Origin of the sequence: Marinovum sp. 2_MG-2023 (assembly GCF_030548265.1) — a bacterium.
Taxonomy (GTDB): domain Bacteria; phylum Pseudomonadota; class Alphaproteobacteria; order Rhodobacterales; family Rhodobacteraceae; genus Marinovum.
Genome location: NZ_JAUOSD010000027.1, coordinates 1 through 49,199 on the forward strand (window position 1 = coordinate 1; position 49,199 = coordinate 49,199).

Consider the following 49,199-nt stretch of genomic DNA (forward strand, 5'->3'; position numbering starts at 1 on the left):
GAAGTTGAACTGATCGCGCCGATCGCCATGGAAGAAAGCCTGCGCTTCGCCATCCGCGAAGGCGGCCGCACCGTGGGTTCCGGCGTTGTGTCCAAAATCATCGAGTGATCGTGATCTGGTCCCGGGCCTGACCCGGGACCTCATGACATACAAAGGGCCGGTCAAATGACCGGCCCTTTTTCGTTCAACGCGACATGATTTTCGTTGTGCGGGTTCAATACACCTTCGGCACATACAATTCATCGGGAAGCACCTGGCGTTCGTAATTCGGGTTATAGACCCGGTCCGGCAGGGTGACCTTTTCCGACGGCAGATCCTCATACGGGATCTTGGTCAGGATATGTTCGATGCAATTCAGCCGCTCACGCTTCTTGTCATTACCTTCAACGATATACCACGGCGCTTCGGGGATATTCGTGCGGGCAAACATCTCTTCCTTGGCCTTGGTGTATTGCTCCCAGCGGATGCGGCTTTCCAGATCCATCGGCGACAATTTCCATTGCTTCATCGGATCATGAATCCGCATCAGGAATCGCAATTGCTGTTCCTGATCGGTGATCGAGAACCAGTATTTCAACAGGATCACGCCAGAGCGGATCAGCATGCGTTCAAATTCGGGAACGTCCTGGAAAAAGTTTTCGACCTGTTGATCATTGGCAAAACCCATGACCCGCTCCACGCCGGCACGGTTGTACCATGACCGGTCAAAGAAGACGATTTCACCACCGGCCGGCAGATGCGGCACATAGCGTTGGAAATACCATTGCGATTGTTCCCGGCGGCTTGGCGCGGGCAGCGCCACGACGCGGGCGATGCGCGGGTTCAAACGCTGGGTAATCCGTTTGATCACCCCGCCCTTGCCCGCACTGTCGCGGCCTTCCATCAGGATACAGACCTTGGCACCGGTATGTTGCACCCAATCCTGCACCTTGATCAATTCGGCCTGAAGCCGCAGCAGATTGGTGAAATAAACCCGCCGGTCCAGCATATCGGGATGTTCGCGGTTATAGATCTTGCGGATTTCCTGGCTGAGCATCGGTTCAGAGAACTCGATCTCGAAATCTTCATCCAGGTTGTCCTGAAGTTCGGCTTCCAGCCAATCCAGCTCGCGGTCATCATCCTGTGTCATATGTCGCTCCAAGTCTTTGCTGGGGCTGGCATAACAGTCCCGTTTAACGCTTTGATGTCAGTCGGGTATGCCATCGACGCCATCTATCGCAAGGGGGGATTGCGCCGGTGGCGGTCTGTCGCCCCGAATCCGGGTTCGCGGACAGACTACCTGTCCCTTGTCGAAGGAAAAACCGGGAATTGAGGACAGGGGCCTCAAACAGAGGCAAGTTCCCGCTCTGCGAGAGCGGCTGTGCCCTTAAATAGGGCATTTGGCGATGAAACGGCTGCCGCAGGCAGGAAGCCACACGCCTCATACGGGCGCAATATCCGGCGTGCGGGGCGCATTTCCGCGTGGCCAACCGGCCGTGGCATTTGCAGGATGTCACGGGATTGATCGCCAAGAAGCAGGCTTTCGCAAAGCGCGCCTTCAGCCCGCAAGATATGGTGATCTTCCAGCAGCAGATGAATATAGGTGATCTCGTCACAGGGCAGGATGCGGATTGAATGGCCGTTGACCAGCGCCTTGGCCGGCACCAGAACCTCTGGCGTGTCAAACAGCAATTCGGCCCGCGCCGAGCGGATCATCACCCGATGCTGTTGGCTTAGCCGCAGAGTGGCATCATTGCCGATGGTTCCGGGCGCGAAGACCACCGGTGCGGCGGCATCAATTCCCGGCAATTTCTTGTGGCCAACCCATTTCACCGGTTGCAACCCGGCGTCCAGGGTGCGCACCAATTGCCCCGGCGTGATTTTTTCCGCCGCAATCGGCCCGCCCTTGACCACGATCGCAGTCTCTGCCGCGAAACAGACAATCTCGTGGTCATATGTTGCCTGCCGGTCCGTGTTGAAGAACCCAACCCGGCTCGTCGTGCCGCTGGCGGCATCATACCACCCTTGCAGGTTATAGCTTGGGGTCCAAAGCACCTCGACCGGAACCCCGTTTTGATCCTGACCGCTCAGCACCACGATCCCGGCCTCGCCCGGCGCATTGTCACTGCGCACAACGACGGCATCTTCGATGGTCACTGGCCCGCCCGGCCCGTCAAACTGAACATCGTAACTGTCGCCAATTTCAAACAGGCGCGGATCGGAATCGCCGGAATTCGCCGTGACTTGCAAATTCGAGGTTTCCGACGGAGGTCCATCAAACGCCGACGAAGTCCCATAGCGGCCAATATTGCTGCCTGTGGCGGTGGAAAATTCGCTGTTGGTTGCGGTAAATGAAAGTGGCATGGCATTCCCTCGGTGTCCCTGACACATGGAGGAAAGATGCAAATGAGCCGTTAAATTGCCCGGCTATTTCGCCGGGATTTTAATCAAACCGGAAGTGCCGTGGTCTTGAACACCGTGCGCAGGGCAAAGCTCGACTGCATCCGCGTCACCCCCGGCAAACGGGTCAGGTATTGACGGTGAATGCGGGCAAAATCATCGGTGTCTTCGACCACCAGCTTCATGATGTAATCCGCCGTCCCCGCCATCAAATGGCATTCCAGCACATTGGGAATACGCGCAACCGCGGTTTCAAAGGCCTCCAGCACCTCATCCGATTGCCCGGACAGGGTGATTTCCACAAACACGGTCGAGGTCAGGCCAATCTTGCGCGCATCCAGCATCGCGACGTAGCTTTTGATGATGCCCTCTTCTTCAAGCCGCTGCACCCGGCGATGACAGGCCGATGCAGACAGGTTGATCCGCTCTGACAGATCGGCGTTGGACATGCGCCCATGTTTCTGAAGCACGGTCAGGATTCGGCGGTCTGTCGGGTCAATCTGCATATTTGCGAAGAATCTTCGGTCCAATTTCAACTTTGTCGAAGTATCGTCGCAGATCGCATGACTGCCAAGGCAAAATATTAAACACCTGCACGCTTTGATGTCGGACAATCGCGCACCCATTTACCAAAAGGACCAGCAAGATGAAAATCGGATGCCCGTGCGAAATAAAGCCCCAGGAATTCCGGGTCGGCCTGACACCCAATGCAGCGCAAGAAGCGATTGCCCATGGTCATGACGTGATCGTGCAAAGCGGCGCCGGGGTTGGCGCCGGTTTTGACGATGTCGCCTATACGGCGGTTGGCGCGGTGATCGTGGACAGCGCAGAAGAGGTTTTTGCCACTGCCGACATGATCGTCAAGGTGAAGGAACCACAAGCCGTCGAACGCAAGATGCTGCGCGAAGGTCAGCTGCTTTTCACCTATCTGCATCTTGCTCCCGACCCCGATCAAACCCACGATTTGCTGGCTTCGGGCTGTACCGCGATTGCCTATGAAACCGTGACCGACGAACGCGGCGGCCTGCCGCTTTTGGCGCCGATGTCAGAAGTTGCCGGTAAACTGGCGCCCCAGGTCGGGGCCTGGACCCTGCAAAAGGCCAATGGCGGTCGGGGTGTGTTGATAGGCGGCGTGCCCGGTGTTGGCCCGGCGCGCGTGGTTGTCATCGGTGGCGGCGTGGTCGGCACCCATGCGGCCCGTGTCGCGGCCGGCATGGGCGCGGATGTCACCGTGCTGGATCGGTCCTTGCCGCGGATGCGCTATCTCGATGACGTGTTTGGTCAACAGTTCAAGACCATGTACGCAAGTGCCGGCAACACGCTGGACCAAATCCGCGACGCCGACATGGTGATTGGCGCGGTCCTGGTCCCCGGCGCGGCAGCCCCCAAATTGATCAGCCGGGCGCAATTGGCCGATATGAAGCCGGGCGCGGTTTTGGTGGATGTGGCGATCGACCAGGGGGGATGTTTTGAAACCTCCAAGGCGACGACCCATGCCGACCCGATTTATGACGTCGATGGCATCATGCATTATTGCGTCGCCAACATGCCGGGGGCGGTGGCGCGCACCTCAACCATTGCGCTCGGCAATGCGACAATGCCCTATATGCTGGCGCTGGCGGACAAGGGCTGGCGGCAGGCCTGCGCCGATGATCCGCATTTGCTGAATGGTTTGAATGTCCACGCGGGCAAGCTGACCTATTACGCTGTGGGTCGTGCATTGGGGATTGATGTCACGGCGCCGCAGGTGATCCTTAAAACGGCATAAAGTCCGGCACATAGGTCAAAGATCCACTTATCACCGGACCTGTGTGGCTGGGGGCATTTCCCCGGCCACACAGCCAACAGATAGCCCCAGAAACAAAGAGATGTTGCCAGGACAGCGCCCGCTGTCATCAAAAAGTTACCCGAGTGCCCGATGAAGCGCGTTCATGCGCCTAAACACAGAAGGATCACCGGATGACTGGCGGAATTCAGATCGTCGGCCTGGGCAAGGATTTTGCGGGCAAACCGGCCATTGATGACATCTCGTTCGAGGTGTCCGATCACGAACTGTTTGTCATCGTTGGTGAATCCGGTTGCGGCAAAAGCACGTTGCTGCGGTTGATCGCCGGGCTGGACACCCCGGACCGTGGCACGATCCGGCTGCATGATGATCTGGTGGCGGACAGCCAGATATCGGTGCCCCCCGAACAGCGCGGCACCGGGTTTGTATTTCAATCCTATGCGCTCTGGCCCCATATGAGCGTTCAGGACAATGTTGCCTTTCCGCTGGAGGCGTCGGGAAAATCGCGCAAGGCGGCCGCGCAGCTGGTCCAGGGACATTTGGCGACCGTCGCGCTTCAGGATTTGGCGCAGCGCAAGCCAGAGGCACTTTCGGGCGGGCAACGCCAGCGGGTTGCATTGGCCCGGTGTCTGGCGGGCGGGGCGCGGACGATCCTGATGGATGAACCTTTGGCCAATCTTGACCCGCATCTGCGACACACAATGGAACAGGAACTTTTGCGGTTTCATCGCGCCTCTGGGGCGACAACGGTCTATATCACCCATGATCAACGCGAGGCCATGGCGCTGGCGGATCGAATGGCCGTCATGAAGGCCGGTCGGATCTTGCAGATCGGCACGCCGCAAGAGATCTATGATCACCCGAATTCAACCGAAGTGGCACAGTTCATCGGTCATGGCGCGGTGGTCTCTGCAACCTATGAAACCGGCTTCGCGGACATCCAGGGCCACAGGTTTCATGCCGATGCCCCCGCTGATCATCCGGCGGGCCAGGTTCAGGTATTGATCCGCCCCGAAGCAATCACCTTGGTCGACAACCGGGACCAGGACGGTCTTGAAGGGGTGATTGAAAGCGTTCTTTACCGTGGCGGGCTTTGGGAGGCCGAAGTCGGCTTTGCCGACAGTGCCCGCCTTGTTGTGACCCACCGCGCCCCGCTGCCCACGGGGCAGATGCTCAGGCTTCGGATCAACCGGGCCTGGGTGCTGGCGCAATGATCTGACGCCAGCACAACCGCGTCAGATCCGCCAAGGCACGACCCCGCGCGGCGCATGCCGCCCCAAAAGATCCAGCGCCACCATCAGCAAAACCGTGGCAAGGACCGTCACGCTTGCCATCGCGGCGGCCAGCGTGGTGTAGCCGCCATCTTCGTAATTATAGATCGTGGTGCCGATGGTTTCATTGCCCGATGACCAGAGAAGCGCCGACACCGTTACCTCGTTATACGCGGTCAAAAAGACCAGGATCGCCCCCGAGGCCGCCGCCGGTGCGATCAAAGGCAGAAATATCCGCCGCATCCGAAAGAAATACCGCCCACCTGCGATTCTGGCGGCTTCGTCCAGGGCTGGATCCAACTGCACATAGGCGGCGCTGACCGGCTTTAGCCCGATGGAAAAGAACGCGCAGAGGTAGGCAAGGAAAATGATGCCGAGGGTGTTGTAAAGCGAGAGATTGATCAGCGGCAGCGGCTTGAGAAAGGCGAGGATGAAGGCGATCGAGATCACCAGACCGGGGATGGCATAGGTCATTTCCGCCAGGGTGGCGATGCCGGCCCCGGTGCGCCGCACGATGGATTGGCGCGCCGACATGAAACGCGCCACAAAGATGCAGCCCAGCGCAATAACCCCGGCGGCCACCCCCGCCGTCAGCGACGAATTGAGGAATGCCCGCGCGGTCACCGATTGGCGAAACAGGATCTCGGCAAAATTGTCAAAGGTGATGGTGTCTGCATTCAACGGCAGCCCATAGGTCCGCACCAGCGCCGTGGCCACCAACGCGGTAATTGGCAGGATCAGGGTCGTGACAACCAACCCGGCAAACAGCATTTCGGTCCAGATCCGACACCGTCCCAGCTTGATGTGCAGCGGCGGTTGCGGTGGCCCGATCAGGGTGGCGCGGGTCTTGCGCAGCAACACCGTCTGAAGAAGGATGATCGCCACCGCCAACAGCGCCAGCAGCGCGGCAATCACCGCCACATCCGTCAGGATCGACGGGCCGAAGCTCGCCAATCGTTGCCAGATCAGCACCGGCAGCGTGATATAGCGCGCCGGAATGCCCAAAAGCGCCTGAATACCGAAATTGCCCAGCGCCGACACAAAGGCCAGCGCATAGCCGACAATCAGCGTCGGCGCCAAAAGCGGCAGCAATATCCGCCGAAGCAACATGACACTACCTGCGCCCGCAATCCGCGCGGCATCACTCATTTCGCGCGGCAAGGCCCGCAGGGCCGCCAGCACCACCAGAAACACCAACGGCGTGTGCTGGACCCCCAGCAGGAAAATCAAACCGCCCTTGGAATACAGCGGATGGGTCGACCCCAGTTCCGGCGCCAATCCCAGACTGCGCAAGATCGGCGATGACGGGCCCATCGCCTGGACCCAGGCAATGGCCGTCACATGCGGCGGGATCATCATCGGCACCAGCAACAGGAAGGTGAAGACCCCCTTGTGGCGCATGTCGGTCAACCCGATTGCCAGCGCAATCGTCGTGCCCGCCACCAGCGACAGGATCGCCGAAAAGAAGGCGCTTTCCAACGAATGGACAAAGGCCCGCATCACCGACCGTGACCCAAGCGCGTCACCCAAGGGCGCCAATGTAAATACGCCGTCCACCGTCAAACCGACACGGGCCAGCAGGCCCAGCGGAAAGACCAGAAGCAGCATCGCCAAAAAGACCGCAGCGGCAAGGGCACGCCCCTCGCCGCTGCGCAGAAGTTTTAACAGGTTCAAATTGTCAGCCGCCGAAAATCTCGGTGAATTTCATCTTGTTTTCCTGATCATCGGCCAGTGCCTTGGCCGGATCGAAATCCAGCAGTTTGATGTCTGGCAGAGCGGGGAAACCTTCGGGCGGGGTGATCGCCGGATGCGCCGGAAGATACCCCATGTCAGCGGCCAGTTGCTGGCCTTCTTGCGAAATCAGGAAATCAACGAATGCCTTGGCCGCATCGGGATTTTTCGCAGTCGACAGGATGGCCACCGGTTCGGTCACCGCCGAAACGCCTTCGCTTGGGAAGACGAATTCCACCGGCGCGCCTTCCAGTTTGTTGCGGATCGGCAGGAAATCAACCACGAAGCCATAAAGCTTTTCACCGCCGGCGACGGCCTTGTAGGTGCCGCCATTGCCGCCCTGCGGGTTGGCGCCCTGTGCGGCCAGACCTTCGTAGAAATCCCAGCCCAGATCGGGATGCGCGGTGATCGCAGCCATGTGGATGGTCGCCGCACCCGAGGTCAGCGGCGATGGCATGGCCAGCTTGTCCTTGGCCTGTTCCTGCAAAAGATCAGCATAAGAGGTCGGCACCATGTCGGCGCCGGTGTTGTAGACGATGCCGGTGGTGATCAGCTTGGTCGAGAAATAGTGACCGCCATCATCCATCAAAGCCGGGTCATAGGCGCTGATGTCGGCATCGGTGTAGGGCATCAAACGGCCTTCGGCCTCCAGCCCTTCCATTGTGACCATATCCGCAATCAAAAGCAGGTCGGGCTGCGGCGCGCCGGCTTCGAATTCGGCGCGCAGCTTGGCCATGATCTTGGTCGTGCCGTCACGCACCCATTCGACGTCGACGTCGGGATATTTCGCCTGGAAGGCATCAACGGTTTGCTGGGCATCGGCATTCGGCTGCGAGGTATACAGAACCAGTTTGCCGGAAATATCGGCCGCCATTGCGGATGTGGAAAGAAGTGCGGCGGTCAGCGCCGAAAGAGCAAAACGCATGAGTGATTCCCTAGCTCGAAGTGCATTCGCGGCTCTGTTAACAATGTCATGTAACAGTATTGGCAAATGTCCGGCAAAACGGATGGGAAATATCAAATGACGCCAGCGCGCGCCCGTTGCGGCGCCAATGCCGCAACAGATTGGCCATTGCAATGCCCACAGTTTGCGCCAGGTACATGGCTGCAAAAACGTGACGCAGACCCCGGAATTGCCCAGATCGCCATGCGCGGCAATTTACGGATGTCGTCGTCGATCATTTCCCCGTGGGTGACCGTCGATTGCCCATAGAAGCGCGCCCGTCTCTGTCATAGGCTGGAGCAAATGAAAGTGTTGAACATGGTAATGCGTAGATTTGGCAAAAGCTGGGTTTTGGGCGCGCTGGCGGTGCTGGTGCCGGGAATGTCGTTGGCGTTGGATCAGGTTGATCTGCAATTGGTCGGCAGTGACAATGCCGATCTGACCAAAAGCCTGAACAGTGCTTCGGTCCTGACAACCTTGGAAAAATCGCCCGAAACCCTGCCGCGTGATGTCGTGGCTGCGGCGCAGGCCGATTATGCCAAACTGGTCGAGGCGCTTTATGCCCAGGGCTATTACTCCGCCGTGGTGAACATTCAGATCGACGGGCGCGAAGCCGCCACCATTGATCCCTTTCGCTTGCCCGCCGCGGTTGGAAATGTGGTGATAACAGTGCAACCCGGACGTGCCTTCCGGCTTGGTCAGGTCCAAATCGCGCCGCTGGCGGGCGAAGATCCGCCGGTGCCGGGATTTGCCCGCGACGAACCGGCCCTGGCGACGGTGGTGCGCGACGCGGCCCAGGGCGCGGTCCGGGATTGGCGCGAAGCAGGCCATGCCAAAGCCGAAATCACCGGCCAGTCGATCGAAGCCCGCCACGCCAGCGCGCGGCTGGATGTCGATGTCCGCATTGCACCCGGCCCAAGGCTGCGGTTTGGCGACACCTCTGTCGATGGCACATCCACCGTGCGCGACGCCCGTGTGCGCCAGATTGCCGGCCTGCCCAAAGGCGAGGTATTTACCCCCAAAGCCGTCGACAAGGCCGCCAGCCGATTGCGCCGGACCGGCACCTTTCAATCGGTGCAGGTCGAAGAGGCCGAAACCCCCGGTGCCGATGGTCAGCTTGACATGGAAATCACGGTCGTCGACCGCAAACCGCGCCGGATTGGTGGTGGCATCGAATATTCCACCTTTGGCGGGCTGACGCTTTCGGGGTTCTGGCTGCATCGCAATCTGTTTGGCGGCGCGGAACGGTTCCGCATCGAAGGCGAAATCAGCCAACTGGGCTTGCAGACCGAAGGTATTGAAGAAGGCATTGATTATGAACTGTCTTTCCGCTTGGAAAAACCGGCAGTTTATGGCCCCGATACCCTGTTTTACGCCGAGGCCGGTTTGGCGCTGCTGGACGAGCCGGATTATCTTGAAAAGAAATCCGAGCTGGCATTTGGCGTGTCCCAGGAATTCAACGATTTCCTGACCGGCGAATTGGGCATTGGCCTCGGCTATTCCGAGGTCACCGACCGCTTTGCCAATCCGGAAACCATCCGCGAATTGCTGTTGGTCTCGCTGCCCGGCGCGCTGACCTATGACCGGCGCGACAACACATTGAACACCACCAGCGGGTATTACCTGCGGGGCGAGGTGACGCCGTTTGTGGAAACGCTGGCCGGTGATACCGGCGCGCATATGACGTTTGATGGTCGCGGCTTTGTTGGCCTTGGCGCGGAAAACCGCGCGGTCGCCGCCGCCCGACTGCAATTGGGCGCTTTGGTCGGGCCCGACGCCGTCGATGCCCCGCCCGGCATGTTGTTTTATTCCGGCGGCGGCGGGACGGTCCGTGGCCAGCCCTATCAATCGCTGGATGCAGATTATGACGGCGTGTCGCTGGGCGGACGGGCCTTTGCTTCGCTGTCGGCGGAAATGCGGTTTTCCGTGACCGACACCATTGGCCTTGTGGCTTTTGCCGATGCCGGTTTCATCGGACATGATGGTTTTGACGCCGGCAATTCGCACGCCGGGGCCGGTCTTGGGCTGCGTTACAACACCCCCGTCGGACCGATCCGGCTGGATGTTGCCGCGCCGGTGGCTGGCGAAACCGGCGACGGTGTGCAGGTCTATATTGGGATAGGGCAGGCTTTTTAATGCGTATTCTGGCACTCTGTCTGCTGTTTCTGATGCCACTGGCCGCTCAGGCGCAAGACGACCAATCTGATCGCGGCTTCATTCAGGGCATACTTGAAGATGCGTTGTCGGCACCCGGGCGTGATGTTCGGATCAAGGGATTTGCCGGCGCGCTCAGCTCCCGCGCGACCATCGACGAAATCTCGGTCACCGATGCAAACGGGGTCTGGTTCTCCGCCACCGGCGTGTCCCTGACCTGGAACCGTTCGGCGCTTTTGAGCAAACAGGTTCTGATCGACGAAATCGCGATTGACCGCATCGAATTGCCACGCCGCCCGCTGCCCGCAGAAAGTGAACTGCCCACAGCTGAGGCGCGCGGAACCTTTTCCCTGCCAGAGCTTCCCGTGTCGGTCGACATCAAGAAAATGACCATAGGCCGCGCTGTCATTGGCGCGGCGGTGTTCGGCGAGGCCGCCGAAATTGCGTTTTCCGGCAAGGCGACGCTGGCAAATGGGGCCGGATCGGCGGATCTGGCCATCAACCGGCTGGACCAGGAGGGGCGCTTTACCATTGTCGGCGCTTACGACAACGCCACCCGCGCATTGGAGATGGCGGTTGATTTGACCGAACCGGCGGATGGTCTGGCCGCCAATCTGTTGAACCTGCCCGGCCTGCCCTCGGTCGAGATGAAGGTTCAGGGGGCCGACCCCATCAATGATTTCACCGCCGAGCTGAGCCTGGATACCGATGGCCAGCGCCGTCTGAGCGGCGAAGTGACCCTGTTGTCCGACCCAGAGGGCGACACGGTTTTCGCGCTCGATCTGGGCGGCGACATTGCGCCGGTGTTTGTGCCGGAATTTGCCGAATTCCTTGGCAATCAGGTGGGGTTGCAGGCCAAAGGCGCACGAATGGCCGACGGCACATTGACGTTGGATCAATTGCGCGTCGAAGCGGCGGCCCTGACCCTGACCGGCGCGGCAGAGATCGGCGCAGATGGCTGGCCGCGCAAGCTGGCGCTGGATGGGGAAATCGCGCCGCCCGAAGGTGAAACCATCCTGCTGCCAATGGCCGGTGCCGCGACCTCGGTCACGGGCGTCGCGCTTACCGGGGCGTTTGATGCCGCTGCCGGGGACACATGGTCGCTGGCCGGTCGGGCACAGGGTCTTGCCCGCGACACCATACAGATTGAAACGCTGGGCTTTGATGGCTCTGGCGTTCTGTCACGCGACAGCGAGAGCCTGTCCGGCACGTTGCAAATGGATGCCAGCGGATTGGCCCCGGCCGACGCGGCGCTGGCGCGTGCCATCGGGGACCGGCTGCGCGGTGTCCTGCACTTTGGCTGGAGCCGGAGTGCGCCGCTGCGGCTGAGCGAACTGAACCTCACAGGCGAGGATTACGGCCTGGCCGGCACCTTGGTGGTGAGCGGGCTGGAAGGCGAAGATGATCTGACATTGGTGCCGGATGTTCAGCTGAATGCACAAGATCTGGCACGTTTTGCCGATCTGGCGGGTATTGAACTCGACGGGGCTGCGGATCTTGGTGTGACGGGGCGTGTGGCGCCGCTCACCGGGGTGATGGCGTTGCAATTCGACGGCACGACCGAGACGCTGACAACCGGCATCGCCCAGCTTGATCCGCTGCTTGCCGGTACGGGCAAGGTATCATTGGGGCTGGGCCGGGATGAAACCGGGCTGCGCGTCGATCCGGTGGTGATCCGCACCGATCATGCGCGCATTGATGCAACCGCGCTGCTGCGCACCGGCGCAAGCAAGCTGGACCTGACCGCGCGCGTCGCGGAAATCGCCCTGGTCCTGCCCGACCTGCAAGGTGCCGCCGAAGTGACGGCCACGGCAGAACAGGCCAATGATGTCTGGAACCTGACCGCCGATGCCACCCTTCCCGGGGGCACTGGCGCGCAATATCGCGGCACGGTGACCGGCGATGGGCGTGACAAGCTGGAGATCGCCGGACGGCTCAGCGCCAATGTCACACAGCTTGCAACATTCTCCGCCATTGCGGGTCGCCCTCTTGGCGGTGCGGTGTCGCTTGTGGCTGAGGGGCGCGGTGATCTGGTCAACGCGACATTCGATCTGCGTGCAAACGGCAGCACAACCAACCCGCGATTTGATGTGCCCGTTGCCGAGGCGCTTTTGCCCGGCACCACCACATTCGATATCGCCGCAACGCGCGATGCCGCAGGCGAGGTTGTGCTCAAGACCGCAGTCATCGACGGGCGCGAAGTAACCGCGCGGGCCAGTGGTGCCTTCGGGCCGGACAGTGGCAAGCTGGAGCTGACAACGCGGATTGCCAATCTGGCACGCGCCCTGCCCGATCTGCCCGGCGCGGCCAGCCTGACCGGCACCGCGATACGCACCGGCGAGGTCTGGACGCTGAAGGCCGATGCCACCCTGCCCGGCGATACAGGTGCAAATTTCAGCGGAACATTCACCGGCGATGGCAAGTCCAAACTTCTGGCGGATGGACGGTTGCAAGCGCGGGTTGCCCGGCTTGGCGCGTTTTCCTCGCTGGCCGGTCGCCCGCTGTCGGGGGCCGCAAATCTGACAGCCACCGGCACAGCCGATATTCTGGCCGGCAGTTTCGATCTTGTGGCCGATGGCAGTGTAAGAAACCCCGGTTTTGGCGTGCCGACAATAGAACCATTGCTGCGCGGCACGTCGCAAATCGACCTGTCTGTCGCGCGTGATGGCAATGGCCGGATCACCATACGTCAGGCAACGGTCGATGCACCGGGGGTGGATGCCGACGTGTCCGGCGCCTTTGGCGCGGGCAACGGTGATGCCCGGTTCCGCATCGCCATCCCCAACCTTGGCCCGCTTGTGCCCGATCTGCCGGGGCCTGCGAGTTTTTCCGGCACCGCCACACAGCAAGGCGAAAGCTGGCGGATCGACGCCTCGGGCAATGGTCCCGGTGGTATCGAAGTGTCAACCCAGGGCCGGGTCGCGGCGGATGTTTCCCGGCTTGATCTGTCGGCCAACGGGCTGGTGCCGCTGGCGCTGGCCAACCGGCGGCTGAACGGTCAGGCGCTCAGCGGGCTGGTGCGGTTCAATCTGGCGGTCAATGGCCCACCACAGCTCAGCTCGGTCTCTGGCCGGCTTAGCCTGGCGGATGCCCAGGTCGCGCTTCTGGCGCAGGGCATGTCGATCGACGCCATCAACGGGCAAATTGACCTGAACGGCGCAGCGGCGCAGGTGGCATTGAACAGTCAGATCTCCAGCGGTGGACAATTGCGCGTTGCCGGGCCGGTTGCGCTGACCCCGCCATATAACGCCGATCTGGAGGCGCAATTGCGCAACGTCGTTCTGCGCAGTGCCGCACTTTACGAGGCCCAGTTGGACGGGCGGATGACCATGTCCGGCCCGCTGCTGGGCGGCGCGCGGATTGGCGGCGGGATCAATATCGCCACTGCGGAATTGCGCATTCCCGATCTTGGCCCGTCCTATTCGGCGCTGGACGGTTTGCAACATATCAACCCCTCTGCCGATGTGCAGCGCACGTTGCGGTTTGCCGGGTTGGATCAATCTGACGAGGACACCGCCAGCGCCGCACCAGACTACCCGCTGGATGTCATCGTGCGCGCGCCCAACCGGTTGTTTGTGCGGGGCCGTGGGCTCGACGCTGAACTGGGCGGTGAATTGCGACTGACCGGGACCACCAACAATGTGGTGCCTGTCGGGTCGTTCAGCCTGATCCGGGGGCGGCTGGACCTGTTGGGCCGGCGCTTAACCCTGACACAGGGGGATGTCCAGTTGCGCGGCAGCTTCGATCCGGTGATCGCCTTTGAGGCCACCACAGAGGTCGATGATTTCGCCGTCACATTGGCCTTGGCCGGCTTGGCCTCGGCGCCGGAACTGACCGTCACATCGGTGCCGGAACTGCCCCAGGACGAGGCGCTTTCGCTGTTCCTGTTTGGCCGTGATGTCACGTCGATCTCGGCCTTGCAGGCGGTGCAATTGGCGGCGGCAATCCGCACCCTGTCCGGTCAGGGCGGGCTTGGTATCGGTCAACAGCTGCGCGAAGGTCTGGGGGTGGACGAGCTGGACATCAGCACCGATTCCGAAGGCAATGCACAGGCAAGTGTCGGCAAATACCTCTCTGACAACATCTATACCGATGTAACAGTGTCGAGCGATGGCTCCAGCCAGATCAACCTGAACCTTGATCTGACCCCAAGCGTCACCGTGCGCGGCCGGGTCGGCAGCGATGGGGACACCGGCGTCGGGGTGTTTTTCGAACGGGATTATTAGACAGGTGTCGCCGCAAGCCCATCGCAGCGGCGACAAACCTGTGGCATAGATCGGTGCCATGCATGCCACTTTTGAAATCGCACCCCGAAGTGAAATTCTGACCCCCGAGGCACCGGGGCTGACGGTATTGGTCGATGGGCTGCGCCGGGGGCATTCGCTTTGGGCGTCGCAATCTGGCACGGCAATCACCACACGGGCCGATGCAACGCCGTTTCTGTATTGCGAGACTTCGGGTTCCAGCGGTCAGCCAAAGGTGATCCGCCGCCGACCGGCCAGCTGGATCGCCTCTTTCGCCATCAATGCCAGGACTTTTGATCTGGGTCCGGCAGACCGTTACGCGACATTAGGGCATCCGGGCCATTCCCTCAGCCTGTTTGCGGTGCTTGAGGCGCTGCACATAGGGGCGGATATTGCTGTGCTTGCCGGCATGTCACCGCGACGCCAGACCGAAACACTGGCAGAGCTGGCCATCAGCGTGATCTATGCGACGCCCACGCAGCTGCGATTGCTCACCCGGATGAGCAAAGACGCAGCGCAGGTCGTGTTGCCGAATGTCCGCCGCCTGTTTTGTGGTGGTGGCAAACTGGACCCTGCCCTGCGGGCCGATCTCTGCGATCTGCTGCCCCATGCGGAGGTGCGTGAATTTTTCGGGGCCAGTGAAACAAGTTTCATCACCATGAGCGATGGCAATACCCCTGCGGGTTCGGTCGGCCGCGCCTATCCCGGTGTTGCGCTGCGCGTCGCCGCGCCGCATGAAACTGCGGAAATTCTGGTCCAAAGCCCCTATGTGTTTGATGGCTACGAGGTCGGCGAAACCCAGGACACCCATTGGCAGGACGGATATCTTGGCATTGGTGAAATGGGCTATCTGGACGCGGCGGGCTATCTTTTCCTGCGGGGCCGCAAACGGCGGATGGTCACGGTGGCAGATCACAATGTATTTCCCGAAGAGATTGAGCAGCTTGTGCTAACCCAACCGGGCGTGACCGGCTGTGCGGTGCTGGCAATCCCCGACGCGCTGCGTGGGCATAAACTCATCTGCTTTCTGACCGGGCGATTTGACGAGGCGGCCTTGCGACGGACCTGCCGCGCGGCATTTGGGCCCGCAGCGGTACCGCAGCGTTTTGTCCTGCTCGATGCCATCCCGTTGCTTTCGGCGGGGAAACCCGATTTGCCGCGCCTGGCCGCAATGGTCGGGGGCAATTGATGCGGCGCAGCTATATGATCGCGGCACGGCGCAGCCCGATCGCGCCCCGGGGCGGCGCGCTGCATGCTCTGGCGCTGCATGAGCTTGCGACGCCGGTGATTGCGCAGGTGCTGGCAGATGCCGGGATTGGCCCGGATCGGGTGGAAGAAATCATAGTCTCCAATGCGCTGGGGGGCGGCGGTAATCCTGCGCGGGTTGTCGCCCTGGCGGCTGGGTTGCCGGAACATGTGGCGGGATTGAGCATTGATCGCCAATGCGTCGGTGGTCTGGATGCGGTTTTGCTGGCCGATATGATGGTGCGGTCCGGGCAACATGACATCGTGCTGGCCGGCGGAGTCGAGAGCTATTCCCGCCGCCCGCTGCGGCTCCGCAGTTTTGCCGATGGACGCGCGCCAGAACCCTATGATCAAGCGGCCTTTACCCCCTGGCCCGAGCGCGACCCGGATATGGCGACGGCGGCAGAGGATTTGGCAAAGCAGTTGAACATCAGCCGCGCAGCGCAGGATGCCTGGGCCGTCGAGAGCCATGCCAAGGCACGCGCCTGCCCACCGGAATTTCATCAGGCGGAAATTGTGCCCTTGGCCGGGCTGACGCAAGACAGCTTTACCCGCGCTTTGACCGGGCGGTTATGCGCCCGCGCGCCGGTGGTACATGGCAGTATCACAGCCGCAAATATGGCGGTGGCCGCCGATGGTGCGGGATTTGTTCTGGTGGTGAGCGAGGCCGTCGCAGCGGCGCTGATGTGTCCCGCGGTCGAATTGCTGGCGGGACGGACGCTGGGCGGGACGCCGGACTTGCCCGGGCTGGCGCCGATTGCGGCCATTGATGCGGTTTGGGATCAGGCGACGACCCTGGTGAGCGCCGAAATCATGGAGGCCTTTGCCGTGCAGGCCATCGCCTGTCAAACCGGCGCGGGCCTGCCGGTCGAGATTGTGAACCAATATGGTGGTGCATTGGCGCGGGGCCATCCGGTGGGGGCCTCTGGCGCGGTGCTTGCCGTGCGGCTTTACCAACAGCTTTGTCGCACACCGGGGTCCGGCTTGGCGGCAATCGCCGCAGCGGGCGGATTGGGCACGGCGCTCTTGGCGCGGCGACTGTGATCCATGATCCGCCGCGCCTTTTGGGGGCCAGCCCCCGTGGCCTTTGGCCACCCCCCCGGGATATTTTTGGTCAGATGAAATCCCGGAGTGCGAAACAGGCCGCGAAACCGGTCAGAGTTTGACCAAACGATCCCCGACCGACACCCGGCCATCCTGAGCAATTCGGCAGAGGACGCCGCGCAAACGCAGGTCACGATGGGGGCCGCGATTGATCCAGCGCAGGCTAGCATCCCCATACCAGGCCTGCCATTTGGTGCAGCCGGAATTGCGTTTGTCCGACACTTCCAGCACAGCGGTGCCAACCGCCAATCGCGTGCCAACCGGCAGGTTTTCATGGCTGAGATCCATATCGACAATGATCGGATCGCCGGGATGCGGGGTGCCAGCACGGTCGCGCCAACACAGATCCAGCACTCGTTTCGACAGGATCGACACCTGAATACGGGGATCGGGGGCCCCATCCGGCAGTTTCAGCCAAGGGTTTGTCAGCCAACGCTCGCCCTTGATGCCACCGGAAACGGTCATGTCTAGGTGTTCCGGATAGTCGCGCAGGCCGCTTTCGGGGCGAAAACACAGGTGATCAATGGCCGCGTTATCCTTGGGCGCCGCGCGGATATGATCCAGCGCGGCGTCGCAATCTTCGGCTGTGACGTGAGCAGTGGTCATCATGACGCTCAAGCCGCGCGTGACAGGACGCTGGCGGGGCGTGCCTTGGCCAGGGCGGCCGTCAGCATGCCGGCAATCGCCGCTTTCAGCGCATCACCGGGAATAAATGCGGTGACCAGAGCAGTCGCCTCCAACATGGTTTTGTCCAGCGCATAAGCCAAACCGGCGATGCCAAAGGCATACATCACCACGATGCCCCCGATCACGGATGCCAGGCCCGCGACCAGTGTCAGCGGCGCATTGCCCCATTTCTCGACGATCAATCCGGTGACGAAGGCCGCAAATGGCCAGCCCACCAGGAACCCGGCAGAGGGCGACACAAAGACACCAAGGCCGCCGCGCCCACCGGACAATAACGGCAGGCCGATGGCCACGAGGACCAGAAACAGCAGCACAGCCAAAGTGCCGCGCCGCGCGCCCAAAACGGTGCCGCACAACATGACACCCAGGCTTTGCGCGGTGATTGGCACACCGAACCCCAGGGTGATTTTCGGGATCAGCCCCAGCACCGCAATCAATGCAGCAAACAGGGCTATCAATACGACATTCTTTTCCATCTCAGGTATCCTCTGTAGAAAGCAGGCCTCCCCGCGCGCGCAACGCATCAGAGATTTGATCAGCATCGTCAAGCGCGAGCAAGGTGAAAGGCAGGATAATCCGCCAATTGGCGCGCCGGGGTGAGCGCGCGCGCCACGCGTCGCCCAGCGCGCGGCCCTTGGCCAGCAGCACCGGGGTCATGCGGATCACAAGGGCAATGGCGATTTCCAACGGGCGGCTGGCAATGCCGAAACGGCGCAAGGGTGCGGCAAGCCAGTGCACCACGGAAATCATGTCCGACAGTCGGGTGGTCATCGTTACCAGATTGGCAAGCGCCACCGCAGAGACCAACCGCAACAGGATCACCAGGCCCGGTATCACACTGCCGTCGATCAGGTGAAACAGCGCGACGATCAGCACAAAGGGCCAAAGCATCCAGAGTTTCGCAAGCCCACCGCGCAGGAACTGCCATCCGGGCGCCGCATACAGCGCCAAGACCAAGACAAGGATGGCCAGATGCGCCCAGAGGTTCTGGATGAAAAACAACCCCAGCGTCGCAAGGCACAGCGCCGCCAGCTTGGCCGCGGCTGGCCAACCATGGGCGCGGGTTTTAACCGGGGAGGTCAGCGATATCATCTGCGGCCCCCAATTCTGTCATGCGCGCCACATAGGCGGGCACAACCTCTTCCGCCGGGCCGATTTGGCGCAGCGCACCGCGATCCAGCCACAGCGCGCTGTCATATCCGGCCAGATCCGCCGGGTCATGTGTGATATGGATCAGATTGCCAGTGTAATGATCCAGATACCGGGTCAGCTGTGCCCGGGTGACCATGTCGAGACCGGCAAAGGGTTCGTCAAGAATGAGCAAGCGCGGGGCCATCGCAACAATGGCCATCAAACAGACCAGATGCTTTTGGCCATGGCTGAGCGTATTGATATAGGCCTCTTGCCAATGGGTCTTGTTGAAACGGGCCAATACGTCGCGCGCGGCGTCTTCGGCTGCTGCTTTCTTTTGGCCCTGCTGGATCAGACCAAAGGCCAGTTCTTCCAGCACGGTAGGGAAAATGATCTGGTGATCCGGGTTCTGGAACAGGATGCCGACCTCTGACAGGGCCGCACGCCGGTCCCGCGCCACATCGACGCCATTCAAACGCAACTCGCCCGCCGTAGGGGCCACAAGCCCGGCAAGCAACCGCGCCAGCGTCGTTTTCCCCGATCCATTGCGCCCGACAACCCCAAGTCGCGTGACCGAAATATCCAGCGTCAGAGCAGAAAGAACCACACGGGTGTCATGGGCAAAATCCACCCCCGACAACACCAGCTGGCTGCTGGTCCGAACTGGGACCGAAGCGTCGTTCAAACGAAATTCCCCTGTCGCGCGGCGGGCCTTTCTTTTGGCCCGCGTCTGATCCACCCAGTGGGCGGTCAGCCCATTTGCCTGTGCATTTCAGAAGCTGGGGAGAATTGCAAGGCGACAGAAATCCAATGGTGTGGGGCGGGGTCGTCCCGATGTCAGCACGCCGTTATTGCGGCGCGCATGAAATCAATTGGCGTTGCACAGCTGGGTGGCGCGCATCTGGGTCGCCAGATCCTGACCATCGCCGGTCCAGCAATTGGCGGTCACGGCCTGGGCACCGGCCTGTCCGGTCACGTTGCAATTCAATGTCTGCGCATGGGTGAAGCTTTCCAGCCCAACCCGGGCCAATTGCCCGCGTTCGCTTTGGAGGGCGGGACAGACAAGAGCGTCGATCACCACCGGCATTCCGGCCAATTGCAGCGCATTTCCGGCAAAAACGGCTTCTACCGGACCACTGAGGACGCGACTGGCCGAAACGGTTTCGATATGGCTCAATTCAATTGGTGTGCTTGGCCGATGCCCGCGCCGTTCGGTCCGTGCGTCGGGAACGTCAGCTGTGTCGTGTGAGATCACAGCCAGTGCCGGTCGGGCCAGTCCTGCGACAAATGCGCTGGCCGCGACCTGAAAATCGGTGGCGGCAATATGCGCGCTGGCAATCGTGTCGTCCTGGACCACTTGGGTAAGCGTGTCGCCAGCCCCTGCCAGCATCACCTGAACCTCAGGTGCGCGTAGCATGCCACGCGACACCGTCAGCACCAGGGCGACAGACAGGATCTTGACGCTCCAGCGGAACAGTCGAGACTTTGGGGTTCGCCCAGCCGATGCAAGTTTCCCCCGCATCCGGGATTTATCGCCGATCATAGCGGCTTTAAGAGCTTGGTCAGGTGTCATGGTTAACATTTGCCTACCCTCCTTGACGGGAGAAGGGCGGAAATGAGCCAGAACTGCGGCGTTCCCCTAAAGGTTGTCTGCCTGCGGCATTCCCAAGACGTGAAAGCCCCCATCGACCCGAATAATTTCACCCGTGGTACAGGCCCCGGCATCCGACGCGAGGTATACCGCAGTGCCGCCCACGGCCTCTAGCGTGGCATTGGCGCGCAGCGGCGCGTTTTGATCCGTGTGCTTATAGGTCTTGCGCGCACCACCAATGGCCGCACCGGCCAGGGTTTTCATCGGACCGGGGGAAATGGCGTTGACGCGAATGCCCTCGGGGCCAAGATCATTGGCAAGATAACGCACAGCAGCCTCAAGCGCGGCCTTGGCGATGCCCATGACATTGTAATTCGGCGTGACGCGATTCGATCCCATATAGGTCAGCGTCAAAAGCGTGCCGCCATTTTCAACCATCATCGGATGGGCGCGGCGGGCGACCTCGATAAAGGAATAGGCCGAGATATCCATCGAGTTCTTGAAGTTGTTGCGGCTGGTGTTCAGCACCCGGCCGGTCAATTCGTTCTTGTCGCTGAAGGCGATGGCGTGGACCACAAAATCAATCGTCGGCCAGCGGTCCCCCAGCTTTTCGAATGCCACATCGAGCGAGGCATCATCGGTCACATCAACATCGACAAGAAAGTCCGATCCGACCGATGCCGCCAGCGGCTCAACCCGTTTGCCGAATGCCTCGCCCTGATAGGTAAAGGCCAGCTCTGCACCAGCTTCGGCCATCGCCTTGGCAATGCCCCAGGCGATAGAGCGTTCGTTGGCAACACCCATGACAAGCCCGCGCTTGCCCTTCATTGACTGCGACATGTCCGTTTATCCGTTATATTTGCTAAGAAGCATGGAGCCGTTGGTGCCGCCAAACCCGAAGGAATTGGTCATCACTGTATCCAGCCCGGCATTTTCCACCAGCGTGGTGGCGATTTCTGCCGGTTTCAGTGCCGGATCAAGCGTTTCGACGTTGATCGACGGGATGATGAAATCGTTGTCCAAAGCCAGCAGACAATAAATCGCCTCTTGTGCGCCGGTGGCGCCCTGGCTGTGGCCGGTCATGGATTTGGTCGAAGACACCGGCGGCGTGCTGCCATCGCCAAAGACGCGGCGCACCGCCTCGATTTCGCCGACATCGCCGACCGGCGTGGATGTGCCGTGGGCGTTGATATAGCCAACCTTGCGCCCCTCTTCCAAGGTGCTGAGCGCGACGCGCATCGCCCGCTCGCCGCCTTCGCCCGAGGGGGCCACCATATCGGCGCCATCCGATGTCGCGCCATAGCCCGTGACCTCGGCGTAGATCTTGGCGCCGCGCGCCTTGGCGTGTTCCAGTTCTTCCAGAACCAGCATCCCGCCGCCGCCGCCAATCACAAACCCATCGCGGTCTGCATCAAACGCCCGCGATGCACGTTCCGGCGTATCGTTGTATTTCGACGACATCGCGCCCATCGCGTCAAACAGGCAGGACAATGTCCAGTCCAGTTCTTCGCCGCCACCGGCAAACATCACGTCCTGTTTGCCCATCATGATCTGTTCCGCCGCGTTGCCAATGCAATGCAGCGAGGTCGAGCAGGCCGAGGTGATGGAATAGTTGATGCCTTTGATCTTGTACGCCGTCGACAGATTGGCCGAAACGGTCGAACACATGGTTTTTGGCACCGCAAAGGGCCCGATCCGCTTGGTCGCGCCGGTTTTCAGCACGGTCTGATGCGCCTGCAACATCGCGCTGGTCGATGGGCCACCCGAGCCCGCCACCAAACCGGTGCGTGGGTTCACAACATCGCGTTCCTCAAGCCCGGCATCGGCAATCGCCTGCCCCATGGCAATATAGGCATAGGCCGCCCCCGGCCCCATGAACCGCAGCGTGCGTTTGTCGACATGGTCCGCGACATTCAGCTTCAGGTCACCGGCAATCTGGCTGCGGAATCCATGTTCCTTCATCGCCTCATTGGCGGTGATCCCGGATGTCCCGGATTTGAGCGAGGCCAGAACCTCTTCCACATTGTTGCCGATGGAGGACACAATCCCCAGACCAGTCACGACGACACGACGCATGCGCGCACTCCCATGTTTGTTAGGGCATTACTAGGGCATGCGAGGGGAGACGCGCAAGGTGGGTGGGCTGTTTGGTGTGCAGTTGCGGCCAGTTAAGGCGATGCAACGACCGTCTTATAACTTTCACAAAGAACCCGGCCTTGCATCCTTTGTCTGTGTTGCCACCCGATTCATCCTATTCCATGGTGCGGCCATTCGACCAAAAGGGAAAACTACAAATGCGTTACCTTTCGATCCCGCTGGGCCTGGCACTGACTTGCGTGACACTTTCTGCCGCAGCCGAAGACCAGTACCAACATGACTTCAAGTCGCTGCTGCAAAATCTTCCGATTGCCGACCAAAAGGTCAGCATGTCACCGCGACCCATTGTCTTTAAGGGCAAGGAAACACCGGGCCAACATGATTGCTTCTGGATGGGTCCGGTTTATTCCGGGGCGTTCAACATCGCCTATCCCGATGGCGGCGCGGTGTATTGGGCGACGGCATTTACCATGCCCAAGGATGCGCCGGACGCCTATCTGGAAATTTCCGGCAACTTCCCACAGGCACGGTATATGTCGCTGCACAGCTATACCGAGGGTGGCGCGCCCTATGACCATGTGATGGACGTCGACATCACCGCCGATGATGGCAGCGAAAATCCTTTCCTGAGCGGGACTTACGGCGATGCGATGGCCTATACCCTGCGCGTGGTCCAGGGCGAAGCCCCACAAGAGCGCGCCCCCAATACCGTATATCTTGGCCCCACCGACAAGGTTGACCGCAGCCCGCTGTTGCTGCGTCATTACATTCCGGAAACCGGCGATGATCTGACCGGCGGCGCGGGACTTGCCAATGTGGCGCTGGTGATGGGCGATGGCACCCGGCTGGAAGGTCAGGCCGCCTGTGACGCGCTTGCCAGCCCCGGACCGGACGACGCGGAACGTGTCTTGATCTCGCCCGCTTTGGCGCAGGACGATTTTGACAACATGCTGAAAAAGCCCGAAGTCGCGGACAATTACCTACACACCAAGCATGAGGCTTGGAACGTTTTCTGGGATCCGCGCATCAACCTGATGGCGTTCATGTCACCCAAGTTGCAACAGGTCATGGAAACAGCGGCGCGGGTTGGGTTCATCCCCAAGACCTCCGGCTTTTACGCCAACCTCGACAATCAATATGTCGCGATTTCGTTGAACGAAGATTTCGGCGATGTTGTCGTGCTTGAGGCGAAAATGCCCCGCACCCCCGCCACCGGGGCCGATATGGGCCAGCCTGACAATTATGATCTGCGTTATTGGTCGCTTTGCACCAACGAAAGCCTTGTCACGACACGGTTTTCCGATTGCATCTATGACAGCGAGGTCACGCTGGACGATGATCGCGCCTATTCAATTGTCATCAGCAAATCCGCGAACCGCCCGGAAAATGCGACGGCGGAATGTGGTGTAAGCTGGCTTGACTGGGGCGATGCAGGCGACGGGGCCGGACATACCAACATTACGGCGCTGCTGCTGCGCAACATGGCGCCCAACCCGGCGTTTTCGGCCGCGGTCCAAAACATTCCCGGCCCGGGGCTGGAGGTCGACACCATGGGCGCCTACCTGCCCAAAGCTGTCTACAGCACCAAAGCCGATTTTGAGGCGCGAGGCTGCTGAGCGCACCGCAACGCATCACCAAAACAAAAAAAGAGGCCCGCAACCGGGCCTCTTTTCACATCCGCTGGTACGCGCGAAATCAGCTTTCGCTCAGCGCGACTTTCATATCCTTGACCTGATAGATCACCTCGCCGTCGGCCTCGACGATGCCGTCCGCCACGCCCATTGTCAGACGCCGGGTTTGAATCGCCTTGGTGAAATTGATCCGATAGGTCAACATCTTGCGGTCCGGGCGCACCATGCCGGTCAGCTTGACCTCGCCCACGCCCAGCGCATAACCGCGCCCCTGCCAGCCGCGCCAGCCAAGGTTGAAACCGGTCAACTGCCACAGGCCATCAAGACCCAAACAGCCGGGCATGATCGGGTTGCCGGGAAAGTGGCAGTCAAAGAACCACAGGTCGGGCTTGATGTCGAATTCCGCCACCACATGGCCCTTGCCATTTTCGCCGCCGTCACCCGAAATATCGGTGATCCGATCCATCATCAGCATCGGCGGTTCCGGCAATTGCGCATTGCCCGGACCAAAAAGCTCGCCTCTGGCACATTTCAGAAGCGCATCTCTGTCGAAACTGGTGGGGTATTCGGCCATTCAGGCACCTTCCTTGGATCACACAAATCTATCTGATCCGGTCTAACACCCGCATGCCAACCCATGCAAGAGCGCCGGGAATGATGAGATTGTTGCCACAAACAGCCATTATTGCCACATGCGCCGCATTGAAAAGCCACCAAAAGACGCTCTATATTGTTCCAAGGCGAGGAGTGCGAGGCATGAATATGACATCCCCAGCGATCGACCGCGGTGCGGTGTGGTTGTCCGGCGCAGGGCTGCGCCCGACCCGACAGCGCCTCACCCTGGCGTCCTTGCTGGTCGGCGACGGCCGTAACCGCCATGTCACCGCCGAAAGCCTGTTTGCAAAAGTTCAGGACGTCGGCGAAAGCGTTTCTCTGGCCACGGTCTACAACACCCTGCGGGCGTTTTGTGACGCGGGCCTGATGCAAGAGGTGACAGTGGATGGCCAGAAAAGCTATTTCGACACCAACACCCATGACCATCCGCATTTTTACTGGGAAGACGAAGGCCACCTGACCGATGCCCCGGCCGATCAGTTGAAAATCGTCTCTTTGCCGGATGCGCCGGAGGGGGCAGAAATTGCCAGCGTCGACGTGGTGATCCGATTGCGGCGCAAACCGGTCTGACCACGCGCCACCCGGCCCCGCATCGAGCTTTTTCCCCAGATCCGCCCAAGTGCCGCCGTATTTCGCCAGCAGTTTGCATCCGAAGACGCAATGCGAGAGGCCCCCATGAAACGCACATTGATCAAACACGCCCGGTCCTGGCTTTTGCTGACGGCCATGGTGCCGGTGTTTCTGGCGGCGAACTGGTATTTGCTGTCCGGGGTGCTGTCGATGCAGGTTTTCGATTTGATGGCCGGGGCCTATCTGATGTGCATTGCGGTCACGCTTGCCTGGGTGCGGCATTCTCTCAGCACCCGCATGACCAAGACGCTGTCGCAACGCGGCGCGCGCTGGACCAGCCTGATGGCGACAGAAGCGGCATAAGCGCAAAATCGGGGGGAACTCCGCCCCCTTTTTGATCAAACGCGCTTATTTGCCAGGCACATACCCCGACATACACGACCACAAGCATCCGCTGCGCCGCCCCAGTCCGCTGGTGCGGCATTTTTCTGTTATGCTGCGAACGTCGCCTTAAATTCTTTTTCAGGGATTGGGCGCATCATCGAAACCCTAGCGCCTATCGGGAGGACGCGGCGTTACCCCTGCTTAACTGCAAAGGAGCGCTGATATGTTCGCTTTCGCCTTTCCCCGTGTTGCACACGGGGCGCTGAGACTTGCCTTTTTTCTGGCTTTTGTGCTGGTGGGCCTTGCCGCCAGAGCCGATGACGGCCCGGCCTACCTGCAACCTGATGAACGTCAATTGCGCACGCATTTCATCTGTGCCGAAAGCGCGCGGGTGCGACCGTTGGACCGGGCCGCAATTCACGTTTGTTCCCATGTCTTTCAACGGCTTAAAATCGGTTTTGTGCCCGGCATGACAATCGACAGATATGATGCATTGAGCGGCGAAGAACGCGCCCGCGTCAATCGCGAAGGTTATATGGCCTGGCGAGCCTGGGTGTCGGCCAACCGGGACCGTGTCGGCGATCTGCGACGCGCGGCGCGCACCTCATTGTTCGGCATCGCGGCCTGAGCGCCTTATGCCACGGGTGCACGACAGCCTGACAAAAGCTGCGCCGAAAACCTAAACCCCACAGCGGACCCGTTCAGGGTCCGCGCAAAATTGCGGGGCGGCGCCAGCCTGCACGAATATTTCGGATTTTCGAGCCAAACGCTCTAAATGTGAAATGGTGCGGGCGGTGGGACTCGAACCCACACGGGCACAAGGCCCAACAGATTTTAAGTCTGGTATGTCTACCATTCCATCACGCCCGCATCTGGCGTTGGTCTTCAGTTTTCGGTTTCGGGCCAATTTCAGGCCTGAAAACCAATCATCCAATCGCAACGCCTTGTTTTGTATGCATTTTACCGCATGCATTCAAGGGTTTTGAAACTCTTGTGTTGACCGGCCCACCGCGCCATCATTTCGGCACGCGGGTCAGCGCCGCGACCATAAGACGCTCGTCCCGGCGAGAAAACAGCAAAATTGCGTCAGAGATCGGTTTCCTCGGCCTCGGGCGGTAATTGCGCCAGAAAACGGCGTTCCGGCAACCATGGGTTCAGCTCAAGCGCGCGAAGCAGGTCGCGCCGCGCCGCATCGTTTTGCCCCAAGGCCATCAGGGTCAGCGCCCGGCCAGACAAGGCCCCGACATGGCGGGGTGACAGCGCGATCACGCGGTCCAGATCGACCAATGCAGCCGCATAGTCACGCTGAATGAACCGGATAAAGCCGCGCTGGTTGTAGCCTTCGGCATAGTCGGGGCAATGGTCGATCAGGATTTCAAAATCCCGCAACGCGCCCAGAAAATCCTGTGCGCCCCGTTTGCGCAGTCCCCGGTCAAGAATTTCCTGCGCCTGCTGATCCGGCGCATCGGCCCACAGATTCCACATCTGATTGACCACGACCTGGGCCGCGCCTTCGTTCGGGGCGGCCTGTACCTGGGCAAAAAGCCGGTCAAACCGCGCGGAATGATCGGCCGCATCGGGGCAGCTCTCTGCAGCGGCAGACCCGGCGAGCCAAATCATCGGCCAAAGCGCCGATTGAAACAAAAACAAACGTACCATACCCTATCGTGTCAGGTTTCGCCGCCCGATCAAGTCACATCGCCGAGACCGCTTTCCTTGATTGCCTGCATCGCGACATAGGTCGATGTGCTGGCCAAATGCGGCAGGGTCGAGATTTTTTCCGCCAAAACCAGCCGATAGGCGCGCATGTTGGTGGTGCGCACTTTCATCAGATAGTCGAAATTGCCGGCAATCAGGTGGCATTGCTCGATTTCCGGGATCTTCGCCACCGCCGCAGCAAAGGCCGCCAGCGCGGCTTCGCGTGTATCGGCCAGGCGCACCTCGACAAAGGCAACATGATCCAGACCCAGCCGGATCGGGTCCAACATGGCGCGATACCCCCGGATGACCCCCGCCTCTTCCAGCCGCCGCACCCGTGTCTGGGTCGGCGATTTTGACAGGCCAATGCGCTTGGCCAACTCGGTTACGGAAATACGCCCGTCTTCGGCCAGGACCGCGATAATGGCCCGGTCAAAGCTATCTAGTTCGAATTGATCCGATTGCACTGAAATGCCCCACAAATTCGGTTCGTTACAGATGAATTCTGGCAGAGAACGGGAAAATTGGCCAGTCGCTTCCCGATATACTGGGCAAAACGAAACCTCGGGGATTCCCATGACCGCCACTGACCTCGCAACGCTGCGCGCCCGCATTGATGACCTGACCTATGCTGATGAGGCCGCCAACCTGGCGGGTCTTGTCGAAAAGGCCGACCTGTCCCCTGAAGATCGTGCGCGCATCAGCGGTGCCGCGGCGGGCCTGGTCAGACGCATTCGCGATACCTCTGATCCCGGCCTGATGGAGGTTTTTCTGGCCGAATATGGCCTTTCCACCGACGAGGGCGTGGCCCTGATGTGTTTGGCCGAGGCCTTGTTGCGCGTGCCGGACCCGGAAACCATCGACGCCCTGATCGAGGACAAGATCGCGCCCTCCGACTGGGGTCGTCACATGGGGCATTCGACATCGCCGCTGGTCAATGCCTCGACCTGGGCGTTGATGTTGACCGGCCGTGTGCTGCGCGAAGAATCCGAACCCGGCCCGGTTGGCCATCTGCGGGCGGCCGTCAAACGTCTGGGCGAACCGGTGATCCGCACCGCCGTGGGCCGCGCGATGAAGGAAATGGGCCGCCAGTTCGTTCTGGGCGAGGACATCAAAGCCGCGATGAAACGCGCCGCCGGGATGGAAAAGAAGGGCTATACCTATTCCTATGACATGCTGGGCGAAGCGGCCCGCACCGATGCGGATGCCATGCGCTATCACGCCGCTTATGGCCGTGCGATCGAGGCGATTGCCAATGGCTGTACCCATGGCGACGTGCGCAAGAACCCCGGCATCTCGGTCAAACTTTCGGCGCTGCATCCGCGGTATGAAGAGGCGCAAAAAGACCGGGTCATGGCCGAGTTGTACCCGCGCCTGCGTGATCTGGCGCTGATGGCGCGGTCCCGCAAGATGGGGCTGAACATCGACGCAGAAGAGGCGGACCGCCTGTCGATTTCCATTGATCTGATTGAACGGCTGATGCGCGATCCCGGCCTTGCCGGCTGGGACGGGCTTGGCGTGGTGGTTCAGGCGTTCGGCCATCGTTGCGGTGCGGTTCTGGACTATCTGCACGCGCTGGCCGTGGAAACAGACCGTCACATCATGGTGCGGCTGGTCAAAGGCGCTTATTGGGATACCGAGATCAAATTGGCCCAGGTCGAGGGGCTGGAAAGCTTTCCGGTCTTCACCTCGAAACCCGCCACCGATGTCAGCTATATTGCCAACGCCCGGCGATTGCTGAACATGACGGACCGAATTTACCCACAATTCGCAACGCATAACGCCCATACAGTGGCGGCGATCCTCGACATGGCTGGGGATAAAAAAGACGCGTTTGAATTCCAGCGTTTGCACGGCATGGGTGAAGCGATGCACAACATTGTGCTTGGGGATAACGCCACCCGCTGCCGGATTTATGCACCGGTCGGCGCGCACCGCGATTTGCTGGCCTATCTGGTGCGGCGGCTGTTGGAAAACGGCGCGAACTCGTCTTTCGTGAACCAGATTGTAGATGAGGACGTGCCCGCCGAGGTCGTGGCGCGTGACCCGTTTGAAGCGATCCATGACAAAGCGCCCCACCTGCCCAAGGGCCCGGAATTGTATCAGCCAGAGCGGGTGAATTCGCGCGGTTGGGATCTGGCGCATCGCCCGACATTGACAGCGATTGATGCCGCACGCGCGCCGTTCAATGATCACAAATGGACGGCCTGGCCGCTTATGGCTGCGGACACAACGCCAGAGGCCGCCCAGAATATCGTAAACCCGGCCGATGCTGCCGACATGGTTGGCACGATCCAATTTGCCAGCGCGGCGGATTGCGACGCGGCGCTGGCGGCCGCAACACCATGGGATGTGCCCGCAGCCGAGCGCGCCACCATCCTGGCCAAGGCGGCGGACCTTTACGAAGAAAACTATGGCGAATTGTTTGCCCTGTTGGCGCGTGAGGCGGGGAAAACCCTGCCGGATGCGGTGGCGGAGCTGCGCGAAGCGGTGGATTTCCTGCGCTATTACGCCGCCAACGCCCCAGAGACCGCGCCGGTTGGCACCTTTACCTGCATTTCGCCCTGGAACTTTCCCTTGGCGATTTTCACCGGCCAGATTTCCGCCGCCCTCGCGGCAGGCAATGCCGTTTTGGCAAAACCAGCTGAGCAGACACCGCTGATCGCGGCCCGCGCCGTGGAATTGCTGCATCAGGCTGGCGTGCCACGTGCGGTGCTGCAATGCCTGCCCGGCGCTGGCGCGGTTGGCGCGGCGCTGACATCGGATGCCCGCGTCGGTGGCGTGGCCTTTACCGGGTCCACCGAAACCGCCAAGATCATTCGCCGTGCGATGGCAAGACACTTGGCCCCCGGCGCGCCTTTCCTGGCCGAAACCGGTGGGTTGAACGCAATGATCGTCGACAGCACCGCCCTACCGGAACAGGCGGTTGCGGCGATTGTCGAAAGCGCGTTCCAATCGGCGGGCCAACGCTGTTCCGCGCTGCGTTGCCTTTATGTGCAAAGCGACATTGCCCCGCATTTCACCGAGATGTTGATGGGCGCGATGGAGACGTTGCGCCCCGGTGCACCGTGGGACATTTCGACCGACCTTGGTCCGGTGATTGACGCCGAAGCCCAGTCCGGCATTGCCGACTACATCGCCAAAGCGCGGATCGAGGGGCGCGTGGTCAAGGAAACCAGCGTGCCCAAATCGGGCCACTTCATCGCCCCGACCCTGATCCGGGTCAACGGCATCAACGATATGACGCGCGAGATTTTCGGCCCCGTCCTGCATATCGCGACCTTTGACGCCGACCAGCTTGACGATGTAATCGACGCAATCAACGCCACCGGATACGGGCTGACATTTGGTCTTCAAACCCGGATTGACGACCGGGTGCAGCATGTCTCGGAACGGGTGCATGCCGGGAACATCTATGTGAACCGCAACCAGATCGGTGCAATCGTCGGCAGCCAACCCTTTGGCGGCGAAGGGCTTTCGGGTACGGGACCAAAGGCAGGCGGGCCGAATTATCTGGCGCGGTTTGGTCAACATCACGTTGACACGGTCACAGACGCCCCCGGCGCGCCGGTCGATCCCGCCGCTTTGCAAGAGGCGCTGAATGCCCGCGTCGCCCCGGCCCCGCTGGCGCCATTGTCGCTGCCGGGCCCGACGGGGGAATCCAACCGGTTGACCACCCTGTCCCGCCCGCCGGTCCTGTGTCTTGGGCCGGGCGACGCCGCCGCGCAGGCACAAAAGGACGCAGTCGAAGCCCAGGGCGGCATGGGCCTGCGGGTGGCCGGCGCGTTAGAGCCTTCGGCGCTGACAACGCTGGATAATTTCTCAGGCGCGATCTGGTGGGGCGACGCGACGACCGCGCGCGCATTGACCACGGCGCTGGCGGAACGTGATGGCCCGATCCTGCCGCTGATCACCGGCGTGCCGGATCGCGGTCACGTCACCCATGAACGCCACGTCTGTGTCGATACCACCGCCTCTGGCGGGAATGCGGCGCTTTTGTCGGGAATGTCTTGACCTTGGGCGGGAAAGTGGAAACTTTCCCGCCATGTTTCCAATCCGCGATCATAATCCGTCCGGGCGCCGACCCTATATCACCTATGTGTTGATGGCGGTGAATATCGCCGTCTTCCTGATTTCCACCGCCGAATTGGGCACAGACCGCGAAATGGCCCTGTTTTATTGGGATTATGCGCTCTTGCCCGGTCGGATCAGTGCCGGTGAGGGCTATCTCGGCCTGTTGACCTCTATGTTCCTGCATGGCGGTTTCATGCATTTGGCGGGCAACATGCTGTTTCTTTACATCTTTGGTGACAACATCGAGGATGAAATGGGCCACCTGCCCTATTTGGTATTCTACCTCGGCTGCGGGTTGGCAGCGTCCTTGTTGCAATATGCCGCTGCGCCCAATTCGATGATCCCCGTGATCGGGGCCTCTGGTGCCATTGCGGGCGTCATGGGCGGATATCTGTTGCTTTTCCCCAAGGCCAAGGTCGATATCCTGTTGATCCTGATCGTGTTTTTTCGGGTTTTCCCGGTGCCGGCCTGGATCATGCTGGGATTGTGGTTTGCCTTGCAATTGTTCGGCGGTTTTGGCACGCCCAGCGATCAGGGCGGCGTCGCCTATTGGGCCCATGCCGGTGGTTTCCTGGCCGGTATGGTGTTTACCTTTCCGCTGTGGATGCGGTTGGGGGGCATCGGATTCTGGCGCCGTACCGAAGGCCATCCGCCCCATCCAGACGCGAAATACAATTTGACCCGCACCTCGATCCCGAAAGCGGGAAAAAGACGCCTGTAGTTGCATTTGGTCAACCCTTGCGGGAAATTCGGTGGATAAGCCGGCAAAATTGTTCGATCTTACCGCAAGGACCGCCGACACACGAAGGCCCCGGCCAGGGAAATTCCGGCGCAACTTATCCCAAAAACATCCACAAGCACCGGATTGCGCCGCCGCAGGACGACGCCGATCTTAGCCGGTTCGCGCCTCGTCCAATGCGGCGGGCAAAGCCGCGGCAAAGGCATCCAGCATCTCCGGCGTGCCGGCACTGATCCGAATGCAACGATCCTCTGGCGCAACAAAAGGCATCCGCACAAAGATGCCGCGTGCCATCAACGCCGCCAGAACCCGGCGGGCAAAATCACCGTCCGCACCACAATCAAGGGTCACGAAATTGGTGGCAGAGGGCAGCGCCACAAGACCGGCATCCCGCGCAATGGCCGCAATCCGCTTGCGCGCCAGAGCGACCTCCTCCTGTACATGCGCCAGCCAATCGCGATCCTGCCAGGCGGCCAGCGCCCCGATTTGCGCGGTGCGGTTCATGCCAAAATGGTTGCGAACCTTTTCATAGGCGGCAATCACGTCCCTATGGCCAATGGCATAGCCAACACGCGCCCCCGCCATGCCGAACCCTTTGGAAAAGGTACGGAACCGAAGCACCGCCGGGTCACTGACATCCAACGGCAGAACGCTGTCCTCTGGCGCGAATTCAACATAGGCCTCGTCCAGAACCAACACACATCCATCCGGCAGCGCGGCAATCGTTTCGGCAATACGTGCCGCACCATGCCAGGTGCCCATCGGATTGTCGGGATTGGCCAGATACACCAGTTTTGCGTCGACCTGTCGTGCCTTGGCAATCAGCGCATCAGGATCCTCGTGATCATCGAGATAAGGCACCTTGTGCAAAGTGCCGCCATAGCCCGCCACATGATAGTTGAATGTCGGATAGGCCCCATCCGAGGTCACCACATGATCACCCGGCCCGACCATCAACCGCACAGTGGAATTGAGCAGCCCGTCAATCCCTGCCCCGACAACGATATTGTCCGGGTCGACACCCAGATCGCCGGCAATCGCATGACGCAAATCATGGCTGGTGCTGTCGCCATATTTCCAGATGTCGCCAACCGAGGCCTGCATCGCGGCAATCGCCTTGGGCGATGGGCCAAACACACTCTCGTTTGCGCCCAATCGGGCAACAAACGTGCCACCCCGGTCCCGTTCAAGCTTTTCCGGCCCGACAAAGGGCACAGTTGACGGCAGGGCAGCGACAATTGCGGTGAAACGTGGATTTCTCATGGCGCCGCACTATGACAGAGCGGCAAGCCGATGCAAGCGCGGGAATTGCACGGTTGCAAAGCCGCGAAGGCCGGTTTGCAGAAGAGAAAAAGATCCGCAACATGCCTGCATTCCGCCGATCACGCCAAATTGGCAAACGGCGCTTGACCCTCGTCGCCGCTTTGCCCACTTTCCGCGCGAAACCAAGGAAATCGCATGAGCCAAGCCAACCCGCGACCACATCCCCGCACGCCCGCGCCCTTTGCGCGGTTCGAATGGATGATTGCCTGGCGCTACCTGCGGGCAAAACGCGCCGAAGGCGGCGTCAGCACCATGACCTGGATCAGCCTGATCGGCGTTACGCTGGCGGTGTTTGCCCTGATCGCGACCCTTGCCGTGCGCTCTGGGTTTCGGGCGGAATTCGTTGACACGATTTTGGGGACCAATGCCCATATCACCGTCTATTATCAGGCGGATGTGAATGAATTTGGCCAGATCGACCGCACAATCCCGGATTACACGGCTTTGGCGGAAAGAATTTCCGCCCAAGATTATGTCACCCGCGCAGCGCCGCTGATCAAGGGTCAGGTGATGGCCACCGCCAATGGCCGCAACTCCGGGATCGAGGTATTCGGCATCTCCGCCGCCGACCTGTCGACCATCCCGCGCATTGCAAACCCCGAGGAAAAACAAGGCGACTTGGGGCGGTTCTCTGAAGGTATTGCCATCGGATCTGGGGTCGCGCGCGAGCTGGGGGTGACCATCGGCGACCGCATTCGGCTGATTTCCCCGGATGGAGTCAAGACGCCGTTCGGCACCTCGCCGCGTGTCCAGGCCTATGAAGTCACGTATATTTTCACGGCGGGCCGCTATGACATCGACCGCACGCGGCTCTATATACCATTTGAAGAGGCCCAGATCTATTTCAACCGCGAAGATGCCGCGGATGAGATCGAGGTCATGGTCAAAGACCCGGTTGCCGTCGACGCGCTGGCCCTGCCATTGATGCAGGCGGCGGGCGATCGGGCTCTGATCTGGACCTGGCGGGATGCCAGCGGATCTTTTCTGCGCGCTCTGGAAATCGAGGACAATGTGATGTTCGTCATCCTGTCGATCCTGGTGCTGATCGCGGCAATGAACATCGTGTCAGGGCTGATCATGTTGGTCAAGAACAAGGGCCGCGACATCGGCATCCTGCGTACCATGGGCCTGTCCGAAGGCTCGGTCTTGCGGGTGTTCTTTATCTGCGGGGCCTTTACCGGGCTGATCGGTACGGGGTTTGGGGTGCTGTTTGGCTGCCTGTTTGCCCTGAACGTCGATGCGGTCTTTTCGCTGGTGAACTACGTTGCGGGCGGCGGCGTCTGGGATCCGTCCATTCGCGGGCTCTACGCGGTGCCTGCGAAACTGCAACTGTCGGATGTGATCTCGGCTGTGGCGCTGTCGCTCGGTCTGAGCTTTGTGGTCACCATTTTTCCGGCCCGCCGTGCCGCGCGGATGAACCCGGTCGAGGCGCTGCGCTATGAATGATCCGGTATTGTCCCTGCAGGGTGTGACCAAGTCCTATAACAAGGGCCAGAAAAATGCGGTCGAGGTGCTGCGCGGTGCCGACCTGACCCTGGCCAAAGGCGAGGTCGTGGCCCTGGTCGCCCCCTCCGGCGCGGGCAAATCGACACTGCTGCATATCGCCGGCCTTCTGGACGTGCCGGATGCCGGATCGGTCAGGATCGCGGGTCAGGACATGATCGGATTATCCGACCGAAAACGAACAGCAACACGGCGAAGAGAAGTCGGATTTATCTATCAGTTTCACCACCTTCTGCCGGAGTTCTCCGCCATGGAAAACGTGGTTCTGCCGCAATTGGCCGATGGTGTGCCCCAAGCGGCCGCAGTCGACCGCGCCAAGGATCTACTGGCCAAAGTCGGGCTTGAATCTCGGGCCGCACATCGGCCCGGTGCGTTGTCGGGCGGCGAACAACAGCGGGTGGCCTTTTGCCGTGCAATGGCCAATGCGCCCCGGCTTCTGCTGGCGGATGAACCCACCGGCAACCTCGACCCCGCCACATCAGATCGGGTGTTTGACGTCCTGATGTCCCTTGTACGGGACACGGGCCTGTCCGCGCTGATCGCCACCCATAATCTCGACCTTGCCGGGCGCATGGACCGCCAGGTCACGATGGCCGACGGCACATTGACACCGTCCTGAGCACCACAGCGCCGCATCCCCCCGCCGCCCACAGTGCCCTCAGATTTGATCGGGGTTTCGCCTTTCATCTGACCAGAAATATCCCGGGGGGTTTGGGGGGCTGGCCCCCCATTTATCCTGCGGTTTGGGGGGCTGCCCCCCCATCTGTCCTGTGGTTTGGGGGGCTGGCCCCACATCTGCCCTGCGGTTTGCGGGGCTACCCCACATCTGCCCTGCGGTTTGGGGGGCTGCCCGCCAACAAACCCGAAGTGCGCGCTCCCACTCCCCCACGTCTTGGGCCCCGTCCCGAAAAATTTACCGACCACTATCGGGAAACCGGTTAACCTGACCCCAACAACGAATTGTCGGGGTGTCGCATGTATGACAGAGCCAAAGATCGCGCGATCGGCCGTGCACCGGATTACACCACCGCCTGTGTGGTGATGTTCGGCGTCAACCTCGGCTGGATTTTGATCGCGCTCCTGGCCAGCTTCGGTCTGGCGGCTGTGCTGCTGGCCGGGGTGGCACTCAACCTCTGGATCAATCGGCTGGCTCGGCGCCGGCAGAAATGACCGACACCGCCGCCTGAACGCCCCCCGCGCGATGCGGGATATTCAATGCGCTCAGGCCGGCCTCGACACTGCCCAACAGCCCCAAAACCATATGCGCATTGACATGGCCCATGTGGCCAATGCGGAAATACCCATGCCGCTCTGCGCTATCGGGGGGGGCCATGCCCAGGCCAATGCCCAGGGTCACCCCGGTATTACGCTCACACCAATCCCGAAGCCGTTGCCCGTCCGGCGCGCCGATGGCAAGCGCGGTCACCGCATGGCTGCGAAAGGCAGGATCGGCCACGTTAAGCCGCAGGCGCCCCTCCTGGCCCCAGGTTTCGACCGCGGCCCAAATCGCCCGCGCAAGGGTTGCGTGCCGATACCAGATCGCCTCGATCCCTTCGGCCATCATGATGTCCAGCGCCGCGCGCATTCCATAGATATGATGGGTCGCCGCCGTGCCGCCGAAAAATTGATAATACATGTCCGGGTCGGCCCGTGGACCCCAATCCCAATACCGGGACACCCGTTCCGGTCGATGCGCTGCCGCCTTGGGCGAAAAGAACACGATCCCCAGCCCCGGCGGCACCATCAGCCCCTTTTGGCTGCCGGTCACCGTGACATCGACCCCCCATTCATCCATCTCGAATCGGTCACATCCCAAAGAGGCCACGCAATCCGCCATCAACAGCGCAGGATGCCCCGCCGCGTCCAGCGCCCGGCGCAGCCCGGCAATATCGGACCGGATCGAGGTCGCCGTATCGACATGCACACCCATTACTGCCTTGATCCGATGCGCCTTGTCGTCGCGCAGGCGTTGTTCCACTTCTGCGACATCAAAGGGGGATTGCAGGCCATATTCGATGATCTCGGGCACGATCCCCAACCCGACCGCCATTTCCGCCCAGCCATGGGCAAACCGACCGGTCGCAGGCACCAACACGTGGTCGCCAGGGTTCAGCACATTGTCCAGCGCGGCCTCCCAGGCGCCATGGCCGTTGCAGATATACATCGCCACATTATGTGTGGTCCGCGCGACCCGGCGCAGATCCGGGACCAGGCTATGGGTCAGATCGACAATCTCACCCTCATAGATATTTACCGAAGACCGGTGCATCGCGCGCTGTACGGCATCCGGGGTTTCCGACGGACCGGGAATCGCCCGGTAAGTGCGGCCATTGGCTAGGGACATGTGGAAGGCTCCGAAAGTTTGAAGAGAGCTAACCCCGGCAACCGACCGCCGTCAATCCACATGGCCACGCTTGCCACAGGGGCCACGGTCGCCTAAACCCGCGCAGACCATAAATGCAGCGAAACTCTGGGGCGGCAAAAGCCGGAATTCCATGTTCAAGGCAATGATGACCTGGATCGAAGACCGCGAGCGCAAGTTGCGGCGGTCCTTTGGCAAGGATATCTCTACCCCGTCAGGCCGGTTCTGGGGACATGTGCATTATCAGATCTTCGATCATGCCTTCCTGCGGGTGCCGTGGACCAATTTCTTTCAGATTGCGCCGGGGGTGTACCGATCAAACCACCCCGGGCCAGCGCGGCTGAAACGGTACCGCGATATGGGAATCAAATCGGTGATCACCCTGCGCGGAGAAGAGAAATTCGCCCATTACCTGTTTGAAAAGGAAGCCTGTGAAAAGCTGGGGCTGAAATTTCACGTCACCAAGATGTGGGCGCGCAATGCGACCAAGCGGGAACGGATTCAGGCCGTCCTTGACGCCATTCGTGACGTGGAAAAACCATTTGTGTTCCATTGCAAATCCGGCGCGGACCGCGCCGGGATCGTCGCCGCAATGTACCTTATGGTCTGCGAAGATGTCCCGGTGGAAGAGGCCCGCGCGCAGCTGGGCATGAAATACCTGCATATGAAATGGACCAAGACCGGGGTGCAGGATTATATCCTTGATGTCTATGAGGCGCGCAAAAACGCCGATCCGATTGATTTTGAAACCTGGTTGGGCACCGAATATCGCGCACAGCGTTTGAACGATGCCTGGGATCGGCGCGACAGCCCGGCACAATGCGCGCAAATGCTGCGTGATCTGGCACTGGAAAACACGTGACCGACCCGGCAACACAGCCCCCAAACCCCAAGGGCCCGAAGGCCAATACGTCAGAGGCCGCCCAACACTCCAAGGGGCTTGGTATGTGGCTCTGGCGGCGGTATCTGCACCGCCACATCGGGCTGTTGTCGATTGCGCTGGTCTTCATGGCCATCGAAGGCGGCATGTATGGCGCGATCAGCTATGCGATGAAACCGATGTTCGACCAGATTTTCATCGGTGGACGTGGGGACCTTTTGATTTGGGTGGCTTTGGCCATTCTGGGGATCTTTGCCCTGCGCGCCGGTGCATCGGTGGTGCAAAAGGTGCTTTTGACCCGGCTTGGCCAGGTGACCGCGGGCGAGATCCGCGAAGATCTTGTCAGCCATCTGATGACGCTTGAGGGCCAGTTCCACCAGACACATTCCCCCGGCTATCTGATGCAGCGGGTCGAGGGCGATGTCGGATCAATCAACAAGGTCTGGCGTACAATTGTCACCGGCGCCGGGCGGGATGCCATAGCGCTGGTATCGCTGTTCGGGGTGGCGCTTGGTATTGACTGGCGCTGGACGCTGGTGGCCATGGTCGGCGTGCCAGTGATGGTCGTGCCAGTGGTTGTCCTGCAACGTTATGTCCGCCGCCATGCGCGTTCTGCCCGCGATGTCGCGGCCAGCCTGTCGGTGCGGTTGAACGAAATTTTCCACGGCATCGTGCCAATCAAGCTGAACCGGCTGGAAGGCTATCAGGCGGGCCGCTACGGCAAATTGACCCGCAAACGCATCAAGGTTGAAACCAAATCGGCCCTTGGTCAGGCGATGATCCCCGGTCTGGTCGATCTGATGGCCGGTGTCGGGTTCTTTGGTGTGCTGCTCTATGGCGGGCGTGAAATCATCGACGGCACCAAGACAGTGGGCGATTTCATGGCGTTTTTCACCGCGCTTGGCCTGACCTTCGAACCCCTGCGCCGGTTGGGCGCGGTCTCGGGCGTCTGGCAGGTGGCTGCGGCCGCGATCGAGCGACTGCGCGAACTTCTGGAAACCAAACCGGCGCTGAATTCGCCGGCCAAACCGAAACCCGCGCCGACAGGTGCACCAGAGATTGTGCTGGACAATGTGCATCTGGCCTTTGGCGATGCCCCGGTGCTGCGCGGTGCGTCGCTTGTGGCCGAAGCGGGCAAGACCACCGCATTGGTCGGCGCGTCGGGTGCGGGCAAATCGACGGTGTTCAATCTGATCACCCGGCTGGTGGATGTGCAATCCGGCCGGGTCACCATCGGCGGCACCGATGTGCGCGAGATGGATGTGGCGGATGTGCGGTCGCTGTTTTCGGTGGTCAGCCAGGAGGCGTTGCTGTTTGACGAGAGCCTGCGCGACAATATCGTGCTGGATGGCAAGGACGTGAGCGACGCTGCGCTGCAAGCCGCGCTGGCGGCGGCACATGTCGATGATTTCTTGCCACGGCTGAATGATGGTTTGGACAGCCCCGCCGGGCCACGCGGATCGAACCTGTCGGGCGGGCAACGCCAGCGGGTGGCAATTGCCCGCGCGGTGCTGCGCGACCGGCCAATCCTGTTGCTGGACGAAGCGACCTCGGCGTTGGACACCGCGTCCGAGGCATTGGTGCAGCAGGCGTTGGATCAACTGGCGAAGGGGCGCACCACATTGGTGATTGCCCACCGGCTGTCGACCGTGCGCCACGCCGACAAGATTGTGGTGATGGATCAGGGCCAGGTGGTGGAACAGGGCACGCATGACGCGCTTTTGGCGGCCGGCGGCGCCTATGCCCGGCTGCATGGGATGCAGGACAGCGGCTCAAGCTGACCTTGGCCGAAGCTGACCGGGGCTCTGCCCCGGACCCCGGGATATTTCCAAACAGAAGAAGGTCAGGACCGGGGGCGTTGATAGGATTTGGCCAGCGTTTCCGGTGATGTTCCCAACAGATAGCGCAACAGCGTGGTGATATTTCGCAGGCCCCGGCGGAGCCATCCATCGCGGATGTATTTTTCGGCGGAGGTTGTTGTCGTCACCGGCAAGACCCGGAGGGTGCCAAGGGCCCGCGCGATGGCCACATCCTCCATCAGCGGTTGGTCAGGGTAGCCACCGATGCCTTCGTACAACGCCCGTGGAATGAGCAGCCCCTGATCGCCGTAGGGCAGATTGAACATGCGGCTACGCAGGTTGGCCCAGGCAGCGGTGAGGCGCGCCATTGGGTGGCGGCTTCGGAAGGCGAGGCAGAAACAGGCGGCGGTGTCGCGCGCGAGATGATCCAGCACAGGCCCGGTCCAGCCCTGGGACAATTGGCTGTCGGCATGCAGGAACAGCAGCCAATCCCCCTGTGCCGCATCCGCCCCACGGCGCAGCTGCGCGCCGCGCGATGGCGGGCCGGTCACGACATCGGCCCCGGCGGCGGCGGCAGTTTCCAGCGTGGTGTCGGTAGAGCCCCCGTCGCTGATAATCAATTCGCGGATCACCCCTTCCTTCAAACCTTCGCCCAGGGTCATCAGACAGGCGGGCAGATCCGCCCCGGCATTCAATGTCGGAATGATGACCGAAATCGGTGCGCGCATGATTTGCCCTCTTTTGGTTGTCCCTACCGGGTCTATATGAAAGCAAGGCGATAAAAGGAAATGCGAAATGACCAATTATGCAGAGACCCGCAAGGTGCTGCGCCTGTCCGGCGGCGATGTCCGTGACTTTTTGCAAGGTCTGGTCAGCAATGACATCGCCGGGTTGGCACAGGGGCTGGTCTATGCCGCGATCCTGACGCCGCAGGGCAAACTGCTGGCAGAGTTCTTTTTGCAGGCGGATGGCGATGATGTCCTGATGGATTGCGAGGCCGAATTGGCGCCGGGGTTGCTGGCGCGGTTGGGCATGTACAAGCTGCGGGCGGACGTGGTCATCGAAATGACGGATTTGCAGGTATCGCGCGGCAGTGGGCAGGCCCCAGATGGCGCATTGGCAGATCCGCGCGATGCCCGGCTGGGCTGGCGGTTGATTGCCGCCGAAGCGCTGGCCGACGACGACACCGATTGGGACGCACTGCATGTTGCCGCCATGGTGCCACGTTGGGGGGCGGAATTGGGACCCGATTCCTATCTGTTGGAAATGGGGTTTGAACGGCTGTCGGGTGTGGATTTCCGCAAGGGGTGCTACGTCGGTCAGGAAGTGACGGCGCGCATGAAACACAAAACCGAACTGCGCAAGGGATTGGCCCAGGTGGCGATTGACGGGCGGGCCCCGGTTGGCACCGAAATCACCGCCGATGGCAAAGCCGTTGGGGTCTTGGGCACACAAGCCGGGACCGATGGTGCCCTGCGGGCCCTGGCCTATTTGCGTTTCGATCGCGCCAAAGGCGAGATGCAGGCCGATGGTGTGCCTGTCAGGCTCTTGAGCTGATCCCGGTGTTCCACGTTGGGGCCGCCAGCGGCCCCGCCATGCTGTCCTGACGCGCTGCCACTTCTGTTGCGGTAAGCCAGCCCACGCATCCCGCAGCGGCAAGCTCTGCCTCGAACCGTCGAACAAGGCGGCGCTTGATGCCGCGACGGCGCCAGCCCGGGGCGACATAGATATGGTCGAGCACGGCCTGCCGCGGCGCCCTGGGCGCGCTGGGCCGGTCCGCGACGTGCCACAGCAGGATGCCGCGCGGCACATCTTCGGTTCGGTAGGCCAATATCCGGGTCCCGCGTATCATCGCGAGATGCAGCGATTTGCCGAGATCATCGACAGCCCCACCGGTTGGCTGCGGCAGCACATGCAATTGCGCCGCATGCAGGCCATGCAACATGGCCGCCAATGCCGGCAGATCGGAAACTGTGCAGGGGGTAATCATCAAAAAGGCCTCCTTGGCTAAGTGCCGGAGGCCTTGGTTCATGATATTTGCGCCCCCGGAAGTCGGGGGATATGCGCGCGAGCCCCGGGTCAGGCGCGCTCGGAATACTCCATGGTTTCGGTGTTCACGACGATCATCTCGTCCTGACCGACAAACGGCGGCACAGAAACACGAACACCGTTGTCGAGAACGGCAGGCTTGAAGCTATTGGCGGCGGTCTGACCTTTGACGACCGGCTCTGTCTCGACGATCTTGCAGGTGACCTTCTGCGGCAGGGTCGCATTCAGCGCCTCGGTGTCGTGGAATTCCACGACGATGGTCATGCCATCCTGAAGGAAAGGACGCCGCTCGCCCAGAATGTCCGAAGGCAATTCCACCTGATCATAGGTTTCGATGTCCATGAACACCAACATGCCGTCATTTTCGTACAGGAACTGCATGTCCTTTTGTTCCAGACGCACCCGTTCGACCTTGTCCGCCGAGCGGAACCGTTCATTCAGCTTGGAACCGTTGCGCAGGTTTTTCATTTCAACCTGCGCGAATGCCCCGCCCTTGCCGGGTTTGACATGATCGACCTTGACCGCGGCCCAAAGACCACCATTGTGCTCAAGCACATTTCCAGGACGAATTTCATTACCGTTGATCTTGGGCATTGGGGCAAAACCTTGTCAGAAGGTTGATGTCGAACTTTGCGACCCTATATATCGGGTTGCGGCGCGGTGCAAGCTTACCATATCTCGTTTTGCACCTGCGAAAAGCCATGCAATATGCGCATAAGTGGTATGCATTTGCAGGGTATCCGAATCAGAAAAAAAGCGCCATAAGGGCCTTCACGCCGAAAACGCAAGAGCAAGAACAAAGGACGATTCATGAAAGATTTCGTTGATGGTACAGCCTTTAACAGCGAACAGGGCAGCCGTGCCCGCAAGCTGTTTGCTGCGGTGGTTTTGGCTGCACTCGACGATGCTATCGCCGACGACAAGAAGTATGGCAATGGCCCCGAACAAATCGCCCGCTGGGCACGGTCGCGCGATGGGCGCGAAGTGTTGTCCTGCGCCGGGATCGACCCGAATGAACGGGTTGTGTCCGGATTGATGGATTTCGTGGGCAAGGGTGTTCGCACCTCGGTTGCGCTTTCGCGCGAAGAGAGTGAACGCCGCAATGCCGCTGCTGCCGCAGAACAGGCTGAAGCCGCCTGATTACGACTTGAGTGCACCTTAACGACCTTAAAAAAACGCGCCCTCTGCAGGGCGCGTTTTTTGTGTGTTCAAGTAAGAGTTCGGGAAAATGCCGCGCAAAGGTTGCGCGGCCTCCCCTACCCCGATCGGCCCCATTGGTTATGCGGGTGGTTATGCGGGCCGATTTGACTCAGTCCAGATCCTGATTGGCAAGGGCGCGATGGATCTCGCGCCGGACGAGACGGCGCACGTTGCGGGTGATCCGTTCCCCCAGAGCGCCCTGAAGCTCGCTTCTTACAATTTCGGCCACCATGGTACGCAGGGTGTCTTCGTCAATTGTTTGCAGATCACCGGCGTCGGCATTTGCCTCTTCGGTGCTTTCTTCAGGCGAAGGCGTCGGGGCCTGTTCCGCCGCCGCCAGGGATGCAGCCTCTGGCATGGGTGCGGGGTCAATCGGCCGCAGGTGCGATTCGATATCCACAACCGCATCGGCAACCACATCCACGGGATCGGCTTCGTCACGCGACGCGAGATCCTCTGGTTCGGGATCGGCCTGCGGGTCTGAACCTTCGGGCAGGTGATCTTCCCAGGTGATGGTCGGCTCTTCTTCTGCCGTGTCTTCCGGCAGCGAAACAACCGTCGCAGTGGCCTCTGGCGCGACAGGCTCTTGGGCCTTTGCTGCGATCTCTTGCTCGGCTTTTGGCTCTGGCGTCGCCTCGGGTTCCGGGGCGACCTCTGGCGCGGCCATTGGCGTTACGTCCGAGATGGGTTCCGGTGCTATTTCCGTGATCGGCCGTTCAGTGGAAGGCGCAGCGGCCTCCGGCTTGGCTGCACTGGTCGCCTTGGAGGTCGCGATCAAAGCCTCAAGCGCGATCAATTTGGCATCCAAAGTCAAAGGCTCGCTTGGGGGTTCGTGCAGATCCTCGATTGGGTCCGCCGCAACCTCAGCCTCGTCTTCCGCAACTTCGCCCACCGCATCTGGCACCGGTGCGGCATCCATGACTGGCTCTGCGGCGTCGTCGTTCCCGGGCGTCGGCGCGGGATCTTCGGAAAGTTCGGCATCGACGGCCGACGCGGCGATCGCCTCGGCAACCACGTCCAAAACGGCCTCTTGCAAATCATCACCGGGCTCGACGTCAACAGCGGCTTCTGCTGCTTCCGTTTGCGTGACCTCCGGGCCCTGCCCCACCGCATTGGGGGCATCATCCTCTGCCTCCAGATCCGCCGCAGGCACAGCGGCCTCTGGCACGGCGGAATCACTGGGCGTTTGCGTGTCAGCCCCACCCTGATGCACACGCAGCGCCGGGGTCAGGACCAAAGCATCCGGCTCTGGCTGGCTATTGGCCTTTGCCGCAACATCGGATGTCTCTGGCGTGACTTTCGGGGGTTGCGCGACACCAGACGCCGGAACCGGTCTGGTTGCTGGAACGACGGTTGGCGCCGGTTTCGCCGAAGGAGTTTGCGCCATTGGCGGCGCAACCGGGGCTGGCGCTTTCGCAGGCGGGGATTCACGCCGCGCTTGCATTTCGCTACGTGCCTCTTCGGACACCAGTCTGCGAATAGACGACAGCACATCCTCAATTTCAGAGGATTTAACAGGATCTGACATTTTGTTCACCACTTTGCCTCGGGCAAAGGATAACCCGCCCGACACACCCACACAACAGATAGCAACAATTGTGCGCGACTTGTGGCAATTACGTAGGTATCAGTCACCAATACGGCGCAGAACACGGTCCAATTTATCGCCCTGGAGGCTTTTTGCCGGGGCATTCTTAATCAAACGGTAATATTCAGCCGGATCATATTGCTGCACATTCAGCGCCAGATGTTTGGCGGTCATCAATCCCATTGACGACAAAACCTGATAGGCGGCAATCGCCCTGTCCGCCACCGCCGAGGTATAGGCCGTTTCCGCATCCAGCAATTCCTGTTCCGCGGTCAGAACATCCAGCGTGGTCCGCTGGCCCAGGCTGGCCTCTTCGCGCACACCGCGAAACGCCACCCGCGCCGCAGCAATCTGGCGCTGCGTCGCCTCGATCGAGGCATTTGCCACACGATACCCGGCCATGGCATTGCCAACCCGCAGGGCGACCGCATGTTGCACAACATGCAGATTTGATCGCGCCGCGTCCGAGCGCGCCGCAGCCTGACGCGCCAAAGCGGACAATTCGCCACCGCGATAGATCGGGCCCGAGAAATCCAACGATACCGAACCAGAGTTGCTAAACGCCTCGGAATCGAAATCACCGGTTTTGGCCAACCGACCGGTCAGCTTCACCGTGGGTTTCATCGCGGCTTCGGCCCGGCGCACGTTCAGATCTGCGGTCGCAACCTGATGCTGCGCCTGTTTCATATCGGGATGGGTGCGCTGTGCGATGGCTTTGGCCGTATCCACATTGGATTCCAGCTGCGGCAGCCGTGTCACCGGGACCAGATTGCCGGGCTTGTGGCCAACCGCGGCATTGTATTCTTCCGCCGCCTGCTGCAACTCACCTTCGGAGGCCGCCAGATTGGCGCGGCTCGACGCCAGGCGCGCTTCGGCCAAAGAGACATCCGTGCGGGTCACTTCGCCCACTTCGAAACGGTCGCGCGCGGCGCGCAATTCCTGTTGCACCAGCCGCAGGTTGTTCTGACGCAGGGCGACGGTTTCCGCCGCACGATGCACGTTCACAAATGCCGTGGCCGCCCGCAGCAACACCGATTGCTCGATCGCGATCAGCCCCTCGCGGGTGGCAAGCACGGTTTCCTTGGCCGCATCAATCCGCAAACGCGACGCGCCAAAATCATACAGCAACAATTCAGCGGTGATTGCAAAACTCGCGGTATCGCTCTGCGATCCTGACCCGACGAATGTGCCGGCGGATGTGCTGAACGCGTTGGAATAGCCAAAATCACGCGAGAAGGATGCCGCCCACCCAAGAATCGGGCGAAGCTGTGCGACCGAGACCGCCACATCTTCGTCGGCGGCGCGCAGCAGCGCCCGGTTTTGTTGCAACAGACCTGAATGATCGTAAGCCCCGGCAAGAGCATCCGCCAAGGTTTCGGCAGTGGCCGCCAAAGGGGCGAAAACCGGGACCGCAGCCACTGTAAACGCCAGCATCAAACGCTTTGCCGAAAGTTTCATTGTCTTGCCGATCATCAATAGGGTCTCCTACCCGGGCGCAAATGACATGTTTGCCGGATCAATTCCTTTGGAACATGCAGCTATGGACTTCACCCATCTGGGTAACACGTACCAAATGTTCAACGCGTTAAAGCGCGAATTCCGTCGTTTTTTCATAACCCGGCAAAACAGGCGCCGAGGCATTGAAGGAAAACCGCCAGGTGATGACCCCGTGCTGCTTGTATCCGATCCGCACGGTACCCAATGCGCCATCCATGAACAGCGCGGCAATGCGCCCGCCCTCTTTCAACTGGTCGGCAATTGCGGGCGGAACATCAGCGATGCCACCTTCGATGACAATCACGTCATAGGGCCCATGCTCCGGCGCGCCCTCGTTCAACGGCGCTTCATGCATGATGACGCCATCCGCACCCTGTTCGGTCAGCGCGCCCTGGGCCTCTGCAACCCGGTCACCGTCATCTTCGACGGCGATCACGGCCTCGGCCATCCGGGCGATGACCGCAGCAGAATAGCCATAGCCCGCGCCAATATCCAAAACCAGCTCGCCACCAGAAATTGCCAAACCGTCCAGCATTTTCGCCAATGTGCGCGGTTCCAGGATCACGCGACCGGGGGCAAATTCGATATTCTCGCCGACATAGGCCGCTTCGCGTTTTTCGCGCGGCACATAAACCTCGCGCGGGACAGACAACATGGCGTCAATGATCGGGAATTTGGTCACATCCGAAGGACGAACCTGGGTGTCGACCATAAAGGTCCGGCGCAGGGCATAATCAGGCATATCTAAACTCGTCAGTTCAGGAACGTTCACCCTGTCTTGCCACAAAGCTTTGCCTGCGGCAATGACCGCTATCACGATTTCCTGCATCTGCATGTGTGCAGGGGCTTGCAGGTCGGCAAGAGATCCGTTATCCGGCAGAACACCACATCGGCGGCGAGTTGGCGGAGTGGTGACGCAGCGGATTGCAAATCCGTGAACAGGAGTTCGATTCTCCTACTCGCCTCCACCTTATTTTACTGGACATTTCGTAGTAATTTCACCCTTCAGGTAGGGCATGAATTTGGCCGGTTTACACACTGGTTTACAGCGGCATGGGTTTAGCAGCTGATGTGTCGAGCAGAGAAACTATCAGTATCTTGGCAAAAAGGACCGCAAGGAGTAGTCCTCACAGCCCTTCTTGGCACCCACCACCATTAGCAGTATTTTTTCGCACCTTTCCTGCCGGCCTGATTGCCGCAGTAATCAGGCCCTTCATGACATCCCTGAATCCCCGCTACGCGTTCGCTCCCCTTCCATGGCGGTGTCACAGGTAGCGACCGGAAAAATTGAGAGCGTCCTCTACACGTGTGCCTCGGAGCGAAAAGCAGTGAGCTTTTCCAGCACCTCGTCAGATACTTCCGGCACCAGGGCTGCATAGTTCTCGATGACATTTGCAGCATGCCGCAATCCCCATCCCATGGTCACGGCAATTTGGTTGAGAGAGCAGCCGGCACGAAGCAGCTGTGTCGCCGCAGTCCCGCGCAGATCGTACGGACGAAGTTCGTGGCGGATCGGGATGAGCGTATCATCCTTCTCTGCTTTGGCATTATGCCGCTCCTTTACGCCACGAATAACACCGCTCGCTCGGTTGGCAGTAAGTATGCCTCCCGTCAACGACGGAACAATCAGGTCCTGCCCTTCCGGCATTGTGTCTATCAGCGCTCCAAGTGCCGGCGTAACGGGCAGGCTTATAGGATTGCCTGTTTTGGCCCGCTTGAGAAATAAGCGACGCCCTTTTTGTGTTTTTTGAACATGTTCGCGCCGCAACACCCCGATATCTTGAGGTGCAAGCCCTCCTTCAGATGCTGCGATGATTACCCGCGACTCCTCCAGTGTAGCCTCATTCAAGAGGGCTTCGATCTCTTCAGGCAGCCAGATCACTTCTGCACGGTTGGATTTGTACTGTTTTTTCTGTCCAGTGTGATGGTGTAGTTTCAATGACTTATTTATCTTTAAGGCCCAATTGAGAAACCTTGTGACGACCGTACCCGCATAGTCATATCGCTTCGGTGAATGGTCCCATTTTTTGCGCCACTCTCGGATTTCGTCAACTGATTCAGGCTCTTCAAAAATGGCAATTGGATCATCACCAAACTCGATCTCAAAACTGTTTAGAAAGCCAAGGTAATCTTTCTTGGTCCGATCCGCGAAGCCTTTGAAATCAACAGAATCAAAGTACTTCCCAAGGATAGCACGTGTTGATTTCCCGCCGATTTTGGGCTCTGAGCGAGTCCCGTTTTTTGCATTTTGATACGCATCGACATAACGGCTATCGCTCTCATCGAAATCCATGTCGCTTGACCAAAATTTCTGCCCACCCCTGCATACATAGTGGTAGATTCTCTTTTCACTCGTGCTGAGGGTCTTGGTCACCCGATGAACGCCCACAATGCGATTTTTGTTTGCTTCACTTCTCACGGCGCGCCCTCCGCTGTCCGACCGGCGATATTGCTACCGCCGGGTTTTCAGAGGCTGCAGGTGCCTTGATGTTTTGCATAATATCGAGGCGGTCACGGACGTGCTTGGGGTCATACTTGCCGGATCGTTTTGGGACCGAATTAATGCCCATATGTTTGCACCAAGTCCGAAAACTCGACGTGACGCCTGTGTACCCCATCAACTCGGCCAGTTCTTCACCGGTCAGTAGAGGGAACAAGGGAGAGGGATACGTGTTGCTGTTCATAGTAATATTCCAATTTGCCTTACCCTCAGGACCTGGTTCTGTCCGGGGAGCGACGATTGGACCCGTGCGCAAGGTTCGATATCTCCGAGAATGACCTCTGGCAGCATTCTCGAATGGGATTTAGGACCGTCGCAAGAGCACACGGTTAGACAGGATGTTGATCGTGACCTGCCCCCTGCTGGTCCCTCATTCATAATGAGAGTCTGCAGGTTGAATCTGGGTATTCGGCTTCCGCGTCTG

44 protein-coding genes and 2 tRNA genes are annotated in these 49,199 nt (G+C 60.5%); 21 read left to right on the plus strand and 25 right to left on the minus strand.

Translation table 11 applies throughout. From position 1 onward, the window contains the following. Positions 1 to 108: hypothetical protein (locus Q4577_RS20355; RefSeq protein WP_303472439.1), on the plus strand; the 108-nt coding region annotated here is incomplete at its 5' end. A 106-nt stretch (positions 109 to 214) separates the two neighbouring features. Here the strand turns inward: Q4577_RS20355 and ppk2 are convergent. The 3 genes from ppk2 to Q4577_RS20370 form a co-directional block, all read right to left on the minus strand. Next, positions 215 to 1,129: a polyphosphate kinase 2 gene (ppk2, locus tag Q4577_RS20360; protein WP_244685508.1), complete on the minus strand. Its 915-nt coding sequence runs from the start codon at positions 1,127 to 1,129 to the stop codon at positions 215 to 217. A 194-nt stretch (positions 1,130 to 1,323) separates the two neighbouring features. Further along, the gene (locus Q4577_RS20365) at positions 1,324 to 2,343 is read right to left on the minus strand and encodes a Hint domain-containing protein (RefSeq protein WP_303472432.1); all 1,020 of its coding nucleotides are present in this window, start codon (positions 2,341 to 2,343) and stop codon (positions 1,324 to 1,326) included. A gap of 83 nt (positions 2,344 to 2,426) precedes the next feature. Then, positions 2,427 to 2,885, minus strand: a complete 459-nt coding sequence (locus Q4577_RS20370; RefSeq protein ID WP_244685504.1) for an Lrp/AsnC family transcriptional regulator — start codon at positions 2,883 to 2,885, stop codon at positions 2,427 to 2,429. A 140-nt stretch (positions 2,886 to 3,025) separates the two neighbouring features. Between Q4577_RS20370 and ald the strand changes: the two genes are divergently transcribed. Beyond that, positions 3,026 to 4,147: an alanine dehydrogenase gene (gene ald, locus Q4577_RS20375; protein ID WP_303472429.1), complete on the plus strand. Its 1,122-nt coding sequence runs from the start codon at positions 3,026 to 3,028 to the stop codon at positions 4,145 to 4,147. Positions 4,148 to 4,338: 191 nt separating this feature from the next. Continuing rightward, positions 4,339 to 5,379 carry an ABC transporter ATP-binding protein gene (locus Q4577_RS20380; RefSeq protein ID WP_303472427.1) on the plus strand — a complete coding sequence of 347 codons (1,041 nt, stop codon included), beginning with the start codon at positions 4,339 to 4,341 and terminating at the stop codon, positions 5,377 to 5,379. A 21-nt stretch (positions 5,380 to 5,400) separates the two neighbouring features. Here Q4577_RS20380 and Q4577_RS20385 read toward each other — a convergent pair whose 3' ends face one another. Both Q4577_RS20385 and Q4577_RS20390 read right to left on the minus strand, forming a co-directional pair. After that, entirely contained in the window at positions 5,401 to 7,110 is a 1,710-nt protein-coding gene (locus Q4577_RS20385) for an iron ABC transporter permease (RefSeq protein ID WP_303472425.1), read from the minus strand. 4 nt (positions 7,111 to 7,114) lie between these two features. After that, positions 7,115 to 8,092: an ABC transporter substrate-binding protein gene (locus Q4577_RS20390; RefSeq protein WP_244685491.1), complete on the minus strand. Its 978-nt coding sequence runs from the start codon at positions 8,090 to 8,092 to the stop codon at positions 7,115 to 7,117. Positions 8,093 to 8,428: 336 nt separating this feature from the next. Between Q4577_RS20390 and Q4577_RS20395 the strand changes: the two genes are divergently transcribed. Genes Q4577_RS20395 through Q4577_RS20410 form a run of 4 tightly spaced genes read left to right on the plus strand, consistent with a single transcriptional unit; the run spans position 8,429 to position 16,797 of the window. After that, a complete protein-coding gene (locus Q4577_RS20395) occupies positions 8,429 to 10,246 on the plus strand; it encodes an autotransporter assembly complex family protein (RefSeq protein ID WP_303472422.1) in 1,818 nt (605 codons plus the stop codon). Beyond that, a complete protein-coding gene (locus tag Q4577_RS20400) occupies positions 10,246 to 14,490 on the plus strand; it encodes a translocation/assembly module TamB domain-containing protein (protein ID WP_303472420.1) in 4,245 nt (1,414 codons plus the stop codon). Before Q4577_RS20395 ends, Q4577_RS20400 begins: the two co-directional genes overlap by 1 nt. A gap of 58 nt (positions 14,491 to 14,548) precedes the next feature. After that, positions 14,549 to 15,697, plus strand: coding sequence for an AMP-binding protein (locus Q4577_RS20405; protein ID WP_303472418.1), 1,149 nt, complete (start codon positions 14,549 to 14,551; stop codon positions 15,695 to 15,697). Continuing rightward, positions 15,697 to 16,797, plus strand: a complete 1,101-nt coding sequence (locus tag Q4577_RS20410) for a thiolase family protein (RefSeq protein ID WP_303472416.1) — start codon at positions 15,697 to 15,699, stop codon at positions 16,795 to 16,797. The genes Q4577_RS20405 and Q4577_RS20410 overlap by 1 nt, the downstream gene beginning before the upstream one ends. A gap of 111 nt (positions 16,798 to 16,908) precedes the next feature. On the opposite strand, the gene Q4577_RS20415 is transcribed toward Q4577_RS20410, so the two are convergent. The 7 genes from Q4577_RS20415 to fabB form a co-directional block, all read right to left on the minus strand. Continuing rightward, positions 16,909 to 17,463, minus strand: coding sequence for an MOSC domain-containing protein (locus Q4577_RS20415; RefSeq protein ID WP_303472414.1), 555 nt, complete (start codon positions 17,461 to 17,463; stop codon positions 16,909 to 16,911). 8 nt (positions 17,464 to 17,471) lie between these two features. Then, positions 17,472 to 18,020: a biotin transporter BioY gene (locus tag Q4577_RS20420; RefSeq protein ID WP_303472412.1), complete on the minus strand. Its 549-nt coding sequence runs from the start codon at positions 18,018 to 18,020 to the stop codon at positions 17,472 to 17,474. Between the two features lies 1 nt (position 18,021). Beyond that, positions 18,022 to 18,636: an energy-coupling factor transporter transmembrane component T gene (locus Q4577_RS20425; protein ID WP_303472410.1), complete on the minus strand. Its 615-nt coding sequence runs from the start codon at positions 18,634 to 18,636 to the stop codon at positions 18,022 to 18,024. Next, the gene (locus Q4577_RS20430) at positions 18,611 to 19,360 is read right to left on the minus strand and encodes an energy-coupling factor ABC transporter ATP-binding protein (RefSeq protein WP_303472408.1); all 750 of its coding nucleotides are present in this window, start codon (positions 19,358 to 19,360) and stop codon (positions 18,611 to 18,613) included. Before Q4577_RS20430 ends, Q4577_RS20425 begins: the two co-directional genes overlap by 26 nt. Before the next feature lie 183 nt (positions 19,361 to 19,543). Beyond that, positions 19,544 to 20,257, minus strand: a complete 714-nt coding sequence (locus Q4577_RS20435) for a hypothetical protein (RefSeq protein WP_303472406.1) — start codon at positions 20,255 to 20,257, stop codon at positions 19,544 to 19,546. Between the two features lie 57 nt (positions 20,258 to 20,314). After that, positions 20,315 to 21,106, minus strand: coding sequence for an enoyl-ACP reductase (locus tag Q4577_RS20440; protein WP_303472404.1), 792 nt, complete (start codon positions 21,104 to 21,106; stop codon positions 20,315 to 20,317). 6 nt (positions 21,107 to 21,112) lie between these two features. Then, a complete protein-coding gene (gene fabB / locus Q4577_RS20445; RefSeq protein ID WP_244685464.1) occupies positions 21,113 to 22,342 on the minus strand; it encodes a beta-ketoacyl-ACP synthase I in 1,230 nt (409 codons plus the stop codon). 218 nt (positions 22,343 to 22,560) lie between these two features. Here fabB and Q4577_RS20450 point away from each other — a divergent pair, with 218 nt between their 5' ends. Then, positions 22,561 to 23,979, plus strand: coding sequence for a hypothetical protein (locus Q4577_RS20450; protein WP_303472402.1), 1,419 nt, complete (start codon positions 22,561 to 22,563; stop codon positions 23,977 to 23,979). Positions 23,980 to 24,058: 79 nt separating this feature from the next. Here Q4577_RS20450 and fabA read toward each other — a convergent pair whose 3' ends face one another. After that, the gene (gene fabA / locus Q4577_RS20455) at positions 24,059 to 24,568 is read right to left on the minus strand and encodes a bifunctional 3-hydroxydecanoyl-ACP dehydratase/trans-2-decenoyl-ACP isomerase (RefSeq protein WP_303472399.1); all 510 of its coding nucleotides are present in this window, start codon (positions 24,566 to 24,568) and stop codon (positions 24,059 to 24,061) included. Between the two features lie 188 nt (positions 24,569 to 24,756). Here fabA and irr point away from each other — a divergent pair, with 188 nt between their 5' ends. The 3 genes from irr to Q4577_RS20470 all read left to right on the plus strand — a co-directional run bounded on the left by irr (position 24,757) and on the right by Q4577_RS20470 (position 26,191). Beyond that, on the plus strand, positions 24,757 to 25,179 hold the full coding sequence (gene irr, locus Q4577_RS20460) for a Fur family transcriptional regulator Irr (protein WP_303472437.1): 423 nt from the start codon (positions 24,757 to 24,759) through the stop codon (positions 25,177 to 25,179). Between the two features lie 105 nt (positions 25,180 to 25,284). After that, positions 25,285 to 25,542 carry a hypothetical protein gene (locus Q4577_RS20465; protein ID WP_244685459.1) on the plus strand — a complete coding sequence of 86 codons (258 nt, stop codon included), beginning with the start codon at positions 25,285 to 25,287 and terminating at the stop codon, positions 25,540 to 25,542. 244 nt (positions 25,543 to 25,786) lie between these two features. After that, positions 25,787 to 26,191: a hypothetical protein gene (locus Q4577_RS20470; protein ID WP_303472397.1), complete on the plus strand. Its 405-nt coding sequence runs from the start codon at positions 25,787 to 25,789 to the stop codon at positions 26,189 to 26,191. A 155-nt stretch (positions 26,192 to 26,346) separates the two neighbouring features. On the opposite strand, the gene Q4577_RS20475 is transcribed toward Q4577_RS20470, so the two are convergent. The 3 genes from Q4577_RS20475 to Q4577_RS20485 form a co-directional block, all read right to left on the minus strand. Then, positions 26,347 to 26,433 (minus strand) — tRNA-Leu (locus tag Q4577_RS20475). 216 nt (positions 26,434 to 26,649) lie between these two features. Next, positions 26,650 to 27,222: a hypothetical protein gene (locus tag Q4577_RS20480; protein ID WP_303472396.1), complete on the minus strand. Its 573-nt coding sequence runs from the start codon at positions 27,220 to 27,222 to the stop codon at positions 26,650 to 26,652. Between the two features lie 29 nt (positions 27,223 to 27,251). Then, a complete protein-coding gene (locus tag Q4577_RS20485; protein WP_303472395.1) occupies positions 27,252 to 27,728 on the minus strand; it encodes an Lrp/AsnC family transcriptional regulator in 477 nt (158 codons plus the stop codon). A 109-nt stretch (positions 27,729 to 27,837) separates the two neighbouring features. Here Q4577_RS20485 and putA point away from each other — a divergent pair, with 109 nt between their 5' ends. Both putA and Q4577_RS20495 read left to right on the plus strand, forming a co-directional pair. Then, positions 27,838 to 31,275 carry a bifunctional proline dehydrogenase/L-glutamate gamma-semialdehyde dehydrogenase PutA gene (gene putA, locus Q4577_RS20490; RefSeq protein ID WP_303472393.1) on the plus strand — a complete coding sequence of 1,146 codons (3,438 nt, stop codon included), beginning with the start codon at positions 27,838 to 27,840 and terminating at the stop codon, positions 31,273 to 31,275. Between the two features lie 31 nt (positions 31,276 to 31,306). Next, positions 31,307 to 32,056, plus strand: a complete 750-nt coding sequence (locus tag Q4577_RS20495; protein ID WP_303472391.1) for a rhomboid family intramembrane serine protease — start codon at positions 31,307 to 31,309, stop codon at positions 32,054 to 32,056. Positions 32,057 to 32,227: 171 nt separating this feature from the next. Here Q4577_RS20495 and Q4577_RS20500 read toward each other — a convergent pair whose 3' ends face one another. Continuing rightward, positions 32,228 to 33,337 carry a pyridoxal phosphate-dependent aminotransferase gene (locus tag Q4577_RS20500; protein ID WP_303472389.1) on the minus strand — a complete coding sequence of 370 codons (1,110 nt, stop codon included), beginning with the start codon at positions 33,335 to 33,337 and terminating at the stop codon, positions 32,228 to 32,230. A 195-nt stretch (positions 33,338 to 33,532) separates the two neighbouring features. Between Q4577_RS20500 and Q4577_RS20505 the strand changes: the two genes are divergently transcribed. The 3 genes from Q4577_RS20505 to Q4577_RS20515 all read left to right on the plus strand — a co-directional run bounded on the left by Q4577_RS20505 (position 33,533) and on the right by Q4577_RS20515 (position 36,070). Further along, positions 33,533 to 34,843, plus strand: coding sequence for a lipoprotein-releasing ABC transporter permease subunit (locus tag Q4577_RS20505; protein ID WP_303472387.1), 1,311 nt, complete (start codon positions 33,533 to 33,535; stop codon positions 34,841 to 34,843). Then, positions 34,836 to 35,519 (plus strand): ABC transporter ATP-binding protein, encoded by a 684-nt coding sequence (locus Q4577_RS20510; RefSeq protein WP_303472386.1) that lies wholly within the window; start codon positions 34,836 to 34,838, stop codon positions 35,517 to 35,519. The genes Q4577_RS20505 and Q4577_RS20510 overlap by 8 nt, the downstream gene beginning before the upstream one ends. 356 nt (positions 35,520 to 35,875) lie before the next feature. Continuing rightward, positions 35,876 to 36,070, plus strand: coding sequence for a hypothetical protein (locus Q4577_RS20515; protein ID WP_303472384.1), 195 nt, complete (start codon positions 35,876 to 35,878; stop codon positions 36,068 to 36,070). Here Q4577_RS20515 and Q4577_RS20520 read toward each other — a convergent pair. Beyond that, positions 36,039 to 37,244, minus strand: a complete 1,206-nt coding sequence (locus Q4577_RS20520) for an alanine--glyoxylate aminotransferase family protein (protein WP_303472382.1) — start codon at positions 37,242 to 37,244, stop codon at positions 36,039 to 36,041. The genes Q4577_RS20515 and Q4577_RS20520 overlap by 32 nt on opposite strands. A gap of 151 nt (positions 37,245 to 37,395) precedes the next feature. Here Q4577_RS20520 and Q4577_RS20525 point away from each other — a divergent pair, with 151 nt between their 5' ends. Further along, positions 37,396 to 38,124, plus strand: coding sequence for a tyrosine-protein phosphatase (locus Q4577_RS20525; protein WP_244685388.1), 729 nt, complete (start codon positions 37,396 to 37,398; stop codon positions 38,122 to 38,124). An 83-nt stretch (positions 38,125 to 38,207) separates the two neighbouring features. Continuing rightward, entirely contained in the window at positions 38,208 to 39,923 is a 1,716-nt protein-coding gene (locus tag Q4577_RS20530) for an ABC transporter ATP-binding protein (RefSeq protein WP_303472435.1), read from the plus strand. A gap of 62 nt (positions 39,924 to 39,985) precedes the next feature. On the opposite strand, the gene Q4577_RS20535 is transcribed toward Q4577_RS20530, so the two are convergent. Next, positions 39,986 to 40,669 carry a TIGR04283 family arsenosugar biosynthesis glycosyltransferase gene (locus Q4577_RS20535; protein ID WP_303472380.1) on the minus strand — a complete coding sequence of 228 codons (684 nt, stop codon included), beginning with the start codon at positions 40,667 to 40,669 and terminating at the stop codon, positions 39,986 to 39,988. Positions 40,670 to 40,736: 67 nt separating this feature from the next. Between Q4577_RS20535 and Q4577_RS20540 the strand changes: the two genes are divergently transcribed. Beyond that, positions 40,737 to 41,498 carry a folate-binding protein YgfZ gene (locus Q4577_RS20540; protein ID WP_303472379.1) on the plus strand — a complete coding sequence of 254 codons (762 nt, stop codon included), beginning with the start codon at positions 40,737 to 40,739 and terminating at the stop codon, positions 41,496 to 41,498. On the opposite strand, the gene Q4577_RS20545 is transcribed toward Q4577_RS20540, so the two are convergent. Continuing rightward, on the minus strand, positions 41,482 to 41,931 hold the full coding sequence (locus Q4577_RS20545; protein ID WP_303472377.1) for a GNAT family N-acetyltransferase: 450 nt from the start codon (positions 41,929 to 41,931) through the stop codon (positions 41,482 to 41,484). The genes Q4577_RS20540 and Q4577_RS20545 overlap by 17 nt on opposite strands. A gap of 89 nt (positions 41,932 to 42,020) precedes the next feature. Next, positions 42,021 to 42,584: an elongation factor P gene (gene efp / locus Q4577_RS20550; RefSeq protein ID WP_244685379.1), complete on the minus strand. Its 564-nt coding sequence runs from the start codon at positions 42,582 to 42,584 to the stop codon at positions 42,021 to 42,023. Positions 42,585 to 42,800: 216 nt separating this feature from the next. Between efp and Q4577_RS20555 the strand changes: the two genes are divergently transcribed. After that, on the plus strand, positions 42,801 to 43,130 hold the full coding sequence (locus tag Q4577_RS20555; RefSeq protein WP_244685376.1) for a DUF6280 family protein: 330 nt from the start codon (positions 42,801 to 42,803) through the stop codon (positions 43,128 to 43,130). 169 nt (positions 43,131 to 43,299) lie between these two features. On the opposite strand, the gene Q4577_RS20560 is transcribed toward Q4577_RS20555, so the two are convergent. From Q4577_RS20560 to Q4577_RS20570, 3 genes are all read right to left on the minus strand, one after another. Next, positions 43,300 to 44,718 (minus strand): hypothetical protein, encoded by a 1,419-nt coding sequence (locus tag Q4577_RS20560; RefSeq protein WP_303472374.1) that lies wholly within the window; start codon positions 44,716 to 44,718, stop codon positions 43,300 to 43,302. A 99-nt stretch (positions 44,719 to 44,817) separates the two neighbouring features. Beyond that, a complete protein-coding gene (locus Q4577_RS20565; RefSeq protein WP_303472372.1) occupies positions 44,818 to 46,251 on the minus strand; it encodes a TolC family outer membrane protein in 1,434 nt (477 codons plus the stop codon). A gap of 112 nt (positions 46,252 to 46,363) precedes the next feature. Beyond that, the gene (locus Q4577_RS20570; protein ID WP_244685370.1) at positions 46,364 to 47,017 is read right to left on the minus strand and encodes a protein-L-isoaspartate O-methyltransferase; all 654 of its coding nucleotides are present in this window, start codon (positions 47,015 to 47,017) and stop codon (positions 46,364 to 46,366) included. A 152-nt stretch (positions 47,018 to 47,169) separates the two neighbouring features. On the opposite strand from Q4577_RS20570, the gene Q4577_RS20575 reads away from it, so the two are divergent. Continuing rightward, positions 47,170 to 47,243 (plus strand) — tRNA-Cys (locus Q4577_RS20575). Between the two features lie 332 nt (positions 47,244 to 47,575). Here the strand turns inward: Q4577_RS20575 and Q4577_RS20580 are convergent. Continuing rightward, a complete protein-coding gene (locus Q4577_RS20580) occupies positions 47,576 to 48,568 on the minus strand; it encodes a tyrosine-type recombinase/integrase (protein ID WP_303472368.1) in 993 nt (330 codons plus the stop codon). Between the last annotated feature and the right edge of the window lie 631 nt (positions 48,569 to 49,199).

Coding starts and splice junctions, on each gene's coding strand:
- ppk2 (WP_244685508.1), bottom strand. CDS start 1,129: ATGACACAGGATGATGACCGCGAGCTGGATTGGCTGGAAGCCGAACTT.
- Q4577_RS20365 (WP_303472432.1), bottom strand. CDS start 2,343: ATGCCACTTTCATTTACCGCAACCAACAGCGAATTTTCCACCGCCACA.
- Q4577_RS20370 (WP_244685504.1), bottom strand. CDS start 2,885: ATGCAGATTGACCCGACAGACCGCCGAATCCTGACCGTGCTTCAGAAA.
- ald (WP_303472429.1), top strand. CDS start 3,026: ATGAAAATCGGATGCCCGTGCGAAATAAAGCCCCAGGAATTCCGGGTC.
- Q4577_RS20380 (WP_303472427.1), top strand. CDS start 4,339: ATGACTGGCGGAATTCAGATCGTCGGCCTGGGCAAGGATTTTGCGGGC.
- Q4577_RS20390 (WP_244685491.1), bottom strand. CDS start 8,092: ATGCGTTTTGCTCTTTCGGCGCTGACCGCCGCACTTCTTTCCACATCC.
- Q4577_RS20395 (WP_303472422.1), top strand. CDS start 8,429: ATGGTAATGCGTAGATTTGGCAAAAGCTGGGTTTTGGGCGCGCTGGCG.
- Q4577_RS20400 (WP_303472420.1), top strand. CDS start 10,246: ATGCGTATTCTGGCACTCTGTCTGCTGTTTCTGATGCCACTGGCCGCT.
- Q4577_RS20405 (WP_303472418.1), top strand. CDS start 14,549: ATGCATGCCACTTTTGAAATCGCACCCCGAAGTGAAATTCTGACCCCC.
- Q4577_RS20410 (WP_303472416.1), top strand. CDS start 15,697: ATGCGGCGCAGCTATATGATCGCGGCACGGCGCAGCCCGATCGCGCCC.
- Q4577_RS20415 (WP_303472414.1), bottom strand. CDS start 17,463: ATGACCACTGCTCACGTCACAGCCGAAGATTGCGACGCCGCGCTGGAT.
- Q4577_RS20420 (WP_303472412.1), bottom strand. CDS start 18,020: ATGGAAAAGAATGTCGTATTGATAGCCCTGTTTGCTGCATTGATTGCG.
- Q4577_RS20425 (WP_303472410.1), bottom strand. CDS start 18,636: ATGATATCGCTGACCTCCCCGGTTAAAACCCGCGCCCATGGTTGGCCA.
- Q4577_RS20435 (WP_303472406.1), bottom strand. CDS start 20,257: ATGTTAACCATGACACCTGACCAAGCTCTTAAAGCCGCTATGATCGGC.
- Q4577_RS20440 (WP_303472404.1), bottom strand. CDS start 21,106: ATGTCGCAGTCAATGAAGGGCAAGCGCGGGCTTGTCATGGGTGTTGCC.
- fabB (WP_244685464.1), bottom strand. CDS start 22,342: ATGCGTCGTGTCGTCGTGACTGGTCTGGGGATTGTGTCCTCCATCGGC.
- Q4577_RS20450 (WP_303472402.1), top strand. CDS start 22,561: ATGCGTTACCTTTCGATCCCGCTGGGCCTGGCACTGACTTGCGTGACA.
- fabA (WP_303472399.1), bottom strand. CDS start 24,568: ATGGCCGAATACCCCACCAGTTTCGACAGAGATGCGCTTCTGAAATGT.
- irr (WP_303472437.1), top strand. CDS start 24,757: ATGACATCCCCAGCGATCGACCGCGGTGCGGTGTGGTTGTCCGGCGCA.
- Q4577_RS20465 (WP_244685459.1), top strand. CDS start 25,285: ATGAAACGCACATTGATCAAACACGCCCGGTCCTGGCTTTTGCTGACG.
- Q4577_RS20470 (WP_303472397.1), top strand. CDS start 25,787: ATGTTCGCTTTCGCCTTTCCCCGTGTTGCACACGGGGCGCTGAGACTT.
- Q4577_RS20480 (WP_303472396.1), bottom strand. CDS start 27,222: ATGGTACGTTTGTTTTTGTTTCAATCGGCGCTTTGGCCGATGATTTGG.
- putA (WP_303472393.1), top strand. CDS start 27,838: ATGACCGCCACTGACCTCGCAACGCTGCGCGCCCGCATTGATGACCTG.
- Q4577_RS20495 (WP_303472391.1), top strand. CDS start 31,307: ATGTTTCCAATCCGCGATCATAATCCGTCCGGGCGCCGACCCTATATC.
- Q4577_RS20500 (WP_303472389.1), bottom strand. CDS start 33,337: ATGAGAAATCCACGTTTCACCGCAATTGTCGCTGCCCTGCCGTCAACT.
- Q4577_RS20505 (WP_303472387.1), top strand. CDS start 33,533: ATGAGCCAAGCCAACCCGCGACCACATCCCCGCACGCCCGCGCCCTTT.
- Q4577_RS20510 (WP_303472386.1), top strand. CDS start 34,836: ATGAATGATCCGGTATTGTCCCTGCAGGGTGTGACCAAGTCCTATAAC.
- Q4577_RS20515 (WP_303472384.1), top strand. CDS start 35,876: ATGTATGACAGAGCCAAAGATCGCGCGATCGGCCGTGCACCGGATTAC.
- Q4577_RS20520 (WP_303472382.1), bottom strand. CDS start 37,244: ATGTCCCTAGCCAATGGCCGCACTTACCGGGCGATTCCCGGTCCGTCG.
- Q4577_RS20525 (WP_244685388.1), top strand. CDS start 37,396: ATGTTCAAGGCAATGATGACCTGGATCGAAGACCGCGAGCGCAAGTTG.
- Q4577_RS20530 (WP_303472435.1), top strand. CDS start 38,208: ATGTGGCTCTGGCGGCGGTATCTGCACCGCCACATCGGGCTGTTGTCG.
- Q4577_RS20535 (WP_303472380.1), bottom strand. CDS start 40,669: ATGCGCGCACCGATTTCGGTCATCATTCCGACATTGAATGCCGGGGCG.
- Q4577_RS20540 (WP_303472379.1), top strand. CDS start 40,737: ATGACCAATTATGCAGAGACCCGCAAGGTGCTGCGCCTGTCCGGCGGC.
- Q4577_RS20545 (WP_303472377.1), bottom strand. CDS start 41,931: ATGATTACCCCCTGCACAGTTTCCGATCTGCCGGCATTGGCGGCCATG.
- efp (WP_244685379.1), bottom strand. CDS start 42,584: ATGCCCAAGATCAACGGTAATGAAATTCGTCCTGGAAATGTGCTTGAG.
- Q4577_RS20555 (WP_244685376.1), top strand. CDS start 42,801: ATGAAAGATTTCGTTGATGGTACAGCCTTTAACAGCGAACAGGGCAGC.
- Q4577_RS20560 (WP_303472374.1), bottom strand. CDS start 44,718: ATGTCAGATCCTGTTAAATCCTCTGAAATTGAGGATGTGCTGTCGTCT.
- Q4577_RS20565 (WP_303472372.1), bottom strand. CDS start 46,251: ATGATCGGCAAGACAATGAAACTTTCGGCAAAGCGTTTGATGCTGGCG.
- Q4577_RS20570 (WP_244685370.1), bottom strand. CDS start 47,017: ATGCCTGATTATGCCCTGCGCCGGACCTTTATGGTCGACACCCAGGTT.
- Q4577_RS20580 (WP_303472368.1), bottom strand. CDS start 48,568: ATGGATTTCGATGAGAGCGATAGCCGTTATGTCGATGCGTATCAAAAT.